Annotated in this window: 48 protein-coding genes and 1 other annotated feature (2 of these 49 only partly in view); of the genes, 38 read left to right on the forward strand and 10 right to left on the reverse strand. The window is 40.8% G+C overall.

Annotated elements, in window-relative coordinates; genetic code table 11:
- From aroC to pheA, 4 genes are all read left to right on the forward strand, one after another.
- A protein-coding gene (aroC, locus tag K364_RS22380) for a chorismate synthase (protein WP_051533714.1) crosses the window boundary here: on the forward strand, positions 1-143 show its final stretch. The gene continues 967 nt to the left of window position 1, outside the view; only the last 143 of its 1,110 coding nucleotides appear in the window; its start codon lies off the left edge, out of view; it ends in the stop codon at positions 141-143.
- Positions 144-301: 158 nt separating this feature from the next.
- Positions 302-3,331, forward strand: coding sequence for a PAS domain S-box protein (locus tag K364_RS25340; RefSeq protein WP_051533715.1), 3,030 nt, complete (start codon positions 302-304; stop codon positions 3,329-3,331).
- Between the two features lie 159 nt (positions 3,332-3,490).
- Positions 3,491-3,761, forward strand: a binding site (T-box leader).
- Positions 3,762-3,916: 155 nt separating this feature from the next.
- Positions 3,917-4,960, forward strand: coding sequence for a 3-deoxy-7-phosphoheptulonate synthase (gene aroF / locus K364_RS0100915; RefSeq protein WP_028306449.1), 1,044 nt, complete (start codon positions 3,917-3,919; stop codon positions 4,958-4,960).
- Positions 4,953-6,110, forward strand: a complete 1,158-nt coding sequence (gene pheA, locus K364_RS22390; RefSeq protein ID WP_035267395.1) for a prephenate dehydratase — start codon at positions 4,953-4,955, stop codon at positions 6,108-6,110. The genes aroF and pheA overlap by 8 nt, the downstream gene beginning before the upstream one ends.
- Before the next feature lie 46 nt (positions 6,111-6,156).
- Here pheA and K364_RS0100925 read toward each other — a convergent pair whose 3' ends face one another.
- Together K364_RS0100925 and K364_RS0100930 are read right to left on the reverse strand one after the other, a co-directional pair.
- Positions 6,157-7,254, reverse strand: a complete 1,098-nt coding sequence (locus tag K364_RS0100925; RefSeq protein WP_028306450.1) for a DUF362 domain-containing protein — start codon at positions 7,252-7,254, stop codon at positions 6,157-6,159.
- An 80-nt stretch (positions 7,255-7,334) separates the two neighbouring features.
- A complete protein-coding gene (locus tag K364_RS0100930; protein WP_028306451.1) occupies positions 7,335-8,465 on the reverse strand; it encodes a DNA adenine methylase in 1,131 nt (376 codons plus the stop codon).
- Between the two features lie 302 nt (positions 8,466-8,767).
- Between K364_RS0100930 and polX the strand changes: the two genes are divergently transcribed.
- From polX to K364_RS27485, 7 genes are all read left to right on the forward strand, one after another.
- Positions 8,768-10,501, forward strand: coding sequence for a DNA polymerase/3'-5' exonuclease PolX (gene polX, locus K364_RS0100935; protein WP_028306452.1), 1,734 nt, complete (start codon positions 8,768-8,770; stop codon positions 10,499-10,501).
- Between the two features lie 52 nt (positions 10,502-10,553).
- Positions 10,554-10,898: a nucleotide pyrophosphohydrolase gene (locus K364_RS0100940; RefSeq protein WP_242841624.1), complete on the forward strand. Its 345-nt coding sequence runs from the start codon at positions 10,554-10,556 to the stop codon at positions 10,896-10,898.
- 56 nt (positions 10,899-10,954) lie between these two features.
- A complete protein-coding gene (locus K364_RS0100945; protein WP_028306454.1) occupies positions 10,955-11,710 on the forward strand; it encodes a ZIP family metal transporter in 756 nt (251 codons plus the stop codon).
- 71 nt (positions 11,711-11,781) lie between these two features.
- Positions 11,782-12,666 carry a transposase gene (locus K364_RS25345; RefSeq protein WP_051533716.1) on the forward strand — a complete coding sequence of 295 codons (885 nt, stop codon included), beginning with the start codon at positions 11,782-11,784 and terminating at the stop codon, positions 12,664-12,666.
- Between the two features lie 20 nt (positions 12,667-12,686).
- Positions 12,687-13,151: a (2Fe-2S)-binding protein gene (locus K364_RS0100955; protein WP_028306455.1), complete on the forward strand. Its 465-nt coding sequence runs from the start codon at positions 12,687-12,689 to the stop codon at positions 13,149-13,151.
- Positions 13,152-13,153: 2 nt separating this feature from the next.
- Positions 13,154-14,440 (forward strand): xanthine dehydrogenase family protein molybdopterin-binding subunit, encoded by a 1,287-nt coding sequence (locus K364_RS27480; protein WP_028306456.1) that lies wholly within the window; start codon positions 13,154-13,156, stop codon positions 14,438-14,440.
- Positions 14,433-15,425, forward strand: a complete 993-nt coding sequence (locus K364_RS27485) for a xanthine dehydrogenase family protein molybdopterin-binding subunit (protein ID WP_028306457.1) — start codon at positions 14,433-14,435, stop codon at positions 15,423-15,425. Before K364_RS27480 ends, K364_RS27485 begins: the two co-directional genes overlap by 8 nt.
- Positions 15,426-15,568: 143 nt before the next feature.
- On the opposite strand, the gene K364_RS0100970 is transcribed toward K364_RS27485, so the two are convergent.
- Complete coding sequence (locus tag K364_RS0100970; RefSeq protein WP_028306458.1) at positions 15,569-16,417, reverse strand: class II fructose-bisphosphate aldolase; 849 nt, start codon at positions 16,415-16,417, stop codon at positions 15,569-15,571.
- Between the two features lie 254 nt (positions 16,418-16,671).
- Between K364_RS0100970 and K364_RS0100975 the strand changes: the two genes are divergently transcribed.
- The 12 genes from K364_RS0100975 (at position 16,672) to K364_RS25350 (ending at position 33,209) form a co-directional block, all read left to right on the forward strand.
- On the forward strand, positions 16,672-18,684 hold the full coding sequence (locus tag K364_RS0100975) for an alpha-glucosidase (protein ID WP_028306459.1): 2,013 nt from the start codon (positions 16,672-16,674) through the stop codon (positions 18,682-18,684).
- An 822-nt stretch (positions 18,685-19,506) separates the two neighbouring features.
- Positions 19,507-20,610 (forward strand): ABC transporter ATP-binding protein, encoded by a 1,104-nt coding sequence (locus K364_RS0100980; protein ID WP_028306460.1) that lies wholly within the window; start codon positions 19,507-19,509, stop codon positions 20,608-20,610.
- Between the two features lie 127 nt (positions 20,611-20,737).
- A complete protein-coding gene (locus K364_RS0100985) occupies positions 20,738-22,003 on the forward strand; it encodes an ABC transporter substrate-binding protein (protein WP_422857197.1) in 1,266 nt (421 codons plus the stop codon).
- 74 nt (positions 22,004-22,077) lie between these two features.
- Positions 22,078-22,962, forward strand: coding sequence for a carbohydrate ABC transporter permease (locus tag K364_RS0100990; protein WP_051533717.1), 885 nt, complete (start codon positions 22,078-22,080; stop codon positions 22,960-22,962).
- Between the two features lie 12 nt (positions 22,963-22,974).
- Positions 22,975-23,874, forward strand: a complete 900-nt coding sequence (locus K364_RS0100995) for a carbohydrate ABC transporter permease (RefSeq protein ID WP_084295423.1) — start codon at positions 22,975-22,977, stop codon at positions 23,872-23,874.
- 37 nt (positions 23,875-23,911) lie between these two features.
- Positions 23,912-25,249, forward strand: coding sequence for an L-fucose/L-arabinose isomerase family protein (locus K364_RS0101000; protein WP_028306464.1), 1,338 nt, complete (start codon positions 23,912-23,914; stop codon positions 25,247-25,249).
- Between the two features lie 44 nt (positions 25,250-25,293).
- Positions 25,294-26,409 (forward strand): M24 family metallopeptidase, encoded by a 1,116-nt coding sequence (locus tag K364_RS0101005; RefSeq protein ID WP_028306465.1) that lies wholly within the window; start codon positions 25,294-25,296, stop codon positions 26,407-26,409.
- Positions 26,410-26,517: 108 nt separating this feature from the next.
- Positions 26,518-27,477, forward strand: coding sequence for a DMT family transporter (locus tag K364_RS0101010; protein WP_028306466.1), 960 nt, complete (start codon positions 26,518-26,520; stop codon positions 27,475-27,477).
- A gap of 92 nt (positions 27,478-27,569) precedes the next feature.
- On the forward strand, positions 27,570-29,057 hold the full coding sequence (gene glpK / locus K364_RS0101015; RefSeq protein WP_028306467.1) for a glycerol kinase GlpK: 1,488 nt from the start codon (positions 27,570-27,572) through the stop codon (positions 29,055-29,057).
- Between the two features lie 127 nt (positions 29,058-29,184).
- Positions 29,185-30,705, forward strand: coding sequence for an anaerobic glycerol-3-phosphate dehydrogenase subunit GlpA (gene glpA / locus K364_RS0101020; RefSeq protein ID WP_028306468.1), 1,521 nt, complete (start codon positions 29,185-29,187; stop codon positions 30,703-30,705).
- The gene (gene glpB / locus K364_RS0101025) at positions 30,689-31,963 is read left to right on the forward strand and encodes an anaerobic glycerol-3-phosphate dehydrogenase subunit GlpB (RefSeq protein ID WP_028306469.1); all 1,275 of its coding nucleotides are present in this window, start codon (positions 30,689-30,691) and stop codon (positions 31,961-31,963) included. The genes glpA and glpB overlap by 17 nt, the downstream gene beginning before the upstream one ends.
- Complete coding sequence (locus tag K364_RS25350; RefSeq protein ID WP_028306470.1) at positions 31,956-33,209, forward strand: anaerobic glycerol-3-phosphate dehydrogenase subunit C; 1,254 nt, start codon at positions 31,956-31,958, stop codon at positions 33,207-33,209. The genes glpB and K364_RS25350 overlap by 8 nt, the downstream gene beginning before the upstream one ends.
- A gap of 78 nt (positions 33,210-33,287) precedes the next feature.
- On the opposite strand, the gene K364_RS0101035 is transcribed toward K364_RS25350, so the two are convergent.
- The 7 genes from K364_RS0101035 to K364_RS0101065 all read right to left on the reverse strand — a co-directional run bounded on the left by K364_RS0101035 (position 33,288) and on the right by K364_RS0101065 (position 41,949).
- Complete coding sequence (locus K364_RS0101035; RefSeq protein WP_028306471.1) at positions 33,288-33,911, reverse strand: NF038143 family protein; 624 nt, start codon at positions 33,909-33,911, stop codon at positions 33,288-33,290.
- A 155-nt stretch (positions 33,912-34,066) separates the two neighbouring features.
- Positions 34,067-34,354, reverse strand: a complete 288-nt coding sequence (locus tag K364_RS0101040) for a hypothetical protein (RefSeq protein ID WP_028306472.1) — start codon at positions 34,352-34,354, stop codon at positions 34,067-34,069.
- A 71-nt stretch (positions 34,355-34,425) separates the two neighbouring features.
- Complete coding sequence (locus K364_RS0101045; RefSeq protein WP_028306473.1) at positions 34,426-36,159, reverse strand: YeiH family protein; 1,734 nt, start codon at positions 36,157-36,159, stop codon at positions 34,426-34,428.
- Between the two features lie 560 nt (positions 36,160-36,719).
- Entirely contained in the window at positions 36,720-37,007 is a 288-nt protein-coding gene (locus tag K364_RS0101050) for a hypothetical protein (protein ID WP_028306474.1), read from the reverse strand.
- 60 nt (positions 37,008-37,067) lie between these two features.
- Complete coding sequence (locus tag K364_RS0101055) at positions 37,068-38,831, reverse strand: YeiH family protein (protein ID WP_051533718.1); 1,764 nt, start codon at positions 38,829-38,831, stop codon at positions 37,068-37,070.
- 412 nt (positions 38,832-39,243) lie between these two features.
- Positions 39,244-40,596 (reverse strand): glutathionylspermidine synthase family protein, encoded by a 1,353-nt coding sequence (locus K364_RS0101060; protein ID WP_028306476.1) that lies wholly within the window; start codon positions 40,594-40,596, stop codon positions 39,244-39,246.
- A gap of 3 nt (positions 40,597-40,599) precedes the next feature.
- Positions 40,600-41,949, reverse strand: coding sequence for a glutamate--cysteine ligase (locus K364_RS0101065; RefSeq protein WP_028306477.1), 1,350 nt, complete (start codon positions 41,947-41,949; stop codon positions 40,600-40,602).
- Positions 41,950-42,217: 268 nt separating this feature from the next.
- Between K364_RS0101065 and K364_RS0101070 the strand changes: the two genes are divergently transcribed.
- From K364_RS0101070 to K364_RS0101140, 15 genes are all read left to right on the forward strand, one after another.
- Positions 42,218-43,072: a polysaccharide deacetylase family protein gene (locus K364_RS0101070; protein WP_051533719.1), complete on the forward strand. Its 855-nt coding sequence runs from the start codon at positions 42,218-42,220 to the stop codon at positions 43,070-43,072.
- A 156-nt stretch (positions 43,073-43,228) separates the two neighbouring features.
- Entirely contained in the window at positions 43,229-43,822 is a 594-nt protein-coding gene (locus K364_RS22405) for a sigma-70 family RNA polymerase sigma factor (RefSeq protein ID WP_051533720.1), read from the forward strand.
- A complete protein-coding gene (locus K364_RS0101080; protein WP_028306479.1) occupies positions 43,803-45,557 on the forward strand; it encodes a zf-HC2 domain-containing protein in 1,755 nt (584 codons plus the stop codon). The genes K364_RS22405 and K364_RS0101080 overlap by 20 nt, the downstream gene beginning before the upstream one ends.
- Before the next feature lie 213 nt (positions 45,558-45,770).
- Complete coding sequence (gene argS, locus K364_RS0101085; protein WP_028306480.1) at positions 45,771-47,453, forward strand: arginine--tRNA ligase; 1,683 nt, start codon at positions 45,771-45,773, stop codon at positions 47,451-47,453.
- 11 nt (positions 47,454-47,464) lie between these two features.
- Positions 47,465-49,114 (forward strand): CTP synthase, encoded by a 1,650-nt coding sequence (gene pyrG / locus K364_RS22410; RefSeq protein ID WP_051533721.1) that lies wholly within the window; start codon positions 47,465-47,467, stop codon positions 49,112-49,114.
- Between the two features lie 10 nt (positions 49,115-49,124).
- Positions 49,125-50,210: a lipid II:glycine glycyltransferase FemX gene (locus tag K364_RS0101095; protein ID WP_028306481.1), complete on the forward strand. Its 1,086-nt coding sequence runs from the start codon at positions 49,125-49,127 to the stop codon at positions 50,208-50,210.
- 1 nt (position 50,211) lies between these two features.
- Positions 50,212-51,408 carry an alanine racemase gene (gene alr / locus K364_RS0101100; RefSeq protein WP_028306482.1) on the forward strand — a complete coding sequence of 399 codons (1,197 nt, stop codon included), beginning with the start codon at positions 50,212-50,214 and terminating at the stop codon, positions 51,406-51,408.
- Entirely contained in the window at positions 51,408-52,331 is a 924-nt protein-coding gene (gene sppA / locus K364_RS0101105) for a signal peptide peptidase SppA (RefSeq protein WP_028306483.1), read from the forward strand. The genes alr and sppA overlap by 1 nt, the downstream gene beginning before the upstream one ends.
- 13 nt (positions 52,332-52,344) lie before the next feature.
- Entirely contained in the window at positions 52,345-53,139 is a 795-nt protein-coding gene (locus tag K364_RS0101110) for a Yip1 family protein (protein WP_028306484.1), read from the forward strand.
- 80 nt (positions 53,140-53,219) lie between these two features.
- Positions 53,220-53,603, forward strand: a complete 384-nt coding sequence (locus K364_RS22415; RefSeq protein WP_051533722.1) for a response regulator — start codon at positions 53,220-53,222, stop codon at positions 53,601-53,603.
- Between the two features lie 59 nt (positions 53,604-53,662).
- Positions 53,663-54,319 (forward strand): hypothetical protein, encoded by a 657-nt coding sequence (locus K364_RS22420; RefSeq protein ID WP_051533723.1) that lies wholly within the window; start codon positions 53,663-53,665, stop codon positions 54,317-54,319.
- A gap of 68 nt (positions 54,320-54,387) precedes the next feature.
- Complete coding sequence (locus K364_RS0101125; protein ID WP_028306485.1) at positions 54,388-55,242, forward strand: class II fructose-1,6-bisphosphate aldolase; 855 nt, start codon at positions 54,388-54,390, stop codon at positions 55,240-55,242.
- A 90-nt stretch (positions 55,243-55,332) separates the two neighbouring features.
- Complete coding sequence (fsa, locus tag K364_RS0101130; protein ID WP_028306486.1) at positions 55,333-55,977, forward strand: fructose-6-phosphate aldolase; 645 nt, start codon at positions 55,333-55,335, stop codon at positions 55,975-55,977.
- 85 nt (positions 55,978-56,062) lie between these two features.
- Positions 56,063-57,376 carry an ATP-binding SpoIIE family protein phosphatase gene (locus K364_RS0101135; RefSeq protein WP_028306487.1) on the forward strand — a complete coding sequence of 438 codons (1,314 nt, stop codon included), beginning with the start codon at positions 56,063-56,065 and terminating at the stop codon, positions 57,374-57,376.
- Positions 57,377-57,431: 55 nt separating this feature from the next.
- Positions 57,432-57,671, forward strand: the 5' portion of a protein-coding gene (locus tag K364_RS0101140) for an STAS domain-containing protein (RefSeq protein WP_028306488.1). The gene runs 105 nt beyond the window's last position; only the first 240 of its 345 coding nucleotides appear in the window; the start codon lies at positions 57,432-57,434; its stop codon lies off the right edge, out of view.

Here is a 57,671-nt window from a genome sequence, read left to right on the forward strand (position 1 = left end):
ACTTTATTACCAAGGAGCCCTTTGAAGCAAGTGTTGAAAGGTCTGATACCTGTGCTGTGCCGGCTGCAGCAGTGGTTGGTGATGCCGTAGTGGCCTGGGAAATAGCAAGGGTGTTGCTGGAAGACTATAAAGGAACCCTATAATTGTTTTTCTTTCCTCCTGTTTTAGCTATGACAGGAGGTTTTAATATTTTTAGACTTAAAAGGATAAAACTAAATTTTGTCGAAATGGTGAGTTATCAATATTAACATATTTATTTGTTTCTGCTAGTATTATTCTCTAGATTTTTGGGGGTGGAATCTTGAAAAGTTTAAGGAGCAAATTGGCCATACTAGGAATTTTACCAGTTATAATACTATTTGCCCTGGTCATATTTGTTATTTTACCCTCTATGGAGGACGACATTATGGCAGAAAGAAAAAGCCAAACCGAGGAGCTAGTTGGTGTTGGCATATCAATTCTGGAATACTACTACTCCCTTGAAGAAGCTAATGAACTAACTAGAGAGGAAGCCCAGGAGCAGGCCAGGGCTGCCATTAGAAATGTGAGATATGGTGACTTTCAACAGGACTATTTCTGGATTAACGATTTAAACCATATCCTTCTTGTCCATCCATTTAGACCTGATCTAGAAGGAACAAATATGGTTGGAGATCAGGATCCAGATGGAGTTTTTATTGTGGCGGAATTTGTAAAAATTGCCAGAGATCAGGGTAAGGGATGTTTAACCTATAAATGGCAGTACTATGACCAACAGGATAGAATTGAACCCAAGCTGGGCTGTGTTAGACTATTTGAACCCTGGGAGTGGGTTCTGGGAACGTCATTATATATTAATGATGTGGAGATGCTCATAGCCAATAAGACAAGGCAGACTCACTTAATTACAGCGGGTGTATTAGTCACAGCCCTTTTTGCCTATTTGCTATTGGGAAATCACCTGTTAATTAAACCAATTAATAAACTTATAAATCATAGTAAGCAGTTGAGGTCTGGTAATTTTACCAAGAGGGTCTATTTGTATTATGAGGATGAGCTGGGACAGCTGGGGAATACCATGAATAAGCTGTCTTCTGAAATAGAGGAGCTTTTAAACAGCCTTTTGAGCCAAAAGCAGCACTTTGAAGCCTTGTTTAATAATACTACAGATGGTGTGGTGTACTTTGATACTGATTTTAAAATATATGACGCCAATATTCAATTTACTAAAACCTTTGGCTATTCTCTAAAGGAAGTCAAGGGCAAGGACATTAGTGAGATTACCGGTAATGATGACTTGATAGTATATAACAGCAGGGACCAATTTAACTTAAAGCTGCCTGTAGAGCATGAAGGTACTGCCGTTACAAGGGATGGTCAAACAATACACGTGCTGATAAAAAGCGCTCCAGTAATTGTAGACGGCAAAATTGTTGGTGGCTATGCCATTTATTCTGACATTACGGAACGCAAAAACGCCGAAACCAAACTGCAGGAAAGCTATCAAGATTTAGAGGCTACCTATGAAGAATTGTCTGCTTCAGAGGAGGAGTTAAAAGCTCAATTTGAGGAGCTGCAGGAAACAACAGAGAGCCTTGAGATGACACAATTTGCATTAGATAATTCCTCCGATGCAGTATTCTGGATTGAAAGGTCAGGCTCCTTCGCCTATGCTAATACAGCAGCAAGTAACATGCTGGGGTATACAAAGGAAGAACTTCTGGGCAAAAAAGTTTTTGACATTGATGCTAATATTGCCATGGACAAATGGGAAAAACACTGGCAGGCTGTTAAAAGTAAGGGGAAGACCAGGCATGAAACTGTCCACAGGAGGAAGGATGGATCCACATATCCTGCTGAGGTATTTGCCAGTTACTTTTACTATAAACATAAAGAGTATATTTTCGCCTTTGTAACGAATATTTCCAAGCGAAAGGCTGCCGAAAAGGAATTAGAGCTTCAAAAAAAACGTTATGAAGCCCTGTTTTTAGACTCCATGGATGCTGTGGTTTTTATAGATAATAATAAAAAAATCCAGGAAATTAACAAAAGATATACAGAACTGTTTGGATATACTCTGGAGGAAGCTAAAGGATTAAAATCCTCTGAATTGTTATCCTCAGGAGATGAAAAGCATAGGGAAGAGTTTCAGAGGATTTACAATGAGATAACCCAGGGTAAAACTTATGATATTGAAACTGTCAGGTATTCAAAGGATGGTAGACCAATCCATGTCAACTTAAAGGGGATACCCGTTACCATAGACGGGGAATTTATTGGAGCCTATGGAATATATACAGACATTACTGAGAGGAAAGAATATGAAAAAAGGCTGAAACATATAAGTCTGCATGACGCTTTAACAGGATTATACAACAGAATGTATTTTGAAGAGGAGATCAAACGCCTTGAAGGAGGCAGAAGCTATCCGGTAAGCATAATCTCTGCCGACCTGGATGGGTTAAAGCTAATTAACGATACAATGGGCCATGAAAAGGGTGACGAAATGCTGCAGGCTGCTGCCAGGGTGTTGGAAGAGTCCCTAAGAAAATCAGATATTATTGCGCGTACAGGGGGAGATGAGTTTTCTATTATTCTTCCAAACACTGATGAAAGGGTAGGGAAAGAAATAATCGCAAGAATAAAAGGCGTGATACAGATTTATAATCAAGATAACAGGCAAATTCCCTTGAGTGTATCATTAGGAGCAGCAACCAGTAAAGGTCCTGAACAGAAGCTTAAAGAAACCTTAAAAATTGCAGATGATCTTATGTACAAGGATAAGCTTTATAGAAGCTCAAGTGCAAGAAGCCAAATTGTGAACTCGCTCCTTGCTGCCTTGTCAGAAAGGGATTTTATTGCTGATGGCCATGCATCTCGTATGGTAGAGCACAGCCAGAAGCTGGGAGAAAGGGTAGGATTAAGCATACGTCAGCTTATTGACCTGGCCCTTTTGGCTCAAGTACATGACCTGGGTAAGGTTGGCATACCTGATAATATATTATTTAAAGAAGGCCGTCTAACAAAAAAAGAATGGGAGATAATGAAGCAGCATCCAGAAAAAGGTTATAGAATTGCCCAATCCTCACCTGATATTTCTGGAATTGCTGACTTGATACTAAAGCATCATGAAAAGTGGGATGGTACAGGCTATCCATTAGGAATAAAGGGGGAAGAAATACCCATCGAATGCCGCATCATTGCCATAGTTGACGCTTTTGATGCCATGACAAATGACCGCCCCTATAGAAAGGCCATGAGCGCAGCCGAGGCATTGGAAGAAATAAAAAACCAGGCCGGAAAGCAATTCGACCCCTACCTTGTAGAAAAATTCCTTGAGGGTCAGGCTTGACAAATTGACAAAACAAATTGGCAAAATTAAAGGCTAAAAGACCAAAAATAAATCTGCAATAAATCTGCAATAAATCTGCAAAACTAAAAAAATGATCCAGCTTCTCTCTTGACATGGGCTTATATATGAAATATAATTATATGAAATACTAAAAATAATTAAAATACAATGACGGAGAAAAGTAAATTAAGCCCAGTTTTCCAGGGAGAAGGTGTCATCGACTGGAAGCACCTTTAAAACATGATTAATTGAAGTTCACTCCTGAGTTGCCAGCTGAAAACTTTACGGTCAGTAGGCGGGGACGTATGTTCTCTACGTTACAGGAGAAGGGATATCGGAATAGTTTTCCCGTATCTTATTTGAGGGGTTCTGTTTATATAACAGATCAACTAAGGTGGTAACGCGATAAGCTAGGCTTTTCGTCCTTTGGATGAAAGGTTTTTTTGTTTCTCGCAAAACTATTTCCCGTATCCTGCACGAGTGGGTCATTTTATAATGACCAATTAGGGTGGTACCACGAGATCCATAGCCTTCGTTCCTAAAGAACATATGGCTATGGATTATTATTTTATAGGGGGTATAAAAATGGTTGTAGTAATGAAGAACAATTCCACACCTGAGCAAATTAAATCTGTAACTAAGAAGCTGGAAAAACTAGGATTTAAAACACACATTATTCATGGAACAAAAAGAATTGTTATTGGTGCAATAGGAACCAGGGAAGATCTTGAAACCATGAATTTGGAAAGACTGCCTGGAGTTGAACGAATAGTCCCTATAATGAAACCCTTTAAGCTGGTAAGCCGTGAGGCCCAGGAAACAGATTCCATTATTAATATTAAGGGAGTTAATTTTGGAGGAAACAATATTACTGTCATAGCAGGACCTTGTGCCATAGAAAGCAGAGAACAGTTATTAACTGCCGCTCACATGGTGAAGAAAGCCGGAGCACAGGTATTAAGGGGTGGGGCCTTTAAACCCCGGACATCACCATATGCTTTTCAAGGTCTAGAGGAGGAAGGTCTCAAGCTCCTCAGGGAAGCCTCCCAACTGACAGGTCTGGTTACTGTTACTGAGGTCATTGATGAACGCAGCTTAAATATGTCCATGGATTATGTAGATATTTTGCAAATTGGTGCAAGAAACATGCATAATTTTCAACTGCTCAAAGTGGCAGGTCAATCTGGCAAACCTATATTGTTAAAGAGAGGTCTGTCGGCAACTATTGAAGAATGGTTAATGTCAGCTGAGTATATTATGGCAGAGGGTAATAATAAGGTCATATTGTGTGAAAGGGGCATAAGAACCTTTGAAACCTACACCCGTAATACCCTTGATTTAAGCGCAGTATCCCTGGTTAGGCAGCTTAGTCATTTACCTGTAATCGTAGATCCAAGTCACTCCACAGGAAATACCAAGCTGGTTCCACCAATGTCTTTAGCTGCCCTAGCAGCTGGGGCAAATGGCTTAATTATAGAAATGCATCCCGATCCAAGTACGGCCTTGTGTGACGGCCATCAATCATTAACACCTGATGAACTTAACCTATTAATGAAAAGGGTTACCAGAATGCTTGAAGTTTTATCAGATGATTCAGCGGTAGAAATGGAGGATGTGGTCAATGGATAAAAAAATAGGCTGCCTGGGACCAATTGGAACCTTTTGTGAATTAGCTGTAGAAAAATATTTTCAACAGGAGAATTATATCCTGGAGCCCTACTCATCAATACAAAAGGTTTTTGCCTCTGTTCACTCAGGGGAGGTGGATTTAGGGGTTGTCCCAATGGAAAACTCCTGTGAGGGAACAGTTAATCAGACCCTTGATCTCCTGGCTTATGGATATCCATGTGGCCTTGAGGAAGAAACTTGCCAATATGACATTAAGATTATTGGGGAGATAATTCTACCTATTAAACACAGCCTCCTGGCCAGGCCAGGTGTGAGGTTAGAGGAGGTTAACAGCATTATTTCCCATTCCCAGGCAATAGCTCAATGCAGGCATTACCTGGGGGAAGCCCTTCCCCACGCAAAGCTGGTTGAGGTTAGCAGCACTGCCGAGGCGGTAAGGCATGTCTCCCAATCAGCTGAACCATGGGCGGCTATTGCAATGGCAAATACAGCCAAAAAATATGGGCTTGCTGTGTTAGCCGAGGAGATAAATGACTATACCAATAATGAAACTAGATTCATAATAATTTCCAAAAAAGAACAAGAATGCTTTATTGACTGCAAGACTTCTATTTTAGTTAACATCTTAGACCAGCCGGGCGCTTTATATCAGGCTTTGAAGGAGTTTTCCCTCAGGGGAATAAACCTGACAAAAATAGAATCCAGGCCTGCAAAAACACGAATTGGACAGTACTTATTTTTCATTGATTTAGATGGACATTATTTAGAACCCAGGATTAAGGAAGCTTTAGATGAAATACACAGCATCAGTAATCCGGTAAAAATTTTAGGCTCATACAGGGCTTCCATGAACAATACAGGGAGAAAAAGCGAGTTTACTCCCAGCCTGGATTACCTACGCGGGGAAGTGGACATCATAGATGAGCAGATAATTGAAATGCTGGCGAGACGTACTAAATTGGTAGAGCAAATTGGCAGCTACAAATCTAGTGCTGCCAATGTACATGACCCAAAAAGAGAAGAGTGGATCTTGGGTAGATTAAGTGCCCTTGCAGAGGAAAAAGGCTTTAGCCCAACTGTAACAGTCAAAATATATAAAACTTTATTTGAGCACTTTGTAGCCTTACAAAAAAAACAGGGTCAGGCTTGACAAATTGACAAATTTCTTTTCTTTTCTTTGTTTTGACTGTTATGTTTCATTTTTTATTCTTTATAACCTTTTGTAATACCTGTACTAAATCCTTTGCCCTGGGAGGGCACCCAGCAATATTGTACCGGGATTTGCTAGTACAAATGCCTACTCCGATACCATCAATAGCTGATTCTTTATAACCCCTGCCAATTGATATTTTACCTTTATAAGACCCTAACAAGCCCATGTCATCTAGTTTATCAAGGGCGTGAATAAGGCTGCCGTAGCAGGGGGAGCAGGCCTGGTTTTCATTAATCCACTTAGAGAGGTGTTTTACCTTGTGACCGGGCTTAATTGTAACAGAAGGCATATTTTTCCTGTCTATTTCTTTGATAGGCGTATCATCACTGTAAAGCTGCCCCAGCCCTATTTCGTGGGCTATTTGCACATGCTTTATTTCATTAATTTCATAGCCCATTAATTCCGCCACATAGGAGTCCACCAGTACAGGGTCAGTACCTGCAATTATTCTGCCCATTTCAACGGGATTGCCCCCTTCTTCAAAGGTTAGGTCTCCCATGATGCCATCAACAATATGCAGTTTGGCCTTGATAATACCATTTAGATAAGCAATTGGTTTGTGTAAACCCAGGGAGTGAAATCTCCTTTTTTCCGAATCAGGGATGCACCCTTTTAAATTCTTTAAAGCGCAGGTCATTTTGGTTTGGCAGTGGCCCTTGAGAACTGGAAGATTGATTAAATAGTCTACCTGCTTTACAGTTTCACATATTTTGTAGTTTTCGCCCAGAAACTGTTCATTTACTCCCAAATCATTTTTCAAGTCAAGTAGCGGTACGTTATACCTCTGGGCAATATTTTCATAGCCGCAAACCTTATAAGCCCTCTTAGTGCTGTCTCCTACCCAGGAGCCTTCCATAATCCTGATATTGATAAACCCCCTCTCCTGGAAATATTCAATGATGCCTGCAGCTATTTCTGGAGAGGTGGTGGCACCAGAGCTGGCCGGTTTTGCCAGAACCAGATTTGGCTTTAAGCCAATAATACTGTCCTTGGAAAGCTTCTTTTCGAGCTCAATTTCATAAAGTAGTTTTTTAACCATCTCCCGAGGCCTGTCACCATAAATAACTTGTAAGCCCTTCATATATAATCACTCCAAATATTTTATTTCCACAAGCTCTCTTCCTAAAAGCTGGCATATGCCCCTATCTATAATCCTCCAAACTAGTTTGTATAATTATATATTAATAAATGTTCAGCTTTTCTATTATTTCTTCCTCGAACATTATATAAATAGGTCTTGTCAAAGGAGTTAATATTTATTCCAGGTTGGTTTTTATACAAGCTCATAATAAAGTCTGTATTTTTGATAATAAGCACAAACCTTGCTTTTAGATTTAATAAACACCGGGCAAGCCTTTTCTGATCCTCCATGCTGAAGGAGTTTTGTTGGTACTCACTAAAATCTGAATGGTAAGGTGGATCCAAGAAGACAAAGTCATTATGTGCTAGAGCATATTTATCAAAAAACTTCTCAAAGTCCATATTTTCTATAGTAGTGTTTCCGAGGATGGCTTTAGATTTTTCACTAAATACCTGGTCAACTTTTTTTCTAAAATCCTTTCTATTGTAAGCTATACCTCCATAGGGTATATTAAACTCCCCCTTGGAGTTAAAGCGGAACATGGAGCCATAACAGAATTCTCGGATAAAGTAGTAGTTGGCTATCTTTTTTGCTTCAGAAATCTCCTTATTCCACATATTTTTGTTGAGAAGATCACGAAAGTGCATATAAATGCCGCTTCTTATGGCAGTTTCAATGTTTTTTTGCACATCTTCAATAGAAAGATAGCCCTGTTTTTCCTCTAATGCCTTGATACGTTTAAGTTTAGCTATAGTATTGTCAACCATCTGCCCTGTAAAATTTTGGGGAATTACTGTAAAATCAACAGGGAAATAAGAATTAAGTAGTACATGGTTTGCAATAAATAGTCCCAGAACTCTTTCTGCCACCTGATCAGGGTTTGATAAACCCTGCCTGAAGTCCAAGTAGATTTTTAGAAGCTCTTTAAATATGGACTCCATATACTTATGAATACTTTCCCAGCACTCTACATATTTATAAAGCTCTAGTTTGAAAAGTCCCCTATCCAGGTCACCCTTTACATACCTGTAAAAAAGAATTAGCTCCTTGCAGAGGTCATTTACAATAGCCTTTTGAGGCTCAATATGAAAATATACTGCTCCTCCACCAAAGAAAGGCTCTATGTAGGTATTATAATCTCTGGGCATTAGCTGCTTTACATACTGTAATTCCTTGCTTTTTCCGCCTGGCCATTTGATTAGTGTCTGCATAGAATTTTTCCGCCTTGTGATAAATTATAATTTTTCAATAATATTATTATATATGTTCTGCTAGTATACTGCATTTCCTGCCTGTTTACTAATCAATTATAGCTGGTTCCTTGGCAGGTTCCTTGGCAGGTTTCTTGACTTCACTTTAGTTTAAATATGGCTTTGTTAATGTAGATTTTCACAAATTATCTGCAATTGCTTGTAGAACCGTGTTAAATTGTGGCAAAATAGATGTAGTTGGGGTTACTGAAGCAAAAGACCAGGGAATTCTGGTTAAAGTATATAAGATGGGGTGGATTAGCGTGGATAAGCACTCAGTTGCCAAGGTTTTAAAGGAAATAGGATTGCTGCTTGAGCTAAAGGGAGAAAACCCCTTCAAGACCAAAGCCTATTACAATGGTGCCAGGACAATAGAGTTTTTAGAGGGGGATCTAGAGATCCTTGTAAAGGAAAATAGATTAAAGGATGTAAAGGGTATAGGTCAGGCTCTTAATGAAAAAATTACTGAGCTTGTTCTTACAGGAAAGCTCAATTATTATGAAGACTTAAAAGCAAGCGTTCCCAAGGGCCTAATGGAAATGCTAAATATTCCCGGTCTTGGCCCCAAAAAACTTAAGGTACTGTATGATGAGTTAGCAATTTCTAGTATTGCAGACCTTGAATACGCGTGTAAAGAAAATAGACTCATTGATTTAAAAGGCTTTGGTCCAAAATCCCAGGAAAATATTTTAAAAGGCATAGAGTATTTAAAACGTTTTCAAGGGCAGTATTATTACGGTGAAGCCATAGCAGCTGCAGAAGAAATTATAGAGGAGCTGAAAAAATCTCCTCATCTAGTTGAGGTTAGTCTGGCAGGAAGCATTAGAAGGTTCAAGGAAATTGTAAAAGATATTGACCTGGTTGCCTCGTCTAATAATCCAGGGGAGCTCACCAGGTACATGTCGGAGCTGCCCCAGGTAACAGATGTGCTAGCCCTTGGAGAAACCAAGGCTTCTGTAAAGCTGCTCCTTGGAATCAATCTGGATTTGCGCGTGGTGAAACCAGAAGAGTATCCCTATGCTATCCATCATTTTACCGGCAGCAAGGAGCATAATACAGCAATGCGCCACAGGGCAAAAACCATGAGTCTAAAAATGAATGAATATGGAATATTTAGGGGTGAACAAAGGGTTAAATGTGCAGATGAAGTAGAAGTGTTCAAGGCCCTGGGTCTTGAATATATACCTCCTGAACTAAGAGAGAATCTAGGAGAAATTGAAGCTGCCGAGGCAGGAACATTACCCAACCTTGTAAAACCTTCAGATCTAAAGGGTATTTTTCATGTGCACACTACCTATAGCGACGGTTCTAATACCCTTGAAGAAATGGTACAAGCCTGTATGGAGCTTGGGTACGAATACCTTGGCATAACTGACCACAGCCAGTCTGCCTTTTATGCAGGTGGTTTAAAGGAAGAGGAAATCCTAAGACAACAGGAGGAAATTGCCCGGCTAAAGGAAAAGTATCCCCAGATTGAGATATTAAGCGGCATTGAATCAGATATTAAGCCTGACGGTTCCCTGGATTATTCCCAGGAGGTACTGGAAACCTTTGACTTTGTAATAGCCTCAGTCCACTCCAACTTTAAGATGACCAGGGAAAAGGCAACCCAAAGGCTGGTTAAAGCCATGGAGCATCCCATGGTTACAATGCTCGGGCACCCCACGGGGAGAATACTCCTGGGCAGGGAGGGATATCCCCTGGATATGGAGCAAATTTTCGAGGCAGCCCTTAGGCACAAGGTTATCATTGAATTGAACGCCAGTCCAGCCCGTTTAGATATTGACTGGAGGTATTTAAAGAGGGCAAGAGAATTAGGGGTTTTAATAGCCATTAATCCCGATGCACATAGAATCCACGAATTACAGGATGTTATCTATGGTGTTAAAATTGCCCGCAAGGGTTGGCTTGAGGTAAAAGACGTATTTAACTGCAGGGGCCGTCATGACATAATAAAATATCTTGCGGCAAAAAAACTGGGTCCTGCAAGAACTTAGAACAAGAGCTTAGAAATAGTAAATGACGAAAGAATGGAGGTAATATGAGCTGATGCAAAAAGATAACATGACCATGAAGGAAATGCAGCAGGTTGTTGACGAATATATATCCCAGTTTGAAGAGGGATATTTCTCTCCTCTAGCACTAATGGCGCGTTTAACAGAAGAAGCAGGAGAACTGGCCAGGGAAGTAAATCATCACTATGGAGAAAAACCAAAGAGAAAAGATGAAGAGGAAAACACCATAGACATGGAGCTTGCAGATTGTATGTTCATTCTCATTTGCTTTGCCAACTCCCTGGGAATAGACCTTAACAAGGCTTTTAATGATATGATGGACAAGTTTAATACACGAGATAAGAACCGCTGGACCAGAAAAGACCAGGGTCAGGCTTGACAAATTGACAAAATTTCTATTTCGTGCTTACTATATTAAATGTAGGGGGGAGATATATGGACAGCAGCACGATTTTGCAGATAACGTTAATTGGCTTAATTTCAGGTGTATTGGGCACTGCCCTGGGGGGATTATTTGGAGTAATTCTAAACATATCAAAGGGCAACAGGTTAAGTATTATCATGGGCTTTGCTGCAGGCATTATGATGACAATAGTTTTTCTTGAACTACTCTCAGAAACCATTGACATGAATTTGGTGGAATGGGGGGTTGTTGGGTTGACAGTTGGGGTCTTGGTATTTTTGATTATAGATTTAATCATACCCCATCATCATCCCCATTCCCAGGATGGCATGGGCTCAACTTATCTTAAAAAGGGCGCACTTATGACACTGGGCATAGGCTTACATAATCTGCCTGAAGGCTTAGCAATTGGGGCTGGATTTGCCGCCTCCCAGGATCTCGGTTTCACTCTAGCAATTGTTATAGCAATACACAATATTCCTGAAGGCCTTGCTGTTGCCACACCCCTTATCATGGCAAATATTTCTCGTTTCAAGGTGCTTCTCATTACTGCAGCAGCTGGGTTTCCCATGGCTGCCGGCGCTTTCATTGGTGCCCTTATAGGAAATATTTCTCCAGTTTTCCTTGCGGCATCCCTGGGATTTGCAGGAGGTGCAATGCTTTATATTGTGTGTGATGAACTAATTCCTGATGCTTATAATATTGCCAGAAGTGAACATTACCCCATTATGGGCATCCTTTTTGGAGTTGTCATAGGAATTGTACTTATCTATTTAGTGAATTTTTAGGGCCAGGGGTCAGGCTTGACAAACTGACAAAAATAAATGTAATATGAAGAAAAAACTGGAAGTGAAGAAAAATGCCAAGAAGGTCCAGGGTACATTATTATGGAGCACTATATCATGTCATTGTAAGAGGTAACAACAAAGAATACATTTTTGAACAGGATGAAGACAAGGCAATTTATAAGGACATTATCAAAAACTACAAGAAAAAATACTATTTTGTTATTTATGCCTATTGCATTATGAACAATCATGCACATATTCTAATAGAAATTAGAGACACGCCCCTTTCGAGGATTATGCAGGGAATACAACAAGTTTATACTCAATTGTACAATAAAAAGTATGAGAGAACAGGTCATGTATTTGAGCAAAGATATAAAGCCATACTTTGCGATAAGGAGAACTATTTTTTAGAGCTAATAAAATATATCCACCAAAACCCCATAAAGGCTAATATTACAGAAACTCCAGATTATAAATGGAGCAGCTATGTTGAATATATTGGCAGACCGGATATTGTGGATGTTAGCGAAGTATTGCTTCGGTTTTCGGAAAATAACCAGGAGGCAATTAAAAGATACCAGGAATTCATGGGGGTACTTGATCAACAGGACAATAATTTTGAATATGCCTTACCAGAGCAAGACATAGAAAAACAAAGCGAAATTCCCACGGCGTTAATAAAGATTGGGAAAGATAATTATTTAGAGAGAGTGACAAAATATTATGGGGTTAGTTTGAAAGAATATAGGACTGGCAGGTTAACAAAGGAACTAAGGCAAAAGAGGGCAATTATTATATTGCTCAGCAAGGAGATAACAAATATTAGCAACAAAGAACTCAGTGAATTATTTGGAATAACACCGTCAGGAATAACCAAGATTTTGACAAGAACGGACTATAATGTTGTAAAGGATGAATATGACAAGTTGAAAATGTCAATTTGTCAAGCCTGACCCCTTAAGGAGGTGGCGAGATGCCGTTAATCAGCTTGAAGGTTAACAATAGGGAGTATTGTCTGGAAGTTGAAAATCATCTAAGATTGATAGATCTTTTGAGGGAAAAGCTGAGGCTTACAGGAACCAAAGAAGGCTGTGGCGAAGGGGAATGTGGTGCCTGCACTGTACTTATGGATGGCAAGATAGTCAACTCATGTCTTGTTTTGGCCATACAGGCACAGGGCAAAGAAATTATTACAATAGAAGGAATAGGTTCAGGAAAGGAACTGCATCCTGTACAGCAGGCATTCCTGGAGGAGGGGGCAGTGCAGTGCGGCTACTGCACACCGGGAATGGTCATATCAGCAGTAGACTTGCTAAATAAATATCCCAAGCCTTCCAAACAGGAAATTAAAAGGCACCTGGCTGGTAACTTATGCAGATGTACAGGCTATGACAAGATTATGAAGGCAGTATTAAAAGCATCTCAAAGGGGTGAGTAGGTGTGGTTAAAGAACGGATAATTGGTCAAAACACCATAAAGGTAGATGCTTTAAGCAAGGTTACTGGGAAGGCTCAATATCCTGCAGACCTGGAAATGGCTAGTATGCTTTATGGAAGATTACTCCAGTTAGACGTGGCACATGCCCGAATAATAAGTATTGACACCAATGATGCACAAAATATTCCTGGCGTAAAGGCTGTTTTGACAGGCAAGGACGTGCCTGGCCTTAATGGACAGGGTGTTTTATTTACAGATATGCCGGTTTTATCAGCCCAACGGGTGCGTTCAATAAATGATGTGGTGGCCCTGGTAGCTGCTGAGACTCAGGATATAGCGCAAGAGGCCATTGATAGCATCAAGGTTGAGTATGAGGAGCTACCAGCAGTTTTTGATGCTGAAGAGGCAATGAAGGAAGATGCCCCCAGGGTACATGATAAAGAGAATATTATATATCACCTGAAAATTAGAAAGGGTAATGTTCAAGAGGCCTTTGAAAGATCTGCAATTATAGTAGAAGATGTCTATACAACACAAATGGTTGATCATGCTTTTTTGCAGCCTGAAAGCTGTCTAGCCTATCTAGACAACAGGGGACACCTGGTTGTCCATATAGCAACCCAGTATATCCACTGGGATAGATATGAGATTGCTCGTGCCTTAAACATGCCTGTTCATAAAATAAAGGTAGTAAATACAGCGGTAGGTGGAGCCTTTGGCGGCAGGGAAGATATGACCCTGCAGATAAGGGCAGCCCTTTTGGCCCTTAAGACAGGCAGACCTGTAAAAATAGTGTCTGAGAGAACAGAATCCTTTAAGCTTCACTCAAAAAGACACCCCATCAAGATGTACTACAAGACAGGTGCAGATGCGCAGGGCAGACTCACAGCCCTTGAGGCAAAAATTATAGGAGATACAGGGGCATATGCCTCCTGGGCCCCTAATATAATGAGAAAGGCTGCAATCCATGCTACAGGACCATACATTATACCCAATGTAATGGTTGATTCTTATGCAGTATATACCAACAACCCTTTTGCAGGAGCTATGAGGGGCTTTGGTGCAGCTCAGCCACCCCTTGCCCATGAATCCCAGATGGACAGGATAGCAGAAAAACTTGGCATCCATCCATTTAAAATACGTTGGATAAATGCCATGGAGGAAGGCAGCCAGACTGCTACAGGACAGACTCTTGATGCAAGTGTAGGCTTGAAGGAATGCATGAAGGTAACTGCAGCTGCAGCTGGATGGGATATTGAGGAGTTGACGGGAGGTTGCAGTAATGGCTAAAAAACGCGGTGTAGGCATGGCAAGCATCTTCTATGGTCTTGGCTACGGCAATGGGTTTGCTGACACATCTAGTGCTTTTGTTGAGGTGAATGAAGATGGAACAGCCATTGTACGCATAGGGGCATCTGATTGCGGTCAGGGTTCAAGTACAGTAATAGCTCAAATAGCTGCCGAGGAACTAGGCATAAATGTAGAAGACGTTGCTGTCATAACAGAGGATACTGATGCAACACCTGATGCTGGAACGTCAGCTGCCACGCGGCAGACTTATACATCAGGCAACGCAGTTCGCAAGGCAGCAAAGGAGGCCAAAGAAATACTTTATGACAGGGCCCGTATAGAGCTTGGGGTGAATACCTTACATGGCTTGGTAGGAGAAAAAGGCTTTATATATCCAAGGGGTCTTCCAGACAGGAGAATAAGCATTAAGGACCTGGCTTTTAATGCCAAGCTGGAGGGGTTAAGAATTGTGGGTGAAGGAGCCTTTACGGCACACAGCACCAGGGTTGATCTAGAAACGGGACAAGGTGCTCCCTATTGGCCCTATGCCTTTGCAGTTCAGATAGTTGAAGTAGAGGTAGATACTCTAACGGGAATGGTAGAGGTAATTAAAGTAATAGCTGCCAATGATGTGGGCAAAGCCATCAATCCCGTTAATGTTGAGGGACAAATCGCAGGTGGTGTATGTCAGGGTATTGGTATGGCCCTACTTGAAGAGGTGGAGCTAAACAAGGGAAGAATAAAAAACCCAAGCTTTTCTAAATATTTAATACCTACCTTTGCAGATGTACCTGATATAGAACCACTTATTGTAGAGTCACCTGAACCAACTGGACCTTATGGGGCCAAGGGAGTAGGAGAGCCCTGTATGATACCTACTGCACCGGCAATAATTAACGCCATTTACAATGCGGTTGGTGTAAGAATTACAAGTCTCCCTGCAACACCTGAGAAAATTTTAGAGGCTCTTAAAGGAAAAGCGTAAGCAGCTATTTGCCATTGCAGGTTAAATTAATGCTGATGGGGTTGTATTACCTAAACCAAATTTGTTTGGCAATAAACAAAAAAAGACCATGAGCCCTTGGAGTTTAAAAGGCTTATGGTCTTTTTTTATTTTTTCTCAATTAGTTAGGATGTTAGGTTTTTCCACCCCTTGGCAAAAAACTCTAGGTTAGCCTTAACCATATCTTTAACTGAATTCTTGCAAGCCTGTGGAACGCCTATAAGGTCATATGCTGCGGGGTTCTCCTCATGTGTTTTTATAAACGTTTCTATAAATGTTTTCTTAACCTCTGTGCCAATGTTTATTTTCTTAATTCCCAATTCCACACCCCTTGCAAACTGCCTGGTGGTTAAACCTGTGCCTCCATGTAAAACCAGGGGTACATTTGCAGTTTCAGCTATCGTTTGCAGAAGCTCAAAGTTTAAATGTGGTTTACCCTTATACAGGCCATGGGCATTACCAATGGATACAGCTAATGCATCAATATCTGTTTCACTCAAGAATGATTTAACATGCTCTGGATTAGTCATTTTTGCAGCCTTCACTTCTTCTCCATCTTCAATGCCGGCAAGGGCCCCAAGCTCTGCTTCCACGGATACACCGGCGTTCTTGGCTTTTTTAGAAACCATATTAGTGATTGCTATGTTTTCTTCCAAGCTTAAATGGGAGCCATCGATCATTACAGCACTAAAACCCAAGTTAATGGCTTTTACACATGTTTCCAAGTCCTTTGAATGGTCTAAAAAGACACAAACTGGAGAGGCTGCTTTCTTTGCCAGCTCAACCATGATGCGGCCAATCTCATCATTTCCTGGTTTGTTTAAAACAGGTGAGCCTATCATGGCTATTACAGGAAGGTCCAGTTCTTCCCCGGCTTGAATGATTCCCTGTGCAGTAAACAAATCATAGGTGCTAAAGGCACCAACAGCTCCGTCATGAATTTGTAACACCTCTTTTAAGGTTACTAAAGGCATAATGATTCCCCCACAATTTAAATATTATAATGTTGCAAATATACAAATATATATTAATTATGGCCCATGGTTTTTTAAATGTCAATAAGTCATTCTTACCAGCCCAAGATCAGTACAGGAGACAGTTTTGTTTCAAAAACCATTACTAGGCCCTGGGAACGATAGAAAATAACAACATAACCTAATCCAATTGACATGCAAAAAAATATGCAATATTATAATTTTACAATATAATTTGTGGAGGTAGTAGCTATATGCTTTATCTAGAAGAACATGAAAATGGATTTAGCTTATATTTTAAAGACTATGAAATAATCAAACACTCACCTGCCAACCCCTTCTTGTCTGTTGGAACAGGTGAAGCAAAGTATGAAATGCATTTTGGAAACTTTGATATTGAAGAAAGGCTTCATGAAAAGTACACTTTAACAGCCCATGAGGTCTTAGAAAATGTTCCGGGTAAAAAGGTTAAAATAAGGTTTCATAAGTGGGATAAGCTTTATGTAGAAGCTGTCTTTATGGTTGTTAACGAAAGGCTAGAGGTTGTGTTTGAGAATCATACACCTGGGCTAAATAGAACATGGATGAACATTAATGCTGATGCCAATGAAGCTATATTTGGCTGTGGTGAACAATTCTCTGAATTAAATCTCAGGGGAAAAAATCTCCCCCTGTGGGTAGCTGAGCAGGGAGTTGGCAGAAACAAAAGGGATATTATTACCTTCCAGGCTGATATGGATCATAGGGCAGGGGGGGATTGGTATACAACGTATTTCCCACAGCCAACCTATGTTTCAACTAATAATTATTACTGCCATGTGGAGGATACAAATTACATGGAGTTTGATTTTCGTAAAGTTGAATATCATCAGCTTTATGTTAGAAATGTTCCTGAAAAGGTTGTTTTTGGCAGGCAGGATACTGCTGTTGACCTGCTCCAGGATTTGACTGCCTATTTAGGAAGACAGCCAGAGCTGCCTGACTGGGTTTATGATGGAGTTTGGCTTGGAGTTCAGGGGGGAACAGAAACGGTTCTTCACAAGCTTGAGAATGCTCAAAACCATGGTGTAAAGGTTGCTGCCTTATGGGCCCAGGACTGGGAAGGAAAAAGAATTACATGGTTTGGAAAACAGTTATTCTGGGACTGGAAATACAGCAAGGAAATGTATCCCAATCTGCCAGAGCTAATTAAAGAGCTTAATGGAAAGGGGATTAAATATCTAGGATATATTAATTGCTTCCTGGCCATAGAAGGTGACTTGTATAAAGAGGCTTCTGAAAAGGGTTATTGTGTAAAAAATCCAGCTGGTGAAGATTATCTTGTGGTAATTACAGCTTTTCCAGCAGCAATTGTGGACATTACCAACCCAAATGCAGTTGAGTGGATCAAAAATGTGATCAAACAAAATATGATGGGCATTGGCCTGTCTGGATGGATGTGTGATTTTGGAGAGTATCTGCCAACTGATGCTGTCTTGTATTCTGGAGAAAGTGCAGAAAGCTATCATAATAAATATCCGGCTGATTGGGCTAGGGTAAATAGAGAGGCAGTTGAAGAAGCAGGCAAACTGGGTGAGGTAGTATTTTTTACAAGGGCAGGTTATACAGGAACGTCCCGTTACTCAACTAGCATGTGGGCTGGTGATCAGCTGGTCAATTGGAGCCTGGATGATGGTTTAGCTTCTGTAATTCCTGCTGCATTGTCCCTTGGCATGTCAGGCTTTGGGATTTCACATTCTGACATTGGTGGGTACACATCTCTCCATGGAGTAATAAGAACCAGAGAGGTGTTTATGAGATGGGCTGAACTGGGAGCCTTTACTCCAATTATGAGAACCCATGAAGGAAACCGACCTGATGAAAACTGGCATTTTGATTCTGATGAAGAAACGCTTTTGCATTTTGCAAAAATGAGCAGGATTTACACTCACCTAAAGCCTTATCTGAAAGACATAGTTAAAGAAAATGCTGAAACAGGAATACCTTGCATGAGGATGCCATATATTCATTATGAGGGTGATGCTGAGCTGCATAACCTAAAATATCAGTATCTTTTAGGCAGGGACTTAATGGTAGCCCCCGTATATGAAGAGGGTAAAACTACCCAAGGGGTCTATCTGCCTGATGACATCTGGGTTCATGTATGGTCAGGAAAAGAATTCACAAAGGGATACCATGAAATTGAGGCTCCCATTGGACAAATACCTGTGTTTTACCGTAAGGAAAGCAGCTATAAGCAATTATTTGACGAAATCAAGAAGCTGTGACAAGAAGCTAAACCATTATTTTATAAAAGCATAAAAGCAGAAAAATAAAAAGTTAAATTATAAAAAAATGTTATAATCCTTTTAAAAAAGAGTCTTCGGACTCTTTTTTGCACTATCAGACACCCATGCCGCCTCGCGGCACCACTTATGGATGAAAATTTTATTTTCAGGGCAGAAAGTATAAGTTCCACAAGGTAGATAGTGGTCGGCTAAAACGCAGCGTCCTGCTGCATAGCCGACATTAGAACGTCCTGTTCGTCATTCACTAGACTAAGGCTTCCGCCGACGTCAAGGAGTTGGCGCCCTAAAGGACTAGTAGTTCTAGCATTGCAAAATACGCAATGTAAGAACTACTGGCGCAAGCCAAGTTTTGTTTTATTTACCAAAGATATCAGTCTGTGAGCTGCTTTAGTCAATAATAGTAATTATTTGCTTTTATTGTAACTTGTATGAGGATTTGTATAGAAGTATAATCTTAGATGGTATAGCTAATAACATGTCAAGAGCTTGAATTTTAAATATTAAAAAAATAAATAGTTATTGTACTCATTGCTATTAAAGGATGTTGGACACAAAGCGCCTAAAGGGATAAATTTCTTTTAAAATGTTTATTGACACAGATGAAACAAGGTATTTATAATATGGTTGTAAATAAATAATATTGTAATATTGTATATTTATTTTTTTAAAGACCTCGTCTGTAAATTACGTCTGGATTTCAGCTTCTTTAAAATGATTTAAATATACAAAATTTTTAACTAAATTTAGCAATATTTTTAAATCCCTTGCTGTGCATGACTAATATGAGGGGAGTTGTAAAAATTGGCCAGGGTAAAGCTGAAAAATGTCTACAAGTATTACAATAAAGAAACGCTCGCAGTATCAGATTTCAATTTAGAAATAGAGGATGGAGAGTTTTTAGTATTAGTTGGCCCATCTGGTTGTGGAAAAAGTACCACCTTGAGGATGGTAGCTGGCCTAGAAGAGGTTAGCAGGGGAAACATTTTCATTGAAGACAAGGATGTTACCCATATGGAACCAAAGGACAGGGATATTGCCATGGTATTTCAGGACTATGCCCTATATCCCCACATGTCTGTTTATGAAAATATGGCTTTTGGTCTTAAGCTGCGCAAGTACTCAAAAAAGGAAATTGATGAAAGGGTAAAAACGGCAGCCGAAATATTAGGTATTACCGACCTATTGAAAAGACAGCCCCGCCAGCTTTCCGGAGGGCAGAGGCAGAGGGTGGCCCTGGGCAGGGCCATAATTAGAAAACCCCAGGTATTCCTAATGGATGAGCCTTTAAGTAATCTGGATGCCAAGTTAAGGGTTCAGATGAGATCTGAGTTGGTTAAGCTGCAGCGCAAGCTTGAAACAACCACCATTTATGTTACACATGACCAGACTGAAGCCATGACAATGGGTGACAGGATAGTTGTAATGAAGGATGGCTTTGTACAGCAGGTGGGAACTCCAGAACAAATATATCACAAGCCCGAAAACCTCTTTGTGGCAGACTTTATAGGTTCACCTGCCATGAATTTTATTAATGGAAGCCTGATAGTGGAAAATGGTACTGTTTTATTTCAAAGTGAAAGCTTTAAAATAGATGTTACTAACCTGATAAAAGGGGGACAGGTTTCAGAAAAAGAGGTTGTTTTAGGTTTTAGACCTGAAAATGCATCTGTAACCAATACCAAAAAGGGTCAGTGGTCTGAAGCCGTCAAGTGTAGTGTAGAATTAATCGAAGACCTGGGAGCAGAAAAAATTCTTTACTTGAAAACTGGAAGCCAGGAGTTCAGATTAAAATTGTTTGATATTGCTTATGAGATTGAAGTTGGTGAAACAAAGGAAATATATTTGAATCTGGATAAAATTCATATTTTCAGTAAGAAGGATGGAAATAAATTAGCCGGGCTATAAACTTATCTAGTAAGTCCACCAGTATATTAAGTCGGGAGGTGGGTTATAGAAGAAAAGTAATTTGTGCTAATTAGGGTTGTGTTGATGTAAGACAAATTTTTTCAAAACCGTTAAAAAGGAGTGGGGAGTGTTGAAAAGATTTAAGGTTTTAGCTATTTTGTTAACTGTTATGCTAATGTTTGGTTTACTGGTTGTGGGATGTGGACAAAAAGAGGAGCCCCAACAGGGTAAAGATGCTGGAGATGAAAATATAACATTGCGTTTTGCTCACTGGAGGGGTGAGGATAATGCAGCTTTTAATGACATAATTGCCCAATTCAATGCTGAGTATCCAAACATTACTGTAGAGCAGGATATATCCGGGTCTGAGCAGTATCAGACAAAGCTTCAGGCAGAACTGCAGGCACAAGCTGGTCCAGACATAATGACTGTAATGCCGGGGGCACGTTTTGCCAACCTAGCTGATGCTGATGTTTACATTAATCTAGCTAATGCTGAATTCATTGATCGTTTCTCAGCTCACCTCTTAGAGCCAGGTCAATGGAAGGGTCAGCAGCTTGCAATTCCATACCAGTTAGTATTTAACATGCCGGTTTATAATGCTGGAATGTTTGAGGAGTTTGGCTTAGAGCCAGCAGATAGCTGGGAAGGATTCCTGGCACTTTGTGAAGAAATAAAAAGCAGAGGAGTTACCCCAATTATCTTTGATAGTGAAATTGGCCCCGGTCAGTTCATTAACCCAATGCTTATGAACAACATGCCGGAAGGTGATACCCTTAGCAAGGTTCAATTAGGAGAAGCCAAGCTAACTGATGAGTGGTTTGTGAAAACTTTAAGTCAGTTTGATGAGTTAAATAAAAAAGGTTATTTCCAAAGAGATGTTTTAGGTACTAGAAAAGATGGTGCTGCAGCCTTATTTGCCCAGGAACAGGGCGCAATGCTGGCACAAGGCTCCTACATGATGGCTTCAAACAAAGCTGCTAACCCAGAATTGAAGCAAGGCTTATTAGCACCAATCACTGTTCCTGCTGATCAAATGAAATACGAAGGTATCCATACAGCAACATTTATGTTGGGTGTTAACAAGAATTCAACTAATCAAGAAGCTGCTTTAAAATTCTTGGAATTCTTGTTTAGACCGGAAATAGCCGCCCAATATGCGGCAGCAACCGGCCAGATGTTAACAGTTAATGGTGTACAATATGATTCACCAGAATTAAATGCACAAACTCCATGGCTGACTAAGAATACTCTATTCCAACCACGTTATACAGTTACTGTAAGTGAAGTAGAAACTGCAATCACTACAGCAGTTGTTGACGTAATTGGTGGTATGGCTCCGGCAGATGCTGCACAGAAGGCACAGGAGGCAGTAGAGCGAGCTATTAACTAGAACAAGCCTTTTGAAGTAGAATGAGAGAGGAGTGATCCTCTCTCATTTACTAATGAAGGCAAGGAGGAAAAATTATGAAGACTATACAGAAATACTGGAAACTTTCTTTTTTCCTATTACCAGGGGTGGTTTTATATACGGTTTTTTTCTTTTTTCCAACTTTATCAGCACTAGGACTTAGCTTTACTGATTGGAATGGTCTTTCCCATTCATATAATTTTGTTGGGTTGGATAATTACCAGAGGATGTTTACCAATGATCCAATTTTTACTACGGCCTTTGGCAATAACATGAAGTTCATGTTATTTGTGGTTATTTTCCAAACCTTGTTTTCTTTAATTTTTGCAATATTGCTTGTAAAAAATACAAGAGTAAATATATTTTACAGGGCATTATTCTTTCTTCCTACCATAATATCTTCAGTATCGGTAGCTTTTATTTGGATCTTTGTCTATGAGCCAAGCATAGGCTCCTTGAATACGTTGATGACTACCCTGGGCATGGAAAGTTTAATTCAGTCCTGGTTAGGAGATAGAAATATTGCCATATTCAGTATAGCCTTCACTCAGGTGTGGTTTCATACAGGACAGGTAATGATTATATTTATAGCAGGCCTACATTCAGTCCCCAAATCCCTTTATGAGGTGGCTAGAATCGAGGGAGCTAGCAGATGGCAGACCTTTAGACATGTTACATGGCCATTAATTGCCCCTGCAGCAACTATTGTAGTAGCATATACCACACTGCAATCCTTTAAAGCCTTTGACTTGATTTTAGCCATGACAGATGGTGGCCCTTCATATGCAACGGAAATACTATCATTATTTATTTATCATCAGGCATTTACCCATTACAAATTTGGTTACGCTTCAGCAGCTTCAGTTATATTCCTGGTTATTGTTGCCTTCATAACCATAGTGCAGTTTAGGCTGCTAAAAGCTAACAAGGTTAATTATTAAGGGGGGATTGAAATGGAAAAGAATCTTGCAAAAAATGATAAATCCTTCAAAAATGTCCCTGTTGATGAGTCTATCGGCATTAATGGTACTGACAGACTTATAGATAAGGTTTTAAGACATATACCATTAATTATTTTTTCACTGCTAATTATTGGTCCATTAACGCTAGTCTTCTTTGCCAGCTTTAAGGATCTAAGACAGCTATATTTAGATCCCCTCGGCCTACCGGCTAAATGGGACTTTGTAAACTATGTAACTCTTTTTGCCAATGAAAACATGCTCCTTTATTTTAAGAATAGTGTCTTTGTTACCTTTACCTCTGTTTTTTTCATTCTCTTTTTTGGGAGTATGATATCCTATGCAATTATTAGACTGCCCAGATGGGTTGGCGGCCTTATCTTCGGCTTCCTGGTGGTGGGTATGATGATACCCGCCCAGGTAAATATGATACCCATCTACGTGCTCTTTGCAAAGCTCAATCTTTTAAACAAGCACCTTGGTTTAATAATAGTTACAATTTCGGCCCTGCTGCCCATATGTGTATTTATCCTTACAGGGTTCATGAGAGCTTTACCCAAGGGTTTAATAGAAGCGGCAATGATTGACGGGGCCTCCCATTGGCAGATTTATACAAGGATTGTTTTGCCATTGTCCCTGCCTGCAATGTCATCAGTAGCAATTTTTTGCTTTGTGATTTCATGGAACGATTTGCTTTACCCCCTTTTATTTATCAAGTCAGCGGGGCTAAAGACTATCCCGTTAGCGTTATTACAGTTCCAGGGACAATATCTAACTAATTACCCAATGATTTTTGCTGGAGTTGTGGTGGCATCCTTACCAATGATTGTAATCTATGTTTTCTTACAGAGATACTTCATCGCCGGCATGACAGCTGGCTCAATGAAGGGTTAAAAGTTAAATAGAGTTTTAGAAAGGGAGAGGATAATTAATGAAGCAGCTGCAGATAGTGTTTCTCCCACTTGGGCGTGTGAACTTTCATATGGAAAGTGCCGGAGAAGTATTGGAAAACTCCAAAAAAATGCTAGGGGAAATATACTCCCACATGGAAATGCCTGAAGAACTAATAACATCTCCAGAAATGTTAAGGGAGTATCTTGTCAACCTGGAAGAACCTGACCTGATTATTTTTCAGAATACTACCTTTGTAGACTCAACTTTTGCTGCAGAGGTTGTTCGTAATATAAAATGTCCAATCCTTCTATGGACTGTTAGAGAGCCGTTCATAGACGGAGGAAGATTACGCCTCAATTCCCTAACAGGTGCCTTTTCAGCTGGAAACCTATTTACCAGTCAGGGCAGAAGCTATGAATATATTTTTAGCGCACCAGGAGAAGAAAAGGTTGCAGGGAAGATAAAAAGTGTCATAGATGCTTGTAGAGTTAAGAAGAGCTTGAGAGAGCTAACTGTGGGAGTGGTTGGAACTGCTCCTGGGGGCTTTTATTTTTCTACTGCCCTTGATACAGAACTGTTAAAGCTAACAGGTTCTAAAATAGAGAGTATTGAAGCTAGAGACATTATCAAAAGAGCAAAAGAACTAGATAAGGAGCAGTATGAGCAGCATATCTCAGAGCTTTGCGGTACACTAAAGGAGGCAGATAAAATTCCTCCAGATAATCTGGAAAAATACGGAAGACTCTACGCTGCATATTCTCAATTCATAGAAGAAAAAGGTATTAAAGCCCTTGCTTCACGCTGTTGGCCTGATTTTTTCACCGAATATGCAACCCCAGTTTGCGGTGTTTTATCAACCCTTACTGACAGAGATATTGTTGCTGCCTGTGAGGCAGATGTTTATGGTGCTGTTTCCATGTATATATTAAAGGAGTTAACTGGTGCAGCCCCTTACTTTGGAGATCCGGTTTCCCTGGATGAGGGGAAAAATACCATTACCTTCTGGCACTGCGGTGCAGGCGCATGCTCTCTGGCCCGCAAGGATACAGGGGCAAGGGTGGGAGTCCACCCAAACAGAAAAATCGGACCTACCATGGAATTCGGCCTAAAATCAGGAAGGGTTACAGTTATTCGTCTAGGTAGAAAGGCTGATGGCACCTTCCGCATATTTCTCATGGGCGGGGAAGCCGCTGATGAACCACAGCAATTTCTGGGAACCTCAGTGGTTGTTAAAACTGACAATGATGCAGGCAAAATTATTGCAGATGCAGTTCAGGCCGGCTGGGAGCCCCATTTTGTCCTTGGATATGGAGATGTAAGTGAGGCTGTTAAATCTCTAGGCAGACTCCTGCAAATAGAAGTGATTGAATACTAGACTTGGATATTAATAAAATATTGAGCATTAAGAGGGATTGACTTATGACTATAAAAACACATCTTCTGCAGGAAGAGATAAGTGAAAAGGAAGCACGTATTGAAAAGCTCTGTTTGGACCTGGGTTTAGATGGACTTTGCTTCTTTAAATTCACAAACTTTGCCTGGTTTACAGGCGGAGGTACTAACAGGGTTGTTACCGGCTCCGAAAGGGGCTGTTCCTTTATCCTGTATCTTAGGGGCAGCATATATGTATTTGCTCCCATAAATGAAATAGATAGAATAACTGCTGAACAAATACCCTTTGAGCACTATGAGGCTGTAATCTATGACTGGTTCGCCAATCCTATTAATTTTTTAAAAGATAAAATAAAGGATTTAAAGGTTGGCAGTGATGTTCCCATTCCAGGCTTGGAGCTGGTAAGTGATGAAATTGACAGATTGCGTTTTTCTTTAACTCAATCAGAAGTGGCAAAGGCACAGGAAATTGCATTAATCTGCTCAGAAAGAATAACAAGTGCCTGTGTTGATGCAAGGCCTGGGATAAGTGAACAGGAAATAACGGCGAGGATTAGTGGTGAATTATTGGAGCAAGGGGTAAAGCCGTCAGTTCTTTTAGTAGGCACAGATGACAGGATTTTTACCTGCAGACATCCAGTTCCCACTGGCAAAAAGCTTGAGAAATATGGATTAATCAGTCTGGTTGGGGAGAAATGGGGCATCCATATAACCCTGACAAGGGCTTTCTACCTGGGAAAGCTTCCTGAAGCTATCAAGAAAAAGCAATTAATGGTATGCCAGGTTGATGGTGCAATGATTGCCCATACCCTATTAGGTGAGGAAAGTGATCTTGCCCTTAAGGCCTGTCAGAATGAATTTGCCCGTCTGGGCTATCCTGATGAGTGGAAATGTCATCATCAGGGTGGAGCCATTGGCTATGCGCCAAGAGAATTCAGGGCAGGTGAAAGAAGTGAGAAGGTCCAGGTTAATCAGATGTTTGGATGGAACCCTACATTGAAGGGAACAAAGAGCGAGAGTACTATACTTGTTAAGGCTGATGGTTCTGCCTTGATTCTTGATGTAGTCCCAGCCTGGTGGCCAACTACAATAGTAGACTTTGGGGATAAACAAATAGTTAGGCCCTTGATATTAGAAAATTAATGCGGCAGGAACAATAGCTGGGTTTCTAGGTGATGCCTGGCTATTTGCGTAAAGAGTGCCCAAAGGGATATACCTGCTGGCATTAACAATATAAAGGAAGGGATTACCTTGACAGGATTGTTAAGTACCTTTTTATCTGCATTTAGTAATGGTGTATATCTTACAGTTAATAGAACAGTTCTTCTTAATACTTCACCAATAGTGTTTGGATTTCTCGTAATGGGTACTGTAGGAGTACTGTTAGCCTTATACAGCATATATAAATACGGTTTTCAAGAATTTAAAAATGCAATAAAGACTAACCTGACTTTTTTGCTGCTCATGGGCATTATAGCATCCACCTTGAATTTTTTATTATTCTGGGGTTTGCAGTTAAGCACTGCAACAAACTCTGCTATAATAACCAGGTTAGATGTATTATTTGCAGCCATACTAGGAGGTATCTTCTTTGGAGAGAGATTAAAGGGCTGGGATTGGGCGGCTGTCATCATATTAATCTTTGGTTCCCTAAGGGTTCTGCAAATTGATATTAGTCAATTTACCGCCAACAAGGGAGATATATTATTTATAATTCATACCTTCCTGGTAGCAGTAAATGCCCAGATCATTCGCTACAAGCTTGCAGAGGTAAAGGGGAGCATAAAAGCTTGTTTTAATGCAGGCTCCTGCAGTTTAATATATCTTACAGTAATTATTCTAACTGGTCAGACCCAGCAGTTGGCTGTGGCCATGGGAGAACACACTGTTCCTATAGGTGTCAGCATCATGCTTTTAACCTTCCAATATCCGACATATTATTATGGTCTACAAATGCTTGAAACATGGACTGTAAGGTCAATATTTCTAGTTATGCTTCTTACCAGTTCCATGAGCAGTTATTTTCTATTAGGTGAACATATTACTGGCATACAAATTCAAGGTATGATATTAGTTAGTGCAGGGGTTTTATTGCTTTCATATAATCAAAAGCTAAAGGGAGAAAAGGATGCAAGACTCTTGAAATGCAGCAGGCCGGGCTTATTCAAGAAAAACAATAATAAGGAAACTTTTTTTCACATAAAACCATAGTCAGTAAACTTTAATTTCAGGTAAAATGGTAAACAAGAATATCACACTCAAGGGAAACTAATGTGAGGAAATCATAGTCAGGGGGGCTGTATATGTCAAAATATTTGTTAGCACTAGACCAGGGAACAACAAGTTCCAGGGCGATCTTGTTTAACAGGGACGGGGAGATTATTAAACAATACAACAAGGAATTTAAGCAAATATACCCACAACCGGGTTGGGTGGAGCATGATCCCGAGGAAATCTGGGAGAGCCAGCTGGAGGTAGCCCAGAGGGTCATCAAAGAAGCAGGCATCAATGTTCATGACATTGCAGCCATTGGCATAACAAACCAAAGAGAAACTACAGTAGTATGGGATAAAAACACAGGAAAACCAGTATATAACGCCATTGTTTGGCAGTGCAGACGAACTGCCGATACCTGTGACCGTCTAAGAAGAGAGGGTTGGGATGAGAAAATCAGGCGCAAGACTGGGCTGGTTCTTGATGCATATTTCTCAGGAACAAAGGTCAAATGGATACTAAAGCATGTTCCAGGCCTTCAGGAAAGGGCAGATAAGGGAGAACTGTTATTTGGAACCATTGACACCTGGCTTATCTGGAAGCTTACAGGGGGCAGGGTCCATGCCACAGACTATTCCAATGCTTCACGTACCATGATGTATAATATTCGTGAATTAAAGTGGGATGAAGAAATCCTTGAGAGATTTAAAGTGCCAGGGCAGATGCTTCCAGAAGTCAAGCCCTCCAGTGGCTTATTTGGGGAGACAATGTTTGAGCTGTTTGGCAAAAGCATACCCATTGCCGGAGTAGCCGGAGACCAGCAGGCGGCCCTTTTTGGGCAATGCTGCTTTACGCCTGGCATGACCAAAAACACCTATGGAACAGGCTGCTTCATGCTAATGAATACTGGAGAAAAGATAGTCCAGTCACAAAACGGACTGCTGACAACCATTGCCTGGGGCTTAAATGACAGGGTTTATTATGCACTGGAGGGAAGCATCTTCATTGCAGGAGCAGTTATTCAATGGCTGCGTGATGAAATGAATATAATAAGGGATGCAGCTGAAACAGAAGAATATGCCCAAAAGGTTGCAGATACAGGAGGAGTGTACCTTGTGCCGGCCTTTGCTGGTCTGGGGGCTCCCCACTGGGATATGTATGCCAGGGGCACTATAGTTGGAATTACAAGGGGTACAAATAAATACCATATTACCAGGGCAGCACTTGAGTCAATAGCCTACCAGACAAGAGATGTTGTGAGAGCAATGCTTGCAGATTCCAGTATGGAACTTAAAGGTCTCAGGGTAGATGGTGGTGCAGCAAAGAATAACTTCCTGATGCAGTTCCAATCAGATATATTGCAGACCACAACAGACAGGCCGCAAATAAATGAGACTACAGCCCTTGGAGTGTCCTATCTGGCAGGCCTTGGAGTTGGAATGTACAAGGATATAAGTGATATAGAATGCTCATGGAAGCTGGGAACAAGATTTTCACCTGCATTGGCCCAGGAGACAGCAGAAAAGCTCTATCGCCAGTGGGAAAAGGCTGTAGGCAGGGCAAAGGATTGGGCCTGAGGCATATAGCATATGAGCCACTGCTTGTTCTGTGGAGTAGGAAAATATCCTTATGTGTATCCGCATAAGTTAAGCCCTTAAACCTTAGATTTAGGAGCAGTTGTATACTTAGAGAGGAGAATATGCAGTGAATAAAAAAGTCCAGGTTGTTGTAATAGGAGGGGGAGCTACTGGAACAGGTGTATTAAGAGATCTTGCCTTAAGAGGCATAGATTGCCTTCTAGTTGAGCAAAATGACCTTGCCACCGGGACTAGCGGAAGATTTCACGGACTATTGCACAGTGGGGCACGCTATGTGGTTAAAGACTTAAACTCCGGCAAGGAATGTATAGAAGAAAACAAGATATTAAAAGAAATAGCACCTTCCTGTATAGAAGATACAGGGGGCATGTTCATAGCTGCAAAAGAAGATGATCCTGGATACATCACTAAATGGTTGGAGGGCTGCAAAGCGGCAGGTATCAGCACAAAAGAAATATCACCTGCCGATCTAAAAGACCAGGAGCCAGCTTTGACTACAGAGGTTAAGAAGGCCTACCTGGTTCCCGACGCAGCAGTAGATGGATTTACACTGGCAGCTGCCAATGTCCTCTCGGCAAAAAAACTGGGGGCTCAGGCAAAGACCTATACCAGGGTTACAGGCTTTAAAATAGAAAACAACAGGGTCAAGGGAGTATTTATTAAAGAAAAGTATACCGGACAGGAAGAATATGTGGAATGTGCTTATGTGATAAATGCGGCAGGCGCCTGGGCAGGGCAGGTTGCAGAGCACGCCGGCCAAAAGCTAAACATTTCCCCTGATAAGGGAGTCCTGGTCATATTTAACCACAGGATTACCAGCAGGGTTCTTAACCGTTTGCGCCCTCCAGGGGACGGAGACATCTTTGTACCCCATGGAAGCGTAACAGTATTTGGAACAACCTCCAGGAGCACCAATAGTCCTGACGATACAGAAGCAACAAGACAAGAGGTTCTTGACCTTCTGGAGCAGGGAAGCCAGCTTATTCCAGACTTAAGAGAAATGCGCTTGATACGAGCCTTTGCAGGCGTAAGGCCCCTTTATCAGCCAGATGGAACAGCTGCCGGCAGGGGTGCTACCAGGGACTTTACATTAATTAACCATGAGGAATTGACAGGGTTAGAAGGGCTGATCTCCCTGGTAGGAGGCAAACTCACCACCTACAGGCTCATGGCCAAGGCAGCGGTAGACCATGTGGCCAACAAACTGGATGTGGATAAACCCTGTATAACCCACAGGGAACAGATTTATGCCCCTATTGTGAGACAGGAGTCAAGTCATGAGAACCGTTTATGCCAGTGCGAAATGGTTACAAAGGAAATGCTTGATAAAGCAGTTGCAGATAAAGAAAAATTTACCTTAAGTGATGTGCGTAGATTGACCAGGCTGGGAATGGGACCTTGTCAGGGAACCTTCTGCACCTTTAGAGCAGCCGGCTACTATCATGAAAGCAGGGGAATTGATGTTACAGAGGCCAACAAGCTCTTAAAAGACCATATCCAGGAGCGTTGGAAGGGGAGCAGACCTGTTCTGTGGGGCGGCCAGGCCCAGGAAGCAGAACTTACAAGGGGAATTTATCTAGGCTTATTAAATCTGGAGAGATTGGATAGTGATGAAAATGACCTATGATGTTGTAATAATTGGAGCAGGCCTGGCAGGATATAGTGCAGCCCTGGCTGCCATAAAAAACAATAAAAAAGTACTTGTAACCGCCAAGGGCCTAGGAAATTTTTATTCTGCCTCGGGTTACATTGATTTTCTTGGCTATTACCCGGCAAACTCCAGGAAGCCTTTACAAAACCCCAAAAACAGCTTAAAGGAACTTATTGGGAATAATCCAAAACATCCCTATAGTCTCATTGGAGAAAAAGCTATAGAAGCGGCCTTTTCTATATTCCTGCAGACCTCAAAGGAAATGGGCCTGCCCTATACAGGGACCATGGATGAAAATGTGCTGATGCCTTCAGCTGCAGGAGCCCTAATTCCAACAAGCCTTTATCCGGTTACAGCAGACAAAAGGGTTACGGAGACCCATGAGCTTTTCGTTGTAGGTATTAAGGAAATGGCAGACTTTTACCCGGCATATGCAGCCCACAACCTGAAAAAGCAGCTAAAAGCCTCCATAAAGCACACATGGGTTGCCCTTGAACTCGGTATAGGCCGGGAGCTAAACAGCTATGATATTGCCCTGGCCATGGAAAAGGCCGAAATAAGACAAAGACTTGTTGACCAGCTAAAGAAAGCTGCAGTTAAGGGAAGCTTGCTTGCCATTCCGGCAGTCCTTGGGGTGAAAGCCAGCCAGGAGACTATAAAGAATATTGAAGAGGAATTAGAATGCAGGGTATTAGAATTCCCAACCCTGCCTCCATCAGTCATGGGCTATCGATTGGCAGAAAACCTTAAAAACTATTTGGAATTACAAGGGGTAGATTTTATTGTGGGTCATCCTGTATCCCATGTGCAATATGACGGTAGAATCTGCAAAGAAATTGGTATTACAACTGGAAGCGGCAGGATTAAAAAGATCAAGGCAAATAGCTTTGTCCTTGCAACAGGTGGTGTCTTAAGTGAGGGGCTCTTTGTATATCCTGGAAAAATCAAAGAAACAGTATTTGGCCTGCCGGTTGGTATGGTTCAAGAAGCTGTCCCCGAAAACTTTTTTAATATGGATGAATTTTCTATTTCATATGCGGGAGTAATGACAAATGAAAAGCTCCAGCCGGTTAAACCAGGTACACAAGAAGTATTATATGAGAATATTTATATAGCTGGAGCCACCCTGGCAGGCTACGACCCCTTTATAGAAAAAAGCGGTAATGGAGTGGCCCTGGCCAGCGGCTATAAGGCCGGGCTAATGGCTGTCACAGGGAGGGATACAGATGAGTAAAGCCCACGAGGGAAATCTTGACCATTGTTTGAAATGCAGCACCTGCCATACCCAATGCCCCGTAGTGGCCAATTATATGAAGTATCCAGGACCTAAATATTTAGGTCCAGAGCTGGAAAGACTCCGTTTGGCAAGGGGAGAAAAGGAACCCCTAAAAATTGACGACAGCCTGGCCTATTGTACAAACTGCAAAAGGTGTGACATTGCCTGTCCCCATGGTGTCAAGCCATCCTTTTATAATCTGAAAAATAAGGCCAGGGTAAAGGCAAGGGCTTCTGAAAGGCTTAGGGATTGGATTTTGGCCCATAATGTATGGTGGGGGAAAATGGCAAGCAAGGTTCCGAATCTGAGCAATTTTGCCTTGAAGCTGCCTGTTATTAAATATGCAATGGGTGTCATGGGCATAGCCCCTAGAGACTTCCCGGAATACAGGAAACAAAAGCTTAGAATAGACAACAAACAAAACCTGCACATTAAAGAAAGTCAAGGGATTCCAGAGGATAAAAAGGTTTTGTATTATCCTGGCTGCTATGCAAGCTTTAACGAGCCGGAGATTATCCAGGCAGCAATAGATATCCTGGAAAGGCATGGATATATAGTTGAAATAGCTCCAACCCAGTGCTGCGGAACTCCCATATTCAGCAATGGATTTTTGGATGAAACCAGGGAGCTTGCTAAAAAGAATATAGATGTTTTCTTAAACTATACTCAAAAAGGTTATAAAATTGTAACCACATGTCCCAGCTGCGGCCTTGCCATCAAGGATGAGTACAGGGATCTAGTGCCCGGAGAAAAAGCAGAACAGGCAGCAAAAAATGTTTGGGAGTTGTTTGAGCTTCTTGAGGAAGAGGAGGTTCTGCATTTCAAGGGTACTCAGGAAAAAGAGAATCAGGCTAAAATACCAAAGGCCTTTTACCACGTGCCCTGTCATTTAAGGGTACAGGGCATGGGCTATCCGGGAGTAAGCATTTTAAGAAAATATGCAGTGGATAATTTAATTCTAGAGGACAGCTACTGCTGCGGCCTTTCAGGAACCTACGGCTTTAAAAAGGAAAAGTATGAGCTGTCAAAGGCGATTGGCAGTCCACTTTTCGAGGCAATTAAGGCTTCTGGTGCACCCCTGGTCATAACTGACTGTGGAACATGTAAGCTGCAGATAGAGCAGATTGCCGGGGTTCCTGTAAAACATACTGCCCTGGTGCTGAGAGAGTATTTAGAGTCAGTGGATGAAACACCTAACATCTAACCAAAAGGGATATCCATTTGAGGTTGCTTTGCCTTTATCATTGCCTATCCCACGGGGTAATTTGAAAAGGCGTTGACCTTAACAAAATAGCTTCTTGGCTTCCTCTAACCTGTATTGGTTTAGACATTTCTCCATACTTTCAATAATCTCGGGAACCTCTTCAGTATCAGCCTTGAAGGTGTGGGTAGCTGCTCTGCTTACTTCCTTTTCAGCCTCGCCCAGCTCATTTAAAAACTCAACAAATTTATCATAGGATTTGTAGTAATTTACTACCAGCTGCCCATAATTATTACCATCAGATGTTAATAGTGCCAGGTAATGCTCACAAAGGAGTTTGATTTCCTTGATTTGCTTTTCAAAGATGTTCAGAACCCTGGCATCAGGGTTAGGTTTGTTTTTAACAATTCTTTCAACCTCTAAAGCTGCAGCCTCCTTAGTCATTTCTTTAGTATATATTTTATAAGCTATGTCTAGTGCGATTTTTTTGGTATAGAGATAGCCTTCGCTAAATGCCCTTGAGGTTTCCTTGTATTTGGAATACCGCTGCATATAGGGAACAAAAACTATAGGTATAAGAATCATCCATACAGATATTTCGGGCTTTTCAACTACCTGGGAAGTCACCTCCCATGAGGTTTTCCTTTCATAAGATAGAATGCTGTTATACTTTGGATCTGTAATGGTAACGCCTTTACCAGCCATGCTGCAACCTCCATTTCAAATGATCTACTGGTTACATTATATACATTATTTATTATATATCAAATATATATCAAACATCTAAAACAGAAAACTCTCCTAGGCATATCTAGGAGAGTTTCTACATAACCTAATTACTTTACTTTAACTGCCTTAGTCTAATCACTTTTATCCGTTCCTGGGGTATATTGCAGTGTATGTCTTACCCGTGGTTCAATTTCCCGCATTTGTTCAACGAAAATATAAAACCAGGCTCCAGCTTCGATTTTCTCATCAATTATAACCTGATGAGCCTCTGAAAACCCTGCAAGCTGGGACAAAAAGGGCAGACCCACTGCAACGAAGAAGTATAGTAATACTAAACCTAGTATTAGTAATGATAACCTGTTAACCTTGCTCCATTTATTGCTTTGTTTTTTTGATAAAGCCCTGCTTAGTGCATGCATTTTATTACCCCCATGGCAAAACAGATTATCTAGCTTACTACCTTGTACTATATTAATTTAGCATATTTTGATTATCTCATCAAGCTCTCAGTAATTCCTGGGAATACCACGAAGAACATGATGTATGCTACGGTTAATGTCAACAAGATGTTGAAGCTCTGACCACATACATATAGGATAACAGGCTTTCCACCCTTGAAGTACTTGGTAAGCTCACGGAAGTTAGTTGATAAACCTATACTGGCAAAGGCTAAAGCAAATAACCAACGCTGAAGGTTGCCAACGAAGCCGCTGATACCATCATCAATCAGAACTTTGGCACTTTCATTGCCCATAGATGCATAGATGATTGAGAAAACGATGGAAGCTCCAATGAAACCAAGAACGAACTTTGGAAAACGATTCCAAATCTCACGTAGTGCACCCTTAAAGCTTAGATCGGCTTCATCTTTTCTTGAAGTATCAACCTTTAGACACCAGTAAGCTGCTATACCAAATGCCATTAAACCGATTAAGATATTCTGGATCATTTTAATGGTGGCTGCAACGTCCCTGGCAGTAGATCCAAGAATTTCACCTGCAGCAACAACGGCACCTGTGGAGTCAATTGTTCCACCAATCCATGCACCACCTAGTACTGGGTGTAGACCTAAGAACTTTATAACCATTGGGAGAACAACCATCATGACAGCTGTAAATAGAATAGAGATACCAACAGCCAGGGTTAACTCTTCCTTCTTGGCCCTACTAGCTGCAGCTGCTGCAATAGCCGCTGACACACCACTAACTGACATGTCTGCTGATACAGTAATGTTTAAGGTCTTAGATTCGATTTTAAGAACCTTTTGGCCAAACCAGAAGGTAGTGATTAAAACAACTGGAGTAACAAACCAGGTTACAAATATTCCGGGGATACCTATTAGAAGAATTTTGTTCATTAAGATTGTAGAGCCTAACAGAACAAGGCCTGTCTTAATATAATACTCTGTTTGTACTGCCGGCATAATCCACTTTGGTGTACCAACTGTGTTACTTACAAGGAAGCCAAGAACTATGGCCCATAACACATACTCCAGACCCCAGGCATTTGAGAACTCATGGGCTGCCAGGAAGAAGGATAGGGTTGCTACAACGAAAACAGCTGGAAAAGCAACTAAAAACTGTGTTGCTGAACGGCCCATAAAACGAGTTCCAATTGCAAAGAAAAGTGCCAAGAATATCATTAAGGGAATCATTGTAGTTAAGTGGTTGTATGGTTTAGTTTCCGCTCTGCCCTTTGCACTGGATTCTGCAGATCTGGCAGAACGCCACTCACTAATTTTTGTTTGTGCCTCAGCATTTAAAGCAGTATCTTGGAAATTAGCTGCTGCTGCCGCTGCTTCTGCAGCTATAGCTGCTTCCTTGGCTGCTTCCAGGGAAGCCTTGGCTTCTTCATGCTTTGCAATGTTAGCATCTCTTATAGCCTGTGCCTCTGCAGGACTTCTAAAAAAAGATTGTAAAGGATTATCGCTCCATCTTCCTGGACGGGTAAAATATTTATTAATATCTCTAGCTAAAGGTGTGTTGCTGCCTCTTAAGCTTGTTTTGGCATCATTGGCTTGATGCCAGGCAACTGTTTTAAAGGGTGCTTTTTCAGCCTCGGCCTGCATGGTAGCGTTGCTTTCGGCAATTATTTGGTTCATGTTAGCCGGAGGATTACCAAAAAATACAAACATACCTACTATAAGAATAATGACACCCAACCAAATTGCCCAGTAATCTTCATGCTTAATCAAAAAAGAATAATCTTTTTTCGGGCTTGACATCTAATATACCTCCTAAGTTGTAGAAATTTGATTTGTTCTTATTTGCACATTCACATTCATTAAAAGTTTAAATTTTCATGAACACCTCCCTAATAAGTTAAAATATTTATCCAAAATGGCTGACTACCACTACCCTCGCAATAGATTTAAGGGTGGGAGAGAAGTGGCGCTTTAAGCCCGGATAACGCGAAAAATCCATTAAAAAAATGTAAGATTACTAACAAAATTGAAATAGTGTTAGGCCACAGTGCATTATTAGATTAAGCTCACTTATTAAAGAAGACATGGCGAATTTTAAGATAAGCTTTTCTTATGGCATAATAACAATTTCAATATTTAATAGGTTTATGATATGTATTAGACATTGTTATGACATTTCCTGCATGATTTCTAACTTCAGTTATTGTCAATTTAAAACATATCTATAAGAAAATTTAATGCATGTATAAATATTAATTATCTTTCGTGCAACAGCAACAAGATTTTCCATGGAATTATAGCAGGCCTGATAGTATAAAAAATCGCTCTCCTATATATAGAAGAGCGATTTTTAATTTTAACTAATCACTTTTATCCGTTCCTGGGGTATATTGCAATGTATGTCTTACCCGTGGTTCAATTTCCCGCATTTGTTCAACGAAAATATAAAACCATGCTCCAGCTTCGATTTTCTCATCAATTATAACCTGATGGGCTTCTGAAAACCCTACAAGCTGGGACAAAAAGGGCAGACCCACTGCAACGAAGAAGTATAGTAATACTAAACCTAGTATTAGTAATGATAACCTGTTAAACTTGCTCCATCTATTGCTTTGTTTTTTTGATAAAGCTGTGCTTAGCGTATGCAATTCTAACCCTCCATGGCAAAACAGATTATCCAGCTTACTAACTTATATCCTACTAAGGAATTACTTCATCAAGCTCTCAGTGATTCCTGGGAATACTACGAAGAACATGATGTATGCAACTGTTAATGTTAAGATGATGTTAAAGGACTGACCGCATACATATAGGATAACCGGCTTTCCACCCTTGAAGTACTTGGTAAGCTCACGGAAGTTAGTTGATAAACCTATACTGGCAAAGGCTAAAGCAAATAACCAGCGCTGAAGGCTGCCAACAAAGCCGCTGATACCATCATCAATCAAAACCTTGGCACTTTCATTGCCCATAGATGCATAGACGATTGAGAAAACAATGGAAGCTCCAATGAAACCAAGAACAAACTTTGGAAAACGATTCCAGATCTCACGTAGTGCACCCTTAAAGCTTAGATCGGCTTCATCTCTTCTTGAAGTATCAACCTTCAAGCACCAGTAAGCTGCTATACAAAATGCCATTAAACCAATTAAGATATTCTGGATCATTTTTATGGTGGCTGCAACGTCCCTGGCAGTAGAACCAAGGATTTCACCTGCAGCAACAACGGCACCTGTGGAGTCAATTGTTCCACCAATCCATGCACCACCTAGTACTGGGTGTAATCCTAGGAATTTAATAAACATTGGGAGAACAACCATCATAATAGCTGTAAAGAGAATAGAGATACCAACAGCCAGGGTTAACTCTTCCTTCTTGGCCCTACTAGCTGCAGCTGCTGCAATAGCCGCGGACACACCACTAACTGACATGTCGGCTGAGATAGTAATGTTTAGGGTTTTAGATTCCATTTTAAGAACCTTTTGACCAAACCAGAAGGTAGTGATTAAAACAACGGGAGTAACAAACCAGGTTACAAATATACCAGGTATACCTATTAAAAGGATCTTGTTCATTAAGATTGTGGAACCTAGCAGAACAAGGCCCGTTTTAATGTAGTACTCAGTTTGAACCGCCGGCATAATCCACTTTGGCGTACCAATTGTGTTACTCACAAGGAAGCCAATAACAATGGCCCATAACACATACTCTAAACCCCAGGCATTTGAGAACTCATGAGCTGCCAGGAAGAAGGATAGGGTAGCTACAATAAAGACAGCTGGGAAGCCTATTAAAAATCCTTTTACTGAACGGCCCATAAAATGAGTTCCTATAGCAAAATACAGACCTAGAATTATCATCAAGGGTATTATTGTATTTAAATGATTGTATGGCTTGGTTTCCGCTCTGCCCTTTGCACTGGATTCTGCAGATCTGGCAGAACGCCACTCACTAATTTTTGTTTGTGCCTCTGCGTTTAAAGCTGCATCCTGGAAGTTAGCTGCTGCCGCAGCTGCCTCTGCAGCTATTGCTGCTTCCTTGGCCGCTTCCAGGGCAGCCTTGGCCTCCTCGTGCTTTGCTATGTTAGCATCTCGTATGGCCTTTGCTTCAGCGGGACTCCTATAAAAAGATTGTAAAGGATTATCACTCCATCTTCCTGGACGGGTAAAATATTTATTAATGCTTTTTGCTAAATCTGTGTTACTTCCTCTCAAACTTGTTTTTGCATCGTTGGCCTGATGCCATGCAATTGTTTTAAAGGGTGCTTTTTCGGCCTCTGCCTTCATTGTGGCATTGCTTTCGGCAATTATTTGGTTCATATTTGCGGGTGGATTACCAAAAAAGATAAACATACCAAACAGTAAAATAATAACACCTAACCAAATTGCCCAGTAATCTTCAAATTTCCACAAGTAGGAATAATCCTTTTTAGGGCTAGTCAACTTATCACACCTCCAATTTGTTTTAACCATATACATTAATTACTAAAATTACTAACATGACAACTAAACAGCACTATTTTAGAATTTTTTTTGGCCACCACCTCCTGCATGTAACCCATTTCACATAATGAATTAATAAAAAGAAGCAAGTAATGACGAATAATTCAGAAGAGGGTTACTATAATCATATGAAATAATGGTATAAGTATAACTAATGGTAGATATTAGACATTAGAGTTAAAATATCCTGCATAATAAGGGTAGGGAGGAACAAAAAATTATCAATAATTCAAATAGCAACAATAAAAAATACTTATACATAGACGTGGTGTATAGATATAAAAAATCTAGCAGGAAAAATCATCCTGCTAGATTTTTAGTCAGCTCAGCAGCAAAAAATATCTGAAAAATTTTGGGAATTGGCAGGACTTGCTCATGCCTCTTACTTTATACCTCTTGTTTCCTGCTGGACCAGGGTGGGAATAAGTGCTCCACCACGTGATGTGGTTATTATATCAATAGTTGAAACACGGGTATAAAAGCCCTTAAGCTTACCATTAAAAAGATAGGGGCTGAGGTTGATCTTGAGTTTTTCAACGGCTCCCTGGGATGTGACAAATTCCTCCTCAGGAACCTGTATTAATTCCTGGGCAATATAATTTATATCCACATTGCTTTCAATGATGGCCTGCCATTCTTCCAAAGAACAGTCCTTGCCCATGTATAAGCCCTGGCTTCCATAGGAATTATGAGGTTTAACAAGGTAGACCTCCCTTTTAGAAAGAAGCTCAGTATGAAAAGTCCTGTCATTTGATAAAAGCCTTCTGGTTTTTGGTAGATGGGTTTTTAAAAACTCCATTTCCTCATGGGAAAAGAATTTTTTTGCTGTCTCAGAGGTTAAGAATGTAAATACGAGTTTGCTGTGTGCCGCTTCTGACCTAAATGAGCCAACCATACAGAAGGCATTATTTTTGTATGCCTCAATAAACTCCTGTACTTCATCATATCTTTCTAGAATGTCCGATGTAACTGCTCTCCTGTATACCAAATCAATTCTTTTTTCACCACACCAGAGCTTATTCCTTCTAAAACACAGGCTTCTAATATCGCATATTATTGTATCATAGCCTTCCTTCATAAAAGCATCTCTTAAGGCCTCAAACTCGGCAATTGTTGCCCTGTCCATGAAATCCACTATTGCAATAGTCGGTTTGTTTGAACCGTCAAATGAACTATAGGCTTCGAGGAGAGAATTAAGAAGGGCCTTTCTCAATTCACACTGCATAAGTGAGTACTTTTTCAACAGATGCCCTCCCATTTCAGTATTTAAAAAGCATTCCTCCATGGTATTTGTTTCGTTCATACCACTTGTTCCATCAGTATTAAACTCACAAAAATGAAGAGAACTGCTTCCATCATAGAAGGCATCAAAGCGGGTTATGGGAATGTTAATTGGATATTTTGGGTCAATCTGTAAAAGCTCATCCAGTTCTGCTGGAAAATCAAAAAAAGCTCTAACCTCTTTATCTGTAAGCAGGAGCCTTGCAGTTTTCTCCAGGATACTCCAAAGAGTTTCCGTCTTTTCTTTAATCCAATTAAACTCCGAAGTTGATAAAATATATGGATGAAAAAAACTCTTAATAACAGCGTCATTGATTTTGGCCGAGCTTTTTTCAAGGCAGGAGAAATACAAGTCTTTATTTTCACTGTAAAAGTCAGGTTTTTCATTACTAATGGCTAATATATGATTTAGAAAATTTTTCCTTAAATACTCATCCCGATAAATAATTGGCATGAACTAATCCCCCTGAATAGTTATTTCATCCTTGATCTTAAGCAAATCCCTGCCCTTTTTTTCCCATAAATCCAATAAGACCTCAGCAGGACATTTTTTCCTTTCCATTAAAAGCTCTTCAACTGGTTGGATATTTTCCAGATCAGCTTCCTCTGCCAGTATACCTTCCTTTACCAGCCCTTTTAAGCCGGCCTTTCCAGCTTGAAATACCTCCTGGCATAAATCCAGGAGCTTGCCCTGGCCAAGGCTTGTGGACAGACTAGTTTTGTGTGAGTTATAGTGAAGGTCAAGGATATCATCCGCAGACCACCTTGAAAAATAATCCAATAAGCTCCTGCGTGTTGCATTATGATAGAACAGACCCCTTATTATAGATGGGATGCTTGGAAGCAATCTGGGATGCTGTGCATCTATTACCCTAATCTCAATGTATTTTTGTTTAAGTCTTGTCTCAAAGAAAGCAAAAGAAAGATGGGTTGCAAAATCATCCATATAGACAGGTTCTATTTCCATGTACTGTCTCATGGTTATCCCATGCATGGGAATAGATTTGCCTTCCTTCTGGAGAAGTATTATTGGCATATCTAATAAAACCTTCACATAGTCCATGAAGGAAAAATCCCCTTGAAAGCTTTCCCTGACTATCCCGCATCTATCATTATCTGTATGCTCCCAGATGTATCCCCTAAAATCTAAATAATCACTATATGTACCCTGTTTAAAGGGTGAATTGGAATAAATGGACTGAAGCACAGGGGCAAGATAACTGTTCAGTCTAAACTTCTCACTAAAATCCCGTTCATCTTCATAGTCTATATTAACCTGAACACTGCTGGTAAGCTTCATCATGTGATGGGCAAGCTTCCCCTTATCTAAAAAATACCTGGACATGATATTGTAGCGGCTCTTGGGAAGCCATTCAACGCTGTCAAGTGAGCTGACCGGCTGGTATCCCATGGGCAGCAAGAGGATGTTTTTGGGTGAACAAACATGGAGAAGATCCTGATAAAATTTAGTATACTCATCTACACAGCTCTGGGTTTTTTCCTGTGGGATTCCACTTAATTCTATTTGCCCTCCAGGCTCTAAAGTGATATTAGAACTGCCTTTTCTTAGGCCCAATAGCTTTTCATTTTCATGTACCGGCATCCAATTGCATTGTTCAATAAGGTCAGTAAGTATTCCCTCAATGCCGTGGCTGCCCGTATAGGGTACAGAATTTAGGGTGTCCCCCTTGACAGCAAAAATTTCACACTCCAAGCCGGTCCGCCATTTTTCTCTGGGGGTGGTTGCCTTGCTAAAATAGTTTTCCAGCTGCTTAATGCTGTGAACTTGTTCTCTATTTAATGTCATATATTTTTCCTCCAAAAAGTCAACAGACGCTTAAGAACAGATTCCAATTCTGGACTTCTGAATGCCGAAGTGCTCCTGACTCCATGTATTTTATTATGAATAAAAAGGTTTGTTAATAAATAGTATCTGTTTTTATTGGCATAATCAATTAATTTCCTTTATTTTTCATAAAAACTTTCTTTTTTTAGGCTGAAAATTTGTTATGATTATACTACAATAATATGTACATTTTATGTACTTTTTTAGTTAATGGCAGATGGGGGAAAAAATGAATAAAACAATTATAGTGACAATTGCCGCAGCAGTAATAGTATTTGTATTTTTATCAGGTTGTGGGGAAACAAAGAGAGACACAGGAGAGTATTATAAGGGAAAAGTGGCTGTACTCATGTACCACCATATTGATCATCACGAAGGTGGAGCTACCATAACACCTGCCAGATTTGAAGAGCATTTAGACACCCTGCTATATAAAGGATATAACGTAATAAGCTTGGACCACTTTAGAAGCTTTTTAAAGGGTGAAATGGAGGTGCCCTCAAATGCAGTTTTAATAACCTTTGACGATGGCTATGAAAGCTTTTATCAATATGCCTATCCCTTATTAAAGGAAAGGGAAATGAGTGCAACCATGTTCATGATTGTAAAGCATATTAGTGCTAAAGAAGGACAAATACCCAAGCTTGACTGGTCACAAATGCAGGAGATGATTGGAAATGGCATGTACTTTCAGTCCCATACCTATGACAGCCACTTTTATCATGAGATTGATGAAAAGGGAAAAAAGGATGCCGCTTTGGCAGCACGTGGGTATTTAGCAGACGAGAAGCGTGTTGAGACGGAAGAGGAATATACAACCAGGGTATATGAGGATTTGAAAAAATCCAAGGAATTGCTGGAGCAGGGGCTAGATGTTTACATAGATTTTTTCTCTGCTCCCTATGGAAGAAAAAATCAAAAAGTGGATGAGATTTCAAAGGACATAGGCCTGGATTATATATTTACCATTGTACCTGGTTTAGTTAGTACAGCAGCCAATCCCATGGCACTGCCACGTATTAATGCTGGAAGCCCGGACATAGATGGAGACAAACTTCACCAATTAATTGAAAAGGCAAAATAAATAACATGGTCCAAAATATACAATGCCTGACTTGTAAAAAAAATTATAAAATTGTAAAAAAGGTGCAAGTTTTACCTTGAAAAATTAGTAGTATATAGCAAATGAAGAATTTTGATTATACGTGAGCCCAATAAGGGGTTAAGGGGAAGTGAATGAGTGGAGAGGTTAGCCGATGAATTTCTTGTCAGCAAGACGCTGCAGGGAGATAAAAATGCCTTTTGTGAGCTTATAAGGCGTTATGAAAAACAAATATACAGTCTTGCATACAGGTTGACCAATAACCTTGAGGATGCACAGGATCTGGCCCAGGAGGCTTTTAGCAAGATCTATCTTGTGCTGGAAAAGTATGACCCTGGCAGGCCTTTTTTCCCCTGGATGTATAAGGTGGCAAATAATGTAATCTACAGCCATTTGCGGAGTCAAAGGAACAAGCACCAGGAAATCTCTCTGGATAAGGTCATTGACTTTTCACCTTTAATACCTAACAGGGATACCCACCCAGAGGAGTATTCAACCTCCAGGGAAACCCAGAGGCTGGTTCAGCAGGCAATAGCTGAGCTGCCTGAAAAGTACAGGGTGCCATTGGTTCTAAAATACCTTGAGGATTTGTCATATAAATCAATTGGAGAAATATTGGACCTGCCGGTAACAACAATAGAAACACGATTATACAGGGGTAAGATATTACTTCAGAAAAGATTAAATAAAGTTATGGAAGGAGGGGAGTTTTATGAAGTGTCAAGAAAATAGGCAGATGATATACACATATCTAGATGGAGAACTGTCTACATATGAAGAGCGTAACCTATATAGTCATATGGCTGCATGTGATGCCTGCCAGCTTGACATGGAACGTGCAAGAAATCTTCATAGCTTATTAGAAAAAACGGTAAAGCACGTAAAGCCTCCCCGGGGTTTTGCCGAGAGAGTTATGGCAAACCTTCCTTCAAAATCAGATGCAGGTCAAGCGCAAGCCTTTGCTGAGCTTGATTTCTTTAAAGAAGAAAGTGCCGCTAATGAGTTTGTTAAAGAAGACGTAGAGAATATAAAGGAATCCAAAAAGACCTTTAGATTTGGCAGCCGTTGGATTGGGATTGCTGCCGGTCTGGCATTTGCCTTTCTTGCCATTACCGGTATAAGCCAGGTGGCCAGCATAGCCATAGATCCAAAGGCTGAGGATGGATTTTTCGTTGTTATTACACCCAAGGCAGCAGACGTTTTGATAGCAGAGCATTATGGAAAGGAACAACAAATAGGAAATCCTGATGAAAAGGAAGTAACAGATAGTTCTGCAGGTTCAAAACAGGAGAGTGAAACAATAACAGAAACTGACCCTGCTGTAATTTCAGGAGATAGTCCCGCACCAAATAATAGTAAAAGTACTAATGGTGAAGCTCCCCAGGGCAGCGGCAATAGTACTGAAGGCAGGGAATCGTCCCATGTCATAGCAGCTAATACTGAAAAAGACGACCCCTTTGTGACAAAAGAGCCCATTGTTATAGCAGCTAATCCAACCTCTACGGTCACATTGACTCCCTTATCAGAAAATGTCCTTGGCGCAGCATGGAGTTCTAGTGGCAACTCATTGTTGTATCTAACAGGGGACGGCAGCGGCGTTCAGGTTTATGAGAGCCAGGTGAATGGTGAAGGGAAAAAAACCATGGGCAGTTATAGTGCTGCCGGCAGATGGTCACCTAACAGAGAATACATCTCCTATACACAGACTGTAAATGGTAAAAGTACCATTTGGGTTGAAGGCAGAGGGGATAAGCAAAATCTTACTCCAGAAGAAACAGGTGCAAGGGGTGAAGGCTCCAAATGGGCATATAGCCCAGTTTGGTCAAGCAGAAATGAAATTGCATTTTTAACAGATAGATTTGGTGGAACTGATATAATGGTAGTTGACATGGATGGAAACTCTCGCAGAGTTACCTTCTCAGGAGACAAGAAGGATGGTCTAACCTGGTCTCCCGATGGTACCCAGATTGCTTACTTTAAATCCTGGGAAGACAAGGGCTCAAGGGTAGGAGAAATAGTTGTAGTACCTGTTAATGGGGAGACTTCAAAAAGCGTTACTCCTACAGTAAAAGCAACTAATATGGCAGCAACATGGTCACCAGACGGCAGGCTTCTTGCTGTGAATATAACAGGTGAGGAACAGGGAATATGGGTAACTAGTACAGATGGAAGCGGTTGGGACCGACGCCTGACAACTAAAGGCGGAGGAAAAACCATTAAATGGTCATCTGATGGGCAGAAAATAGCCTTTAATGACTCACTAGGTGTGTTCCACATATTAATCTGGAGATCTGCCCAGGCAAATGTTGATATGATCCAGATTACACCCATGGGCGGACAGATGGCTAACGCCTCTATTGAATGGTCCAGGGACTCAAATGAGGTACTTCTGGAGCAGCCCATTCCAGGCAGTAATCAAAAGTCAGTGTGGATTGCTACCCTACCTAAATCCATAAACGCATACTAAGACAAAAAAGACAGGGGAATCTTCCTCTGTCTTATTTTTTTTGATATTTTTCGACTTCACTCTATGTAAATTTTGCCTGAAGGGGTAAAATAGAGAGGAAAATATGATAAAATAGGTAAGGAAAAATAATTAGTTAATAGGTGACCAGGACACCTATTAATATTTTTAGTTTACTTTTACTCTTATTGATTTATATAGAAGGAAGGTGTTCTTTTGAATTTAATTGAACAATTTGTTGAAAAAATCTCCCAATCATTAACAGGGGCCCTGGAAAAGGCCAAGAGTGAAGGGAAAATTAATTATGAGACTATTCCAGGTTTCGTAGTTGAGGTTCCTAGAGAAAAAAACCACGGTGACTTTGCAACAAATATAGCAATGCTAATGGCAAAGGAAGCTAGAAAGGCACCCAGGCAAATAGCAGAAATAATTGTTGAAGGCCTGGAATTAAAAGATAGTGACGTGGAAAGGGTAGAAATAGCAGGGGCGGGCTTTATAAATTTCCATTTAAGCGTCGGCTGGCTCCATCAGATTCTTCCTGTTGTAGCAGAAATGAATGCCAGGTATGGTACAAGCAGCCATGGCAGGGGAAGGAAGGTCCAGGTTGAATTTGTTAGTGCCAACCCCACTGGCTTGCTGCACATGGGAAATGCAAGGGGTGCGGCCCTTGGCGATTCCACTGCCAACCTGTTAAAGGCTGCAGGATATGAAGTCAGCAAGGAATACTACATAAATGACACCGGTAACCAGATCGAGAATTTAGGCAAGTCTCTTGAGTCAATTTATCTACAAAAGCATGGCATCAATGCTCCCTTCCCAGAGGAAGGGTATCATGGTGAAGACCTTAAGGACACAGTGGACAAGTTCATAGCAAAGTATGGCAAAAAATATGTAGACACCGCTGAGGACTTACGAAGGGAAAGACTGATAGAGTTTGCTTTAGATGAAAAGCTGAGTCACATACGAGAGGTTTTGGAAAGCTTTGGTGTTAAGTACGATGTCTGGTTTAGTGAGCAGTCACTTCATGATTCAGGTGAATTGGAAAAAACCATTTCAGAGCTCAAGGATAAGGGATATGTGTATGAAAAGGATGGGGCCCTTTGGTTTGAGAGTACCCGATTTGGAGATGAAAAGGACGAGGTTTTAGTTCGGTCAAATGGCATCCCAACCTACTTTGCTGCAGACATTGCATACCACAAAAACAAGTTTGAAAGGGGATTTGATTGGGTTATTAATGTTTGGGGTGCTGATCACCACGGGCATATAAATAGAATGAAGGGATCAATAGAAGCCTTAGGCTACAATCCAGACCAGCTCCATATAATTATAATGCAGCTTGTAAGGCTCTTCAGGGGTGGAGAAATTGTCAGGATGTCCAAGAGGTCGGGCCAATACATTACCCTTCAGGAGCTTGTTGAAGAGGTTGGAGCAGATGCGGCCAGATACTTTTTTGTAATGAGAAGCGCTGACAGCCACCTTGACTTTGACCTTGACCTTGCCAAGTCCCAATCCCAGGAAAACCCTGTATACTATGTTCAATATGCCCATGCGCGTATCTGCAGTATTTTAAGGCAGGCCCAGGAGGGCAAGATCCAGTTGAAGCCTGCCAATAAAATAGATTACAGTCTATTAACTGAGGAAGCGGAGCTTGATTTAATACGTAAAATCGTGGAGCTTCCAGAAAATATAGTAGGGGCAGCCAAAGCATTAGAACCCCATAGATTAACAAAGTATGCCCATGAGCTGGCAGGCAGCTTTCACAGCTTCTATACCCAGTGCAGGGTCTTAAATGATGATAAAGAACTTGAGCAGGCAAGACTTGCCCTGGTAAATGCGGTAAGAATAACATTAAGAAATGTGCTTCATCTCATTGGCATTAAAGCACCTGAAAGAATGTAGGAGGATAAATCATGACAAAATATATTTTTGTAACCGGTGGAGTTACTTCATCTTTGGGTAAAGGCATAACGGCATCATCCCTGGGTAGATTACTAAAAAGCAGAGGCTTGAAGGTTGCTTTACAAAAGTTTGACCCATATATCAACATTGACCCTGGTACCATGAGTCCCTATCAGCATGGAGAGGTTTTTGTTACTGATGATGGTGGAGAAACAGATTTGGACCTGGGTCATTATGAAAGATATGTTGATATAAACTTGAGCAAGAGCAGCAATGTAACAACTGGTGATATATATTGGACAGTTATTAACAAGGAGCGAAAGGGGGAATACCTGGGGGGGACAGTACAGGTAATACCCCACATAACCAATGAGATCAAGGACAGGATACTAAGAGTAGCCAGGGAGAGATCTTTTGACGTTGTAATTACTGAAATAGGCGGTACAGTGGGAGATATTGAATCCCTGCCCTTTTTAGAAGCCATTCGCCAGATAAGAAGTGATGTTGGCAGGGAAAATGTACTTTATGTCCATGTAACCCTTGTTCCCTTCCTGGAGGCTGCCGGTGAGGCCAAAACCAAGCCAACCCAGCACAGTGTTAAGGAATTAAGGAGTCTGGGAATTCAGCCAGACGTTATAGTCTGCCGTGCCCGTAGACCCTTGAGTAAAGAAATCAAGGACAAGATTGCCTTGTTTTGTGACGTTTCCCCTGAGGCAGTTATCCAGGCAACAGATGCTGAAACAATATATGAGGTGCCCCTGATTTTAGAAAAACAGGGATTTGATGACATTGTAGTTGAAAAACTTAACATAGATTGCGGGCCAACGGAACTAACTGAGTGGACAGAAATTGTCAACAAGGTTAAAAATCCTCATTATAGGGTAAAAATAGCACTAGTAGGAAAATACGTGGAACTGCAGGATGCCTATTTAAGTGTTGCAGAAGCCCTTTGCCATGCAGGTATCTACCATTTAACAAAAGTTGATATAGAATGGATATACGCCGGTGACGTGAATCCAGGCAATGTTCATGAACTACTTGAAGGCGTGGATGGGGTTTTAGTGCCTGGCGGATTTGGTGACAGGGCAGTTGAAGGCAAGGTAGATGCCATTAAATATGCAAGAGAAAATAGAATACCCTTCCTAGGAATTTGCCTGGGTATGCAGCTTTCAGTAGTTGAGTTTGCAAGGAATGTTCTTGGTTATGCCCATGCCAACAGTTCTGAATTTGTCCCTGAGACCACACATCCTGTAATTGACCTTCTTCCTGAACAAAAGGAAATAGAGGACAAGGGCGGAACAATGCGTTTAGGGCTGTATCCCTGCAAGCTCCTTGAGGGAACCAGGGCCTGGAAAGCCTATCAAGATGAGCTGGTTTATGAAAGACATAGGCACCGCTATGAGTTTAATAATGCCTTCAAGCAGGATTTCTTGTCCAGGGGCTTTGTGTTTAGTGGAACCTCTCCCGATGATAGGCTTGTGGAAATAATTGAAATTAAGGACCATCCCTGGTTTGTTGCTACCCAGTTCCATCCTGAATTTAAATCTCGTCCTAATAGACCTCATCCCCTTTTCAGGGATTTTATTGGGGCAGCATTAGAGTACAATAAAACAGCAAAAATGCAGCAGTTTCAAGATATAGAAGAAAAAGGATGTATATAGGAGGAAAACTGTGGCCTGGACAGCTAGATTAATTGAAGAAGATGAAAAACACATATTCAACCAGTTTATTGCTAATTGTTCTAAAGGGCATATACTTCAATCCTATGAGTGGGGTCAGGTGAAGGCCCTTACCGGATGGAAGCCTTTTAGACTTGTTTTAGAAGAGGAAGGAAAAATAGCAGCTGCAGTAAGCCTGTTAAAAAGAGATATACCAGGAATCAAAAAGGGAATTTTCTATGCTCCTAGAGGTCCCGTATTGGATATAAAAAACCACTCCCTTTTCCTTTTCCTTATGGAGCAGGTTAAAAGCCTTGCCCTTAAAGAAAAAGTAATTTTTTTAAAAATTGATCCTGATATTCCAGCCACAGATGACGATTTTGGAGGACTTTTAAAGAAGGCCGGCTTTGTATCTGCTGAAAAGGGAGGAAACTTTGAAGGACTGCAGCCAAAATTTGTCTTTAGGTTAGATATAAAACCATCTGAAGAAGAGCTCATGGCAAGCTTTCATCAGAAAACACGCTATAATATACGCCTGGCAGATAAAAAGGAAGTAGAAATCAAAGAAAACTGTACAAAGGCAGACCTGCCTGACTTTTATAAAATACTGGTTGTTACAGCAGAGCGTGACAGGTTCTTAATACGTTCTTACGAGTATTTTGACATCATGTGGGAGCAGCTGGTGAAAAACAACCTGGCCAAGCTGTTCATGGCATACTATCAGGGAGAGCCAATTGCTGGAACCCTGGCCTTTATCATGGGGGACAAGGCATGGTACATTTATGGAGCCTCCGCCAATGAACACAGAAACAAGATGCCCAACTACCTGCTCCAGTGGACCATGATCAAATGGGCAAAGAGCAGGGGGTGTACCCTGTATGATTTCAGGGGAGTCCCTGGAAATCTTTCTGAGGACAGCCCAATTTATGGACTTTATCGGTTTAAGAAGGGGTTTAATGCAGACTATACAGAGTTCATAGGAGAATATGACTTAGTTTTCTCCCCCTTTTACTATAAACTATGGTTGGTGGGGGAACCACTTTACAGCAAGAATATTAAAAGACTTAGTACAATAAAGAAAAGATTAAGGGGTAAGTAGAATGTACAAGTATAAGCTTCCAGATGAGGTTTCTGCATGGATAGAAGTTGATGGAGATGCTCTTTTAAATAATCTTAAAAGGATAAGACAAATAGTAGGAACCGCGAAAATTTTAGCAGTGGTAAAAGCAAATGCCTATGGCCTGGGACAAAATGAGGTTGCCCGTATTTTCCAGGGAGCAGGTGTAGATTGCTTTGGTGTAACCAACCTGTCAGAGGCAATAAATCTTAGAAATGGGGGAATTACTTCCCCTGTTGTTTTGTTTGCACCCCTTGCAGCGGGGCAGCTGTCATTGGCATTAGATTATAACCTAATTCCTTCAATAAGCAGTATTACCCAGCTTCAAGAACTGCAGCAGGCTGCAGCAGCCAGACAGGATAAAGTAAAAATACATATAGAGCTGGAGACAGGAATGGGAAGAACAGGTCTATGGCTGACAGATATCCTACCTTTCATAGAAGAGCTGGCAGCCTGTCCAAATATAGATGTTGACGGCATATATACCCATCTGGCCCGGGCCGGCGCTGACAAAGACTTTTCTGAAAAACAGTTTACGGCTTTTAAAGAGGGAATCAAGCTTTTTCAATCTAAGGGAATAGTCATTCCGAACCGGCATATAGTTAATAGCACAGGGGTTATAAACTTTCCCCATATGCATCTGGATATGGTTAGGGTAGGCACACTCCTTTATGGACAGGTTCCCATGGGGGCCAAGCTTGAAGGTATAATAGACCCCTGGGCAGCAAAGGCTAAAATAATTAACCTGAGAAATGTTCCTGCCAATTGGCCCATTGGCTATGGAAGTGAATACATAACCAGAGAAAAAAGTCTCATTGGAATTGTCCCGGTGGGCTTCGCTGATGGCTTTAATGTATCACCAAAAATAAAGCCCAAGGGCTTCATAGATTTAATAAAAATTATTGTAAAAGAAGTGCTGGCCTACTACGGTATAGGTCCACAGGCGCTGGGGGTGCAGTTTCAGACAAAATCCTATCCTGTCGTTGGAAGGATTGGAATGCAGCTGACAATGGTTGACTTTACAGGCAGCAATATTAAAGAGGGTGATATTGTTTCTGTGGCACTGAGAAGAATCAACACACCCCAGCACCTTCCAAGGGTATATTTAAAGGATGGTCAGCCATATAAAATTATATTTGCTGAAAGAGAAATTAACCTTTTGGAGAAAGGGGAAATGTGATGCGTAAAGGTGTTTTGGTGGGAATTGTAGTCACAATATTAATAGCTGTTCTTGCAGTCTCCCTTTTGGTGGATAGCCCTGGGCAGGGGATAAGCCCCGCTGAAAGTGGCAATCAGATAGCTGTAGTATTTATTGAAGGGCCCATAATGGGTGGGCGTTCAGGCAGCGATTTCCTTTCAGGAACAACTGCCGGCTCCATGACAGTGATGGAACATTTAAGGAAGGCAGCCAGTGATCCTGCAGTAGGTGCCGTAGTACTGCGTTTTAACACGCCAGGGGGGAGCGTACCGGCTTCTCAAGAAATTGCTGCAGAAATTATGCGTTTAAAGGAAACCGGCAAGCCCATTGTAGCATCCATGGCAGATGTTTCTGCATCTGCAGGCTACTACCTGGCAGCTCTTGCAGATGTCATTGTAGCAAACCCTGGAACTATTACAGGAAGTCTTGGTGTATACATGCAGGTGGCCAATTTCGAAGAATTATATGAAAAACTGGGAATAGAATATAACTACATAAAAAGTGGGGAATATAAGGACATGGGGGCCTCCAACAGAGCCCTGCGGCCAGAAGAAAGAGAGATCCTGCAGGCCATGGTGGATGATATCTACCGGCAGTTTGTTGAAACCGTTGCAGAGGGAAGAAATATGACCCAGGAAAAGGTAAAGGAATTGGCTGATGGTAGAATCTATACAGGTAACCAGGCAAAGGAGCTGGGTCTGGTTGATGAGCTGGGGAACTACTATGATGCAATTAATATAGCAGCCAGGATGGCTGGGATACCGGAAGAGCCGAGGGTAAAAAGCTATTACAAGCCAGGGCCTTTAGATTTTTTATTCAGCAGCCAAAACCTTTTAAACCTCTGGAAGGGCTTATCTGTACAACCAGGGCAGCCCTTTATTGTAAACCAGGGAAATCTAAACTAGGGGGAAAATAGTTTTGACTGAAGAAAAAGAAAACAGGGAAGAAATTACAAAGGATGAGATTAAAAATATACCTTTAGGGGAACAAATAGAAAGTGGGCCAGATGCTCCAGAGGTCAAGGATGCTCTAGAGATTAGAAATCCTCAGCCTGGGTTAGGCAGTGAAGAAACTGAGGATAGGTTGAGCCTGGTTGAAATTCTTTACGGCACAGTAGCTTCACCCAATGAAACCTTTGCCAGATTGGTCAGGAAGCCTCCCGTTATTAAAAGTGTCCTTACAGTTATTGTGATCTATATATTTACCTGGCTTCTTAATCTTTCACATTTAAAAAAAGCAGGATTTGAAAACCTGATGGTGGAAGAGTTTGGTCAGATTTCAGGGCAGTTATTAGGCAATATTTTTATTGTAATGGGGTTTTTAGGAATAATTTTTGTACTATTAACATGGTTTGTTATTTCCGGTTCATTGAATCTATGGGCCTCCCTTCTTGGTGGCAGGGATAATGCCAAAGGCCTGTTTGCACTCTATGGATTTGCCATGCTGCCAGGTGTTTTTTCTGAAGTGCTGCAGACATTAATTAATCTCCTGGGATTACCTGGAGCCATAAACTGGCTTATTGTCATCTTTACATTTATCTGGATACTCTACCTGCAGATGATTGCCATTAAAACAACACAGGGTCTATCAACAGGGTTATCCTTATTTGCAGCTCTAACTCCAATTCTAGTTATGGGCCTGCTGATGATTTTTACTGCTTTGCTGGTGCTGGCAGCTTTTCTCCCAGTGTATCAAAATTTTTTTAATATATAAGAACCTAGAAGGAATCGTTATAAACATGGAAGAATTATATAGCTGGGGTGGGGTATAAACAGTTAACGGAGGTACCATCAGTGAAAAAAGAAAAGAAACCGTCTGTTCTAATTGTAGATGACCAATTAGGGGTAAGGATGCTGCTTTCAGAAGCTTTTAGTCTTGAGTGTTTTGAGGTAGATACTGCAGCTAGTGGGGAGGAAGCCTTAGAATTGCTTAAGACCAGCCACCCTGATGTGCTGTTTCTGGACTTGAAAATGCCCAAAAAGGATGGCATGTATGTTTTTAGCCAGCTTAAAAAAATGGAGTATAAAGGGTTTATAGTACTTATGACAGGCATGGAAACAGTAGATGTTAATATAGATGTGGACTATGTCCTGAGCAAGCCCTTTGATATCGATTATGCAATAAAAATACTTCATCAATTGCTTAACATCAAAAGTGAGGAAAAGTACTTATCATAAATAGTGCAGGATTTTAAGATTTTTACTAGAACTATTTACAGGAAAGGAGGGTATATAATATGATACCTACCACTACGGTTGTAGCCATACGTTGTCCTGAATGTGGAAAAATGGAATATATTTCAGTTTCCCTGTTTTCCTTTAGTGGTTCAAATGGTGTAGCTTTAAAGTGCTCATGTGGATATGAGATTATAAAACTGACTACAAAGAAAAGACAAGATTTTTGGTTTCAATATATATGTGCCATGTGTGAAGGACGGCACCTGTTAAAGGTTACCAGAGGCAAGCTGTGGTCTGGTGAGACTCCCCTTGACTTAGTATGTGAAGAAACTGGAATAGAAGTAGGCTATGTAGGCTCCAGGGAAAAGGTTAGGGAGAAGGTTAAAAAGCAGGACCAATCCTTAGCTGAGATGGCAGATAAGCTTGGATTTACTGAGTTTTTTAATAATTCGTCAGTAATGTACGAGGTTCTAGAGCATGTTTATGATATAGCTGAAAGGGGTAAGCTTTACTGTACTTGTGGTAATTATGAGATTGAAGTTGAGATATATCCAGAATATATACAGCTAACCTGTGAAAAATGTAAAGCTTCCGGAAAGGTAATGGCTGATAAAGAAGAAGATTTGCACCTGCTTAAAAAAACATGGGAATTAAAACTAACCAGGAACGGTTTCTTGTTTAACAAAACGGAAGACTATAACAACCACAATTTTTAATACATTATTAATGAGGAATCACACCTTGTTTCCACTTGGAGAAGATAAGATAAAATGGAGGGGTTAAAATGCCACTTGTTACTGTTAAGGAGCTGCTAAAGGCAGCTGAACAGGACAATTATGCTGTGGGAGCGTTTAATTGTAATAATATGGAAATAATTCAAGCAATAGTCCAGGCTGCAGAGGAGGAGAACTCGCCAGTTATAGTTCAAGCCAGCCAGGGTGCAATAAAATATGCAGGTTTAGAATATATAACAGCTCTAACCAAGCTTGCGGCTGAGCAAACTAGAGTGCCTGTAGCTTTACATCTGGACCATGGAACAAGCTTTGACCAGGTTGTAAAATGTATCAGACATGGCTTCACTTCTGTCATGATTGACGGTTCGGCTTATCCCTTGCCGGAAAACATAATGCTGACCAAAAAGGTTATTGAGGTTGCAAGAGCTATTGGCGTTAGTGTTGAGGCTGAGCTTGGAAAAATAGGTGGAACAGAGGACGATATTACAGTTGACGAAAAAGAAGCTGCCTTTACCGACCCGCAGGAGGCCAGGGAGTTTGTAGAAGCTACCGGAGTGGATGCCCTTGCTGTGGCAATTGGTACTGCCCATGGAATTTATAAGGGGGAGCCAAAGCTTGACTTTGAGAGACTAAAAAAGATTACTTCATTAATAGATACCCCAATAGTTTTACATGGCTCTTCAGGGGTACCGGATGAAGCAATTAAGCAGGCAATCAGCCTGGGTGTTAGAAAGGTTAACATAGATACTAATCTACGAGAAGCCTTTGTTAAAAAATCAAGACAGGTCCTGGAAGAAAAGCCCAAGGAAATAGATCCAAGAAAGATTCTGGGACCGGCCAGGGACGCCATGAAGGAAGTAATAAGGGAAAAGATTCGCCTCTTTGGAAGCAGCGGTAAAGCATAAATTACAAATTTCAAATAAGACACGGGTACTTCCGTTGTCTTATTTTGCTATAATACCTTGATTAATTTAATAAATTTTGGAGGGATTTTTGTGAAAATATTTATAGATACGGCCAACATCCAGGAAATAAAGGAAGCCAATGACCTTGGAATAATTAGTGGTGTTACAACAAATCCATCACTAATTGCCAAGGAAGGCAGAAATTTTGAAGAGGTAGTTAATGAAATATGTAAAATTGTAGATGGACCTATAAGTGCAGAGGTTATCAGTACACTGTCTGAAGGCATGGTGAAGGAAGCAAGAGAGCTGGTTAAAATTCACAACAATATAGTAATTAAAATACCCATGTGTGCCGAGGGCCTAAAGGCCGTAAAAATTCTCAGCAGTGAGGGTATAAAAACTAATGTGACCCTTATTTTTAGTGCAAATCAAGCATTGCTGGCTGCCAGGGCGGGTGCTGCATATGTAAGCCCCTTTGTAGGCAGGCTGGATGATGTAAGTCATAATGGTATGGAGCTAATCTCAGAGATAGTGCAGATTTTTGCCCAACATGGCATTAATGCTGAGGTAATTGCAGCAAGTATTCGTAACCCAATTCATGCCAAGGAAGCAGCACTGCTGGGTGCAGACATTGCCACAATTCCCTATCAAGTAATTGTTCAAATGATCAATCATCCATTAACAGATATAGGCATCAAAAGGTTTCTTGAGGATTGGGATAAGGTGCCCAAGTAAAATTAAATGCAGCAAAAAGCAGGAAACTATGGCATACATGTCAAAGTAACTTCCATGAATGTTTGAGAAATTGGGAGTGACATTATTGTATCATATCGTAGGATATACCTTCCTTGCTGCAGCTCTAATTCTAGTAGCAGCACTATTTTTTTCTAAAGCTAAAGATTATAAAAAGCTTCTCATAAAAAATTCCCTTTTGGAAGAAGAAATCCGAAGCTTTACACAGAAACTTGATGAAGACCTGAAGCTTGCCCATGACTTTAAAAGACAATACTTGTCTAATAACCATAGTCTTCATGGAGTAGATGTATCTGTAAGGCATTTTTCTGATTCTGTTGTTGGGGGAGATTTTTTTTCTTTAGTACCATTAGATAAAAACCCTGATAGATGTAGAAGGTGCATTGAGCCCTGCGGCAGCTCCCTTTGCCACCTGGCAAAGAATGAAGGTGGTTTTATCATAGGAGATATAAACATTTCCGGCCTGCCGGCAGCATTGATGATTGCACAGGTTTTAAGTACTGCTGAACAGGTTGCTGGAACCATTACATCCCCAGGCAAAATATTAGAGCGAGTTAATAATTTTATTTACAAAGGTAAAAACCAGCAGCAAAATCTATTTACTACAGCTTTTTATGGATTCATAGATCAGAGAAAGGGTGTCCTTAAATACTCACATGGGGGACATGAGCCGCCAATATTTTACAGCAAGTCCACGGATAAATTAGTAAGACTTGAAGGACCTGGCCTTATCCTGGGAACAAGCCCAAACCAAAGGTTTGAGGAAAGGGAAATTTTTCTGACAAAAGGCGATAAAATAATTATGTATACGCCTTTCCTTGAAGAAAAAGAAACAGTCAGCCTTCTAGACCTTGTTTCAAAATACGTCAGAGAGGACATGAATTCTTTACTAGACAATGTTGAGAAAGAATTAAAAAACCTGGTCCAGAGTAAGGGCAATAGACGAAATTTTATTCTTGTGGGCTTAGAAATTATTAATACCCCCTTTGGTAAATATACAGTTCCTGCCCATCTGTCCATGATCAGCAAGATAACAGAAGAGGTTATTTTCATTGCCCAACAAATGGGGATGAGAAACAAAGGCATAATCGCCCTTAGGGTGTCCCTTAGTGAGATCCTTTCAAATGCCATTATTCATGGTTCAGGAAAAGATCCCAACAAGTCAATTGACATAGAAGTATGGATAGAGGACAAAAAAATTAAGGTTAAAGTAAAGGATTCAGGAAAGGGATTTGATTATAAAAAGCTGGATTTTGAAAGAATCCCAGAGGACCTGTTTGCTGAGGAGGGTAGGGGACTATTCTTAATTAAGAATTATGTTGATGACATGCAATTTTGTGATGGAGGCAGCAGTCTAACCATCACCAAAGCTATAGATTAAAGTTTTTACAGCTATTATGAGCTATTATAGATTATAATTGCATTGGGGGGTTAATATGGAGGTTAAAGTAGACAAAATTAAAGGGGCGGAGATTGTAACAGTTTCCGGCAAGATTGATGCCTATCAGTCTATAAAGTTAAAGGATGCCTTAAATGATATAATAGATAGGGGATCAAAAAAGATTATTGTTAATCTTCATGATGTTAACTTTCTAGACAGCACTACATTAGGCATCCTTATTTCCGCCTTGAAAAAGATTAAAAATAAGGGGGGAGAAATCTGTATAACCAGACTT

It is taken from the genome of Desulfitibacter alkalitolerans DSM 16504, from assembly GCF_000620305.1.
GTDB classification, from domain to species: Bacteria; Bacillota; DSM-16504; order Desulfitibacterales; family Desulfitibacteraceae; genus Desulfitibacter; species Desulfitibacter alkalitolerans.

Bases quoted from the DNA above. Each gene is read 5' to 3' on its own strand.
- aroF (WP_028306449.1), top strand. From the start codon at position 3,917: ATGGTTGTAGTAATGAAGAACAATTCCACACCTGAGCAAATTAAATCT.
- pheA (WP_035267395.1), top strand. From the start codon at position 4,953: ATGGATAAAAAAATAGGCTGCCTGGGACCAATTGGAACCTTTTGTGAA.
- K364_RS0100925 (WP_028306450.1), bottom strand. From the start codon at position 7,254: ATGAAGGGCTTACAAGTTATTTATGGTGACAGGCCTCGGGAGATGGTT.
- K364_RS0100930 (WP_028306451.1), bottom strand. From the start codon at position 8,465: ATGCAGACACTAATCAAATGGCCAGGCGGAAAAAGCAAGGAATTACAG.
- K364_RS0100940 (WP_242841624.1), top strand. From the start codon at position 10,554: ATGCAAAAAGATAACATGACCATGAAGGAAATGCAGCAGGTTGTTGAC.
- K364_RS0100945 (WP_028306454.1), top strand. From the start codon at position 10,955: ATGGACAGCAGCACGATTTTGCAGATAACGTTAATTGGCTTAATTTCA.
- K364_RS25345 (WP_051533716.1), top strand. From the start codon at position 11,782: ATGCCAAGAAGGTCCAGGGTACATTATTATGGAGCACTATATCATGTC.
- K364_RS0100955 (WP_028306455.1), top strand. From the start codon at position 12,687: ATGCCGTTAATCAGCTTGAAGGTTAACAATAGGGAGTATTGTCTGGAA.
- K364_RS27485 (WP_028306457.1), top strand. From the start codon at position 14,433: ATGGCTAAAAAACGCGGTGTAGGCATGGCAAGCATCTTCTATGGTCTT.
- K364_RS0100970 (WP_028306458.1), bottom strand. From the start codon at position 16,417: ATGCCTTTAGTAACCTTAAAAGAGGTGTTACAAATTCATGACGGAGCT.
- K364_RS0100975 (WP_028306459.1), top strand. From the start codon at position 16,672: ATGCTTTATCTAGAAGAACATGAAAATGGATTTAGCTTATATTTTAAA.
- K364_RS0100990 (WP_051533717.1), top strand. From the start codon at position 22,078: ATGAAGACTATACAGAAATACTGGAAACTTTCTTTTTTCCTATTACCA.
- K364_RS0100995 (WP_084295423.1), top strand. From the start codon at position 22,975: ATGGAAAAGAATCTTGCAAAAAATGATAAATCCTTCAAAAATGTCCCT.
- K364_RS0101000 (WP_028306464.1), top strand. From the start codon at position 23,912: ATGAAGCAGCTGCAGATAGTGTTTCTCCCACTTGGGCGTGTGAACTTT.
- K364_RS0101005 (WP_028306465.1), top strand. From the start codon at position 25,294: ATGACTATAAAAACACATCTTCTGCAGGAAGAGATAAGTGAAAAGGAA.
- glpK (WP_028306467.1), top strand. From the start codon at position 27,570: ATGTCAAAATATTTGTTAGCACTAGACCAGGGAACAACAAGTTCCAGG.
- glpB (WP_028306469.1), top strand. From the start codon at position 30,689: ATGAAAATGACCTATGATGTTGTAATAATTGGAGCAGGCCTGGCAGGA.
- K364_RS25350 (WP_028306470.1), top strand. From the start codon at position 31,956: ATGAGTAAAGCCCACGAGGGAAATCTTGACCATTGTTTGAAATGCAGC.
- K364_RS0101035 (WP_028306471.1), bottom strand. From the start codon at position 33,911: ATGGCTGGTAAAGGCGTTACCATTACAGATCCAAAGTATAACAGCATT.
- K364_RS0101040 (WP_028306472.1), bottom strand. From the start codon at position 34,354: ATGCATGCACTAAGCAGGGCTTTATCAAAAAAACAAAGCAATAAATGG.
- K364_RS0101045 (WP_028306473.1), bottom strand. From the start codon at position 36,159: ATGTCAAGCCCGAAAAAAGATTATTCTTTTTTGATTAAGCATGAAGAT.
- K364_RS0101055 (WP_051533718.1), bottom strand. From the start codon at position 38,831: ATGGTTAAAACAAATTGGAGGTGTGATAAGTTGACTAGCCCTAAAAAG.
- K364_RS0101060 (WP_028306476.1), bottom strand. From the start codon at position 40,596: ATGCCAATTATTTATCGGGATGAGTATTTAAGGAAAAATTTTCTAAAT.
- K364_RS0101065 (WP_028306477.1), bottom strand. From the start codon at position 41,949: ATGACATTAAATAGAGAACAAGTTCACAGCATTAAGCAGCTGGAAAAC.
- K364_RS0101070 (WP_051533719.1), top strand. From the start codon at position 42,218: ATGAATAAAACAATTATAGTGACAATTGCCGCAGCAGTAATAGTATTT.
- K364_RS0101080 (WP_028306479.1), top strand. From the start codon at position 43,803: ATGAAGTGTCAAGAAAATAGGCAGATGATATACACATATCTAGATGGA.
- pyrG (WP_051533721.1), top strand. From the start codon at position 47,465: ATGACAAAATATATTTTTGTAACCGGTGGAGTTACTTCATCTTTGGGT.
- alr (WP_028306482.1), top strand. From the start codon at position 50,212: ATGTACAAGTATAAGCTTCCAGATGAGGTTTCTGCATGGATAGAAGTT.
- sppA (WP_028306483.1), top strand. From the start codon at position 51,408: ATGCGTAAAGGTGTTTTGGTGGGAATTGTAGTCACAATATTAATAGCT.
- K364_RS22420 (WP_051533723.1), top strand. From the start codon at position 53,663: ATGATACCTACCACTACGGTTGTAGCCATACGTTGTCCTGAATGTGGA.
- K364_RS0101125 (WP_028306485.1), top strand. From the start codon at position 54,388: ATGCCACTTGTTACTGTTAAGGAGCTGCTAAAGGCAGCTGAACAGGAC.